General features: G+C 72.5%; 48 protein-coding genes and 1 pseudogene (1 of these 49 running past the window's edge). 31 read left to right on the top strand and 18 right to left on the bottom strand.

All coding sequences use genetic code 11. The annotated features are described in order from the left end of the window. The 3 genes from ACWEJX_RS11225 to ACWEJX_RS11215 all read left to right on the top strand — a co-directional run. Nucleotides 1–467: the final stretch of a helix-turn-helix transcriptional regulator gene (locus ACWEJX_RS11225; protein ID WP_451607219.1), read on the top strand. The gene continues 598 nt to the left of window position 1, outside the view; 467 of the gene's 1,065 nt are visible here — the last part of the coding sequence; the start codon falls outside the window, past its left edge; it ends in the stop codon at nt 465–467. Between the two features lie 67 nt (nt 468–534). Beyond that, nucleotides 535–1,881 (top strand): nicotinate phosphoribosyltransferase, encoded by a 1,347-nt coding sequence (locus tag ACWEJX_RS11220; RefSeq protein ID WP_451607218.1) that lies wholly within the window; start codon nt 535–537, stop codon nt 1,879–1,881. A gap of 30 nt (nt 1,882–1,911) precedes the next feature. After that, entirely contained in the window at nt 1,912–2,775 is an 864-nt protein-coding gene (locus ACWEJX_RS11215; protein ID WP_451607217.1) for a potassium channel family protein, read from the top strand. A 227-nt stretch (nt 2,776–3,002) separates the two neighbouring features. Here the strand turns inward: ACWEJX_RS11215 and ACWEJX_RS11210 are convergent, their stop codons facing one another. Both ACWEJX_RS11210 and ACWEJX_RS11205 read right to left on the bottom strand, forming a co-directional pair. Further along, on the bottom strand, nt 3,003–4,193 hold the full coding sequence (locus ACWEJX_RS11210; RefSeq protein WP_451607216.1) for an acyl-CoA dehydrogenase family protein: 1,191 nt from the start codon (nt 4,191–4,193) through the stop codon (nt 3,003–3,005). A 163-nt stretch (nt 4,194–4,356) separates the two neighbouring features. Next, complete coding sequence (locus tag ACWEJX_RS11205) at nt 4,357–4,569, bottom strand: hypothetical protein (RefSeq protein ID WP_451607215.1); 213 nt, start codon at nt 4,567–4,569, stop codon at nt 4,357–4,359. A gap of 215 nt (nt 4,570–4,784) precedes the next feature. On the opposite strand from ACWEJX_RS11205, the gene ACWEJX_RS11200 reads away from it, so the two are divergent. Both ACWEJX_RS11200 and ACWEJX_RS11195 read left to right on the top strand, forming a co-directional pair. Then, nucleotides 4,785–6,887, top strand: a complete 2,103-nt coding sequence (locus tag ACWEJX_RS11200; RefSeq protein WP_451607214.1) for a SpoIIE family protein phosphatase — start codon at nt 4,785–4,787, stop codon at nt 6,885–6,887. Nucleotides 6,888–6,906: 19 nt separating this feature from the next. Further along, nucleotides 6,907–7,917: a PHP domain-containing protein gene (locus ACWEJX_RS11195; protein ID WP_451607213.1), complete on the top strand. Its 1,011-nt coding sequence runs from the start codon at nt 6,907–6,909 to the stop codon at nt 7,915–7,917. A gap of 4 nt (nt 7,918–7,921) precedes the next feature. On the opposite strand, the gene ACWEJX_RS11190 is transcribed toward ACWEJX_RS11195, so the two are convergent. From ACWEJX_RS11190 to ACWEJX_RS11180, 3 genes are all read right to left on the bottom strand, one after another. Beyond that, the gene (locus ACWEJX_RS11190; protein WP_451607248.1) at nt 7,922–9,037 is read right to left on the bottom strand and encodes an MFS transporter; all 1,116 of its coding nucleotides are present in this window, start codon (nt 9,035–9,037) and stop codon (nt 7,922–7,924) included. 174 nt (nt 9,038–9,211) lie between these two features. Next, a complete protein-coding gene (locus tag ACWEJX_RS11185) occupies nt 9,212–10,603 on the bottom strand; it encodes an NADP-dependent succinic semialdehyde dehydrogenase (protein ID WP_451607212.1) in 1,392 nt (463 codons plus the stop codon). Between the two features lie 112 nt (nt 10,604–10,715). Beyond that, the gene (locus ACWEJX_RS11180; RefSeq protein ID WP_451607211.1) at nt 10,716–11,432 is read right to left on the bottom strand and encodes a ThuA domain-containing protein; all 717 of its coding nucleotides are present in this window, start codon (nt 11,430–11,432) and stop codon (nt 10,716–10,718) included. A 180-nt stretch (nt 11,433–11,612) separates the two neighbouring features. Between ACWEJX_RS11180 and ACWEJX_RS11175 the strand changes: the two genes are divergently transcribed. Together ACWEJX_RS11175 and ACWEJX_RS11170 are read left to right on the top strand one after the other, a co-directional pair. Next, a complete protein-coding gene (locus ACWEJX_RS11175) occupies nt 11,613–12,428 on the top strand; it encodes a DUF3626 domain-containing protein (RefSeq protein WP_451607210.1) in 816 nt (271 codons plus the stop codon). Nucleotides 12,429–12,638: 210 nt separating this feature from the next. Next, nucleotides 12,639–13,445 (top strand): class II aldolase/adducin family protein, encoded by an 807-nt coding sequence (locus ACWEJX_RS11170; RefSeq protein ID WP_451607209.1) that lies wholly within the window; start codon nt 12,639–12,641, stop codon nt 13,443–13,445. Nucleotides 13,446–13,455: 10 nt separating this feature from the next. Here ACWEJX_RS11170 and ACWEJX_RS11165 read toward each other — a convergent pair whose 3' ends face one another. Next, entirely contained in the window at nt 13,456–14,130 is a 675-nt protein-coding gene (locus ACWEJX_RS11165) for a TetR/AcrR family transcriptional regulator (protein WP_451607208.1), read from the bottom strand. Nucleotides 14,131–14,240: 110 nt separating this feature from the next. Between ACWEJX_RS11165 and ACWEJX_RS11160 the strand changes: the two genes are divergently transcribed. The 3 genes from ACWEJX_RS11160 to ACWEJX_RS11150 all read left to right on the top strand — a co-directional run bounded on the left by ACWEJX_RS11160 (nt 14,241) and on the right by ACWEJX_RS11150 (nt 18,793). Beyond that, complete coding sequence (locus tag ACWEJX_RS11160; protein ID WP_451607207.1) at nt 14,241–16,904, top strand: FHA domain-containing protein; 2,664 nt, start codon at nt 14,241–14,243, stop codon at nt 16,902–16,904. Between the two features lie 45 nt (nt 16,905–16,949). Beyond that, a complete protein-coding gene (locus ACWEJX_RS11155) occupies nt 16,950–17,588 on the top strand; it encodes a hypothetical protein (protein WP_451607206.1) in 639 nt (212 codons plus the stop codon). A gap of 209 nt (nt 17,589–17,797) precedes the next feature. Continuing rightward, nucleotides 17,798–18,793, top strand: coding sequence for a serine/threonine-protein kinase (locus ACWEJX_RS11150; RefSeq protein ID WP_451607205.1), 996 nt, complete (start codon nt 17,798–17,800; stop codon nt 18,791–18,793). A 186-nt stretch (nt 18,794–18,979) separates the two neighbouring features. Here ACWEJX_RS11150 and ACWEJX_RS11145 read toward each other — a convergent pair whose 3' ends face one another. Further along, a complete protein-coding gene (locus tag ACWEJX_RS11145) occupies nt 18,980–20,350 on the bottom strand; it encodes a streptophobe family protein (protein WP_451607204.1) in 1,371 nt (456 codons plus the stop codon). Nucleotides 20,351–20,435: 85 nt separating this feature from the next. On the opposite strand from ACWEJX_RS11145, the gene ACWEJX_RS11140 reads away from it, so the two are divergent. Beyond that, nucleotides 20,436–21,899: a DUF6777 domain-containing protein gene (locus ACWEJX_RS11140; protein ID WP_451607203.1), complete on the top strand. Its 1,464-nt coding sequence runs from the start codon at nt 20,436–20,438 to the stop codon at nt 21,897–21,899. Here the strand turns inward: ACWEJX_RS11140 and ACWEJX_RS11135 are convergent. Beyond that, complete coding sequence (locus tag ACWEJX_RS11135; RefSeq protein WP_451607202.1) at nt 21,884–22,420, bottom strand: universal stress protein; 537 nt, start codon at nt 22,418–22,420, stop codon at nt 21,884–21,886. The two genes, ACWEJX_RS11140 and ACWEJX_RS11135, sit on opposite strands and share 16 nt — an antisense overlap. 373 nt (nt 22,421–22,793) lie before the next feature. On the opposite strand from ACWEJX_RS11135, the gene yczR reads away from it, so the two are divergent. Continuing rightward, nucleotides 22,794–24,275 carry a MocR-like transcription factor YczR gene (gene yczR / locus ACWEJX_RS11130; RefSeq protein WP_451607201.1) on the top strand — a complete coding sequence of 494 codons (1,482 nt, stop codon included), beginning with the start codon at nt 22,794–22,796 and terminating at the stop codon, nt 24,273–24,275. 99 nt (nt 24,276–24,374) lie between these two features. Further along, nucleotides 24,375–24,878, top strand: coding sequence for an FBP domain-containing protein (locus tag ACWEJX_RS11125; RefSeq protein ID WP_451607200.1), 504 nt, complete (start codon nt 24,375–24,377; stop codon nt 24,876–24,878). A gap of 6 nt (nt 24,879–24,884) precedes the next feature. Here the strand turns inward: ACWEJX_RS11125 and ACWEJX_RS11120 are convergent, their stop codons facing one another. Beyond that, on the bottom strand, nt 24,885–26,072 hold the full coding sequence (locus tag ACWEJX_RS11120) for an acyl-CoA dehydrogenase family protein (protein ID WP_451607199.1): 1,188 nt from the start codon (nt 26,070–26,072) through the stop codon (nt 24,885–24,887). Nucleotides 26,073–26,303: 231 nt separating this feature from the next. Here ACWEJX_RS11120 and ACWEJX_RS11115 point away from each other — a divergent pair, with 231 nt between their 5' ends. From ACWEJX_RS11115 to ACWEJX_RS11095, 5 genes are all read left to right on the top strand, one after another. Then, nucleotides 26,304–27,476 carry a CaiB/BaiF CoA transferase family protein gene (locus ACWEJX_RS11115; protein WP_451607198.1) on the top strand — a complete coding sequence of 391 codons (1,173 nt, stop codon included), beginning with the start codon at nt 26,304–26,306 and terminating at the stop codon, nt 27,474–27,476. Between the two features lie 158 nt (nt 27,477–27,634). Then, on the top strand, nt 27,635–28,300 hold the full coding sequence (locus ACWEJX_RS11110) for a GntR family transcriptional regulator (RefSeq protein ID WP_451607197.1): 666 nt from the start codon (nt 27,635–27,637) through the stop codon (nt 28,298–28,300). 116 nt (nt 28,301–28,416) lie between these two features. Then, complete coding sequence (locus ACWEJX_RS11105) at nt 28,417–30,363, top strand: FAD-dependent monooxygenase (protein ID WP_451607196.1); 1,947 nt, start codon at nt 28,417–28,419, stop codon at nt 30,361–30,363. Nucleotides 30,364–30,448: 85 nt separating this feature from the next. Further along, a complete protein-coding gene (locus tag ACWEJX_RS11100) occupies nt 30,449–31,771 on the top strand; it encodes a serine hydrolase domain-containing protein (protein WP_451607195.1) in 1,323 nt (440 codons plus the stop codon). An 81-nt stretch (nt 31,772–31,852) separates the two neighbouring features. Next, entirely contained in the window at nt 31,853–32,479 is a 627-nt protein-coding gene (locus ACWEJX_RS11095) for a CBS domain-containing protein (protein WP_451607194.1), read from the top strand. Between the two features lie 103 nt (nt 32,480–32,582). Here ACWEJX_RS11095 and ACWEJX_RS11090 read toward each other — a convergent pair whose 3' ends face one another. Together ACWEJX_RS11090 and gltX are read right to left on the bottom strand one after the other, a co-directional pair. Then, a complete protein-coding gene (locus ACWEJX_RS11090) occupies nt 32,583–32,882 on the bottom strand; it encodes a DUF1876 domain-containing protein (protein ID WP_403788324.1) in 300 nt (99 codons plus the stop codon). Between the two features lie 137 nt (nt 32,883–33,019). Continuing rightward, a complete protein-coding gene (gltX, locus tag ACWEJX_RS11085) occupies nt 33,020–34,396 on the bottom strand; it encodes a glutamate--tRNA ligase (protein ID WP_451607247.1) in 1,377 nt (458 codons plus the stop codon). 842 nt (nt 34,397–35,238) lie between these two features. Between gltX and ACWEJX_RS11080 the strand changes: the two genes are divergently transcribed. The 4 genes from ACWEJX_RS11080 to ACWEJX_RS11065 all read left to right on the top strand — a co-directional run bounded on the left by ACWEJX_RS11080 (nt 35,239) and on the right by ACWEJX_RS11065 (nt 38,740). Continuing rightward, nucleotides 35,239–36,297, top strand: coding sequence for a hypothetical protein (locus ACWEJX_RS11080; protein WP_451607193.1), 1,059 nt, complete (start codon nt 35,239–35,241; stop codon nt 36,295–36,297). Further along, the gene (locus tag ACWEJX_RS11075) at nt 36,287–37,072 is read left to right on the top strand and encodes a 2OG-Fe(II) oxygenase (protein WP_451607192.1); all 786 of its coding nucleotides are present in this window, start codon (nt 36,287–36,289) and stop codon (nt 37,070–37,072) included. Before ACWEJX_RS11080 ends, ACWEJX_RS11075 begins: the two co-directional genes overlap by 11 nt. Next, nucleotides 37,036–37,770, top strand: coding sequence for an SDR family NAD(P)-dependent oxidoreductase (locus ACWEJX_RS11070; RefSeq protein WP_451607191.1), 735 nt, complete (start codon nt 37,036–37,038; stop codon nt 37,768–37,770). Before ACWEJX_RS11075 ends, ACWEJX_RS11070 begins: the two co-directional genes overlap by 37 nt. A gap of 142 nt (nt 37,771–37,912) precedes the next feature. Then, complete coding sequence (locus ACWEJX_RS11065) at nt 37,913–38,740, top strand: hypothetical protein (RefSeq protein ID WP_451607190.1); 828 nt, start codon at nt 37,913–37,915, stop codon at nt 38,738–38,740. 152 nt (nt 38,741–38,892) lie between these two features. Here the strand turns inward: ACWEJX_RS11065 and ACWEJX_RS11060 are convergent, their stop codons facing one another. Further along, nucleotides 38,893–40,539, bottom strand: coding sequence for an alpha/beta hydrolase (locus tag ACWEJX_RS11060; protein ID WP_451607189.1), 1,647 nt, complete (start codon nt 40,537–40,539; stop codon nt 38,893–38,895). 207 nt (nt 40,540–40,746) lie between these two features. Continuing rightward, the gene (locus tag ACWEJX_RS11055) at nt 40,747–41,238 is read right to left on the bottom strand and encodes a hypothetical protein (RefSeq protein WP_451607188.1); all 492 of its coding nucleotides are present in this window, start codon (nt 41,236–41,238) and stop codon (nt 40,747–40,749) included. Nucleotides 41,239–41,656: 418 nt separating this feature from the next. Between ACWEJX_RS11055 and ACWEJX_RS11050 the strand changes: the two genes are divergently transcribed. Further along, nucleotides 41,657–41,980, top strand: a complete 324-nt coding sequence (locus ACWEJX_RS11050; RefSeq protein WP_451607187.1) for a hypothetical protein — start codon at nt 41,657–41,659, stop codon at nt 41,978–41,980. Continuing rightward, nucleotides 41,901–42,233 (top strand): annotated as a pseudogene (locus ACWEJX_RS11045) (Tn3 family transposase); the annotation flags it as partial. The gene ACWEJX_RS11050 and the pseudogene ACWEJX_RS11045, both read left to right, overlap by 80 nt. 58 nt (nt 42,234–42,291) lie before the next feature. Here ACWEJX_RS11045 and ACWEJX_RS11040 read toward each other — a convergent pair. Then, nucleotides 42,292–43,542, bottom strand: coding sequence for an MFS transporter (locus tag ACWEJX_RS11040; protein WP_451607186.1), 1,251 nt, complete (start codon nt 43,540–43,542; stop codon nt 42,292–42,294). Nucleotides 43,543–43,945: 403 nt separating this feature from the next. Here ACWEJX_RS11040 and dhaK point away from each other — a divergent pair, with 403 nt between their 5' ends. From dhaK to ACWEJX_RS11025, 3 genes are read left to right on the top strand one after another with little or no spacing between them, the layout of a single operon-like run. Next, nucleotides 43,946–44,938 carry a dihydroxyacetone kinase subunit DhaK gene (gene dhaK, locus ACWEJX_RS11035; protein WP_451607185.1) on the top strand — a complete coding sequence of 331 codons (993 nt, stop codon included), beginning with the start codon at nt 43,946–43,948 and terminating at the stop codon, nt 44,936–44,938. A 7-nt stretch (nt 44,939–44,945) separates the two neighbouring features. After that, nucleotides 44,946–45,554 (top strand): dihydroxyacetone kinase subunit DhaL, encoded by a 609-nt coding sequence (gene dhaL / locus ACWEJX_RS11030; RefSeq protein WP_451607184.1) that lies wholly within the window; start codon nt 44,946–44,948, stop codon nt 45,552–45,554. After that, a complete protein-coding gene (locus ACWEJX_RS11025) occupies nt 45,551–45,979 on the top strand; it encodes a PTS-dependent dihydroxyacetone kinase phosphotransferase subunit DhaM (RefSeq protein WP_451607183.1) in 429 nt (142 codons plus the stop codon). Before dhaL ends, ACWEJX_RS11025 begins: the two co-directional genes overlap by 4 nt. Before the next feature lie 50 nt (nt 45,980–46,029). Here ACWEJX_RS11025 and ACWEJX_RS11020 read toward each other — a convergent pair whose 3' ends face one another. Continuing rightward, a complete protein-coding gene (locus ACWEJX_RS11020; protein WP_451607182.1) occupies nt 46,030–46,356 on the bottom strand; it encodes a DUF6191 domain-containing protein in 327 nt (108 codons plus the stop codon). A 210-nt stretch (nt 46,357–46,566) separates the two neighbouring features. On the opposite strand from ACWEJX_RS11020, the gene ACWEJX_RS11015 reads away from it, so the two are divergent. The 3 genes from ACWEJX_RS11015 to ACWEJX_RS11005 all read left to right on the top strand — a co-directional run bounded on the left by ACWEJX_RS11015 (nt 46,567) and on the right by ACWEJX_RS11005 (nt 50,771). Beyond that, the gene (locus tag ACWEJX_RS11015; RefSeq protein ID WP_451607181.1) at nt 46,567–48,591 is read left to right on the top strand and encodes an FAD-dependent oxidoreductase; all 2,025 of its coding nucleotides are present in this window, start codon (nt 46,567–46,569) and stop codon (nt 48,589–48,591) included. A 76-nt stretch (nt 48,592–48,667) separates the two neighbouring features. After that, nucleotides 48,668–49,225, top strand: a complete 558-nt coding sequence (locus ACWEJX_RS11010; protein ID WP_451607180.1) for a PadR family transcriptional regulator — start codon at nt 48,668–48,670, stop codon at nt 49,223–49,225. A 151-nt stretch (nt 49,226–49,376) separates the two neighbouring features. Continuing rightward, the gene (locus tag ACWEJX_RS11005) at nt 49,377–50,771 is read left to right on the top strand and encodes an FAD-dependent oxidoreductase (RefSeq protein WP_451607179.1); all 1,395 of its coding nucleotides are present in this window, start codon (nt 49,377–49,379) and stop codon (nt 50,769–50,771) included. Between the two features lie 44 nt (nt 50,772–50,815). Here the strand turns inward: ACWEJX_RS11005 and ACWEJX_RS11000 are convergent, their stop codons facing one another. The 3 genes from ACWEJX_RS11000 to ACWEJX_RS10990 form a co-directional block, all read right to left on the bottom strand. Next, a complete protein-coding gene (locus ACWEJX_RS11000) occupies nt 50,816–52,480 on the bottom strand; it encodes an alpha/beta fold hydrolase (RefSeq protein ID WP_451607178.1) in 1,665 nt (554 codons plus the stop codon). A gap of 12 nt (nt 52,481–52,492) precedes the next feature. Further along, complete coding sequence (locus tag ACWEJX_RS10995; protein WP_451607177.1) at nt 52,493–53,896, bottom strand: alpha/beta fold hydrolase; 1,404 nt, start codon at nt 53,894–53,896, stop codon at nt 52,493–52,495. 373 nt (nt 53,897–54,269) lie between these two features. After that, a complete protein-coding gene (locus ACWEJX_RS10990; RefSeq protein ID WP_451607176.1) occupies nt 54,270–55,607 on the bottom strand; it encodes a DUF2252 domain-containing protein in 1,338 nt (445 codons plus the stop codon). 239 nt (nt 55,608–55,846) lie between these two features. Between ACWEJX_RS10990 and ACWEJX_RS10985 the strand changes: the two genes are divergently transcribed. After that, nucleotides 55,847–56,635, top strand: coding sequence for a GntR family transcriptional regulator (locus ACWEJX_RS10985; protein WP_451607175.1), 789 nt, complete (start codon nt 55,847–55,849; stop codon nt 56,633–56,635). Nucleotides 56,636–56,813: the final 178 nt, after the last annotated feature.

Genomic DNA, 56,813 nt, shown 5'->3' with positions numbered 1-56,813 from the left:
CGCCCGGCTCGGACGCGTACCTCGCCGGGCTCCTTCCGCCGGAGCGGGGCGAGGCCCCGGTCCCGGCCGCCGTCTACAACGTCGCGGCCCAACTCCTCGCCCGCGAGGCCGGCGTGGATCCGCATCCGCCGCGGGCCCGGGTCCATCTCGCCGACGGGCTGTGGCTGACGCTGCGCGCGGCCAGGATCGGCCACGAGGAGAGGGAGCCGGCGGCGGACCGGGAGATCGCCGTCACCATCGAGGAGTCGACCCCGGCCGAACGGCTTGACGTCTTCTGCCGGGCGCACGGTCTGAGCGCGCGCGAGACCGGACTCCTCGGGCTGCTCGCGGAGGGTTCCGACAGCCACGCGCTCGCCGGGAGCCTCCACCTGTCCGAGCACACGGTCCAGGACCATCTGAAGTCGGTCTTCGCCAAGACCGGCACGCACAGCCGGCGGGCGCTGCTCGCGCGGGCGCTCGGCACATAGGGATCGCGAGGCCCCCCGTTCCGCCCGTCCCCGTGCGGGGTGCCGGCCGGCCGCGCATGATCGAAGCATGTCCCAGGTCACGACCACCGACCTGTACGAGGTCACGATGGCGCTCTCGTACCTGCGGGAGGACATGCGCGCACCGGCCACGTTCAGCCTGTTCGTGCGGGAGCTGCCGCCGGGCCGCGGGTTCCTCGTCGCCGCCGGGCTCGAACCGGCCCTCGACTACCTCTCGCGGTTCCGGGTGGGCCGCGCCGACGTGCAGGAGTTCGCCGAGGTGCTGCGCCGGCCCGTCGAGGACCTCGAACCGCTGCGCGGCGTCTCCTTCGAGGGACAGGTCCGGGCGGTGCCCGAGGGACGCGTCGTCCTGGCCGGTGAGCCGCTGCTGGAGGTGACCGCGCCGCTGCCGCAGGCGCAGCTGGTGGAGACGTACCTGCTCTCCCTGGTCTGTCACCAGACGGCGGTGGCCTCCAAGGCGGCCCGGTGCGTGCTCGCCGGCGCCGGGCGTCCGCTCGTCGACTTCTCGCTGCGGCGCGCGCACGGGGCCGAGGCCGGCATGCAGGCGGCGCGACTCGGTGCCCTGGTCGGCTTCGCGGGCACCAGCAACGTCGCCGCCGCCCACCGTTACGGCATCCCGGCGGCCGGCACCATGGCGCACTCGTACGTGGAGAGCTTCCCCTCCGAGGAGACGGCGTTCCGCGCCTTCGCCCGCACCCATCCGGGGCCGGTGACCTTCCTGGTCGACACCTACGACACGGACCGCGGGGTGGCGACGGCGGCGCGCGTGCTGTCCGACCTGGGGCTCGGGCCGGGGTGCGCGATCCGGCTCGACAGCGGGGACCTCGGCGCCCAGGCCCGCCGGGCGCGGGCCGCGCTGGACGCGGCGGGGCTCGGGGACGTACGGATCATCGTGAGCGGCGGTCTGGACGAGTACGCCGTCGACCGTCTGGTGCGGGACGGGGCGCCGGTCGACGCGTACGCCGTGGGGACGAAGGTCGGCACCGCCGCCGACGCGCCCTATCTGGACGCGGCGTACAAGCTCGTCGAGTACGACGGGCGGCCGGTCATGAAGCTCTCGTCGGCGAAGGCGACGGCGCCCGGCCCGAAGCAGGTCTTCCGCGGGCGGGGTACGCGGGACGTGATCGGTCTGGCGAACGAAGAGCCGCCCGGGGGCACCGAGCCGCTGCTCGCGACCGTGATGAGCGGCGGGCTGCGCACCGGGTCGCCCGACACCCTGGCGGCGGCCCGCGCCCGCTTCGAGGCGGATCTCGCCGCCCTGCCGGAGGAGGCCCGGCGCATCGAGGGCCCGGTGGCCCCGGCGCCGGCGGTGTCGGCTCGCCTCACGGCCCTGACCAGCGTCGTACGGCACCGGATGGGGAGCCGGACCGGCGCCGGACGCGGCGAGCCGGGCTGAGGCGCGGGACCGAGGGAGGAGCGTGGTGGGATGACGTGGGCGCTGTCGCTGGTGGGGGCGGCCCTGGTGCTGTTCGTGCTGCGCGACGTCTTCCACACGCTCTGGCACCCGACCAGGCACGGCGGGCTCAGCCGACTGGTGATGCGGTCCGTGTGGCGGCTGTCGTCCCGGCGCGGGGAACGCCTGCGGCCGGCCGGTCTCTCGGGCCCGACCGGCATGATGATCGTGGTCGCCATCTGGGCGCTCATCGTCGCCGTCGGCTGCGCGCTGATGTACTGGCCGCACATGCCGGACGACTTCTCGTACGCCGCCGGGCTCGCCCCCGGCTCACACGCGGGTCCGCTCGACGCGCTGTACGTCTCCCTCGTCACCCTGGCCACCCTGGGCCTGGGAGACATCGTGCCGACCTCGGGCTGGCTGCGCGTGCTCGCCCCGATGGAGGCCCTGGTGGGCTTCGCCCTGCTGTCCGCGACCGTCGCCTGGATCCTGGGCGTCTACCCGGCCCTCGCCCGGCGCCGGGCGCTGGCCCTGCGCCTGTCCCATCTGCGCCGCAGCCGCGCCACCGCCCGGGCCCTGGACACCGACGGCAGCGCCGCCCTGCTCGACTCCCTCGCGTCGGCCGTCTCGATCGTCACGGTCGACTTCCTGCAGTACGCCGAGTCGTACTACTTCTACGACGGCGAGGAGCACATCGCGCTGCCCGCCCAGCTCGCCTACGCCACGGACCTGGCCGACCAGGCCGCCCGGGCCCGCCACCCGGACGTCCGGGTCTCCGGGGCGGCGCTGCGGACGGCCCTGGACGACCTGGCCGCGGTGCTCGACGCGCGCTTCCTGCGTACGGGCGAGGCCCCGGCGGACGTCTTCGCGGCGTACGCGGCCGACCACGGCCGCTGAGCCGGGCCGGACAGGGCAGTGCGGAAGGCGGGGCGCGCGGGAGGAGGAGGGGCCCATCCGCTTCTCGCGGATCCTGATTGTGCGGTGCACGGCACGAAGCCGCTTCTCCGCGTCCTCTCGGAAGGGGACCCCTCCTCACCCTCAGCAAAGCACCGGTCGGCGTCCGGCGCCACGCAGTGGCCGGGACAGGGACCTGCGCCACGCGGTGGCCGGGCGCAGGCGACGGGTCAGCGGCGGACGCGGGGCATGCCGAGGCCGATCCAGGAGATGATCTCGCGCTGGATCTCGTTGTTCCCGCCGCCGAAGGTGAAGATGACGGCGGAGCGGTAGCCGCGTTCCAGTTCGCCGTGCAGCACCGCGCCGGCCGAGCCCTCCTTCAGCGCGCCGGCGGCGCCGGTGACCTCCATGAGGGAGGCGTAGGCGTCGCGGCGGGCCTCGGAGCCGTACACCTTGACCGCGGAGGCGTCGTGCGGGGTGAGGGTGCCCTGCTGGACGGCGTTCACCATCTGCCAGTTGAGCAGCTTCATCGCGTCGAGGCGGGCGTGAGTGCGGGCCAGGGTGCGGCGGACCCAGCCGAGGTCGAGGACGCGGCGCCCGTCGGCGAGCTTGGTGTCGGCGGCCCAGCGCTGCACGTCGTGCAGGGCGCGGATGGCCATGGTGCCGTGGGCGGCGAGGGTGACGCGCTCGTGGTTGAGCTGGTTGGTGATCAGCCGCCAGCCCTTGTTCTCGTCGCCGACGCGGCGGGAGCAGGGCACGCGGATGTTCTCGTAGTAGCTCGCGGTGGTGTCGTGGGAGGCGAGGGTGTTGATGACGGTGCAGGAGTAGCCCGGGTCGCTGGTCGGCACGAGCAGCATGGTGATGCCCTTGTGCGGCGGTGCGGCGGGGTCCGTGCGGACGGCGAGCCAGACCCAGTCCGCGGTGTCGCCGTTGGTGGTCCAGATCTTCTGCCCGTTGACCAGGTAGTGCCCGGTGGTCTCGTCGCCCTCGCGGACCGCGCGGGTCTTCAGGGCGGCCAGGTCGGTGCCGGCGTCGGGCTCGCTGTAGCCGATCGCGAAGTCGATCTCGCCGGAGAGGATCCGGGGCAGGAAGTACGCCTTCTGCTCGTCGGTGCCGAACTGCATGATCGTCGGGCCGACGGTGTTGAGGGCCATCAGCGGCAGCGGTACGCCGGCCTGGGCGGCCTCGTCGAAGAAGATGAACTGCTCCATGGGCGTGAGCCCGCGGCCGCCGTACTCGGTCGGCCAGCCGACGCCCAGCCAGCCGTCGGTGCCGAGGCGGCGCACGGTCTCGCGGTAGAAGCGCTTCTGGGCGGCGGGGTCGGCGTATCTGGCGTGGACGTCCTCGGGGACGAGCTCGGCGAAGTAGGCCCGCAGCTCGGCGCGCAGGCGGTGCTGGGCGGGCGTGTACTCGAGGTGCATGGCGTCTCCCGTGGCTCGGGCTCGGGGCGTGCGGCGGCCACGGTAGAACGTGTTCCAGAAATGCGGAAGGCCCGTGCACCGGCCGGTTGCGTGGCACGGCGGGTGGCGCACGGACCCTTCCGCCCCGCTGGACGGGAGACGGTCGGATGGGGAGTGTGGAGCGTCAGGGGAGGAGTTCGTCCATGCAGGCGCGGGCCCCCTTCTCCGCCATGCGGCGCTCCGCCCAGGCAAGGCTCTTCTTGTTCACGTCACGCCCGGAGGCCAGGATCAGGTCCTCGGCCGTGAACTCGCCCTCGGACCCGGCGTGGAGCAGCCTGTCGGGTGTCGGGCTGTCCCCCCTCAGCGTCTTGGACGTCTTGTCGGCTTCTCCGTTCATGCCGCCTCCTCGTGTTCCGCACGCTTCTGCAGGCACTCGCCATTCTCGTGGCCGGATCCCGGTCCCGCACGTCGGTACAGTGCCGGGCCCGCCGAAGGCCCGGCCGCTCACCGCGAGCACGGTGCCGGCGGGCGAGCAGTGCGCCGCGACGTTCCGCCGATTCCGCCCGTGTGGGCGCGTCGCCGCCATGGCGTACGGGGGGTGCCGGTTCGACAATGGGGAGGATGACCGATGACGAGCTGAGCGCGCACGGCGGCGAGATCAGGCCGGCCGAGCGCCTCGCCATGAACCGCACCGGCAGCTTCGACTGGGACCTCGACACCGGCACCATCGATGTCGACGACGCGGGCCTGCTGGTCTTCGGTCTTGCCCAGGACGACTTCGACGGGCGGCCCACGACCCTCGTCCGCGGTCTGGATCCGCAGGAGCGGGCCCGGCTGGACGGCGTGGTCCGGCACGCGATCACCGGCGGCGAGAACTCGTACTCGGCACACGTGCGGATCGAGGCGGCCGACGGGACACCCCAATGGACGCACGTCCAGGCCCGGATCCTGCGTCGGGACGACGGGCGGGCGCACCGGATCGTGGGGATCGCGCGGGACGCGACGGCCGAGGTGACGCACTCGGCGTTCCTGTTGGACCTGGAGAAGCGCCGCGAGGTGCAGACGAGCATCGTGGAGCGGACGACGCACGCGCTGTCGCGGGCGGTGACCGTGGACGACGTGACGGCCTCGCTGACCGGCCCCGGCGGGCTGGCCCGGCTCGGTGCCGACGGGCTGGCCCTGGGCCTGGCGGAGAACGGCTCGCTCAACCTCATCGCGCTCAGCGGCGAGTCCATGGAGGCCTTCGACGACTTCCGCAGCCGCCGCCTGGACCGGGGCCTGCCGCTCGCGGAGACGGTGCTGAGCGGGCGGCCGCGTTTCGTGTCCTCGTTCCAGGACCTGGGCCGGGACTTCCCCGAGCTGGCCCCGTACGTGCAGCGGATGCCGTTCCGGTCGGCCTGCTATCTGCCGCTGATCGCGCAGGCCCGGGCGCTGGGCGGGATGGCGCTGTTCTACCGGCGGCCCAGCTCGTTCAAGTCCGACGAGCGCAACCTGCTGCTCGGTCTGGCGGCGATCGTGGCGCAGTCGCTGCAGCGGGCGATCCTCTTCGACGAGGAGCGGGAGCTGGCGACCGGCCTGCAGGCGACGATGCTGCCGCGCCGGATCCCGCAGATCAAGGGCGGCGAGATCGCGGTGCGCTATCACGCGGCGTGGAGCGGACGGCAGGTCGGCGGCGACTGGTACGACGTGATCCCGCTGCCGCGCGGGCGGGTCGGGGTCGTCGTCGGCGACGTGCAGGGTCATGACACGCACGCCGCCGCGATCATGGGCCAGCTGCGGATCGCGCTGCGGGCGTACGCGGGCGAGGGCCACTCCCCGTCGACGGTGCTCGCCCGGGCCTCCCGCTTCCTCGCCGAGCTGGACACCAATCGCTTCGCGACCTGCACGTACGCGCAGGTGGACCTGGCCGGCGGCACGGTGCGCGGGGTGCGGGCGGGGCATCTGGGGCCGCTGATCCGGCACACGGACGGACGGGTGGGCCGGCCGAAGCTGCGCGGCGGGCTGCCGCTGGGGCTCGCGACGGTCTTCGGGGAGGAGGAGTTCCCGGAGACCCGGCTGGACCTGGTGCCGGGCGAAACGCTGGTGCTGTGCACGGACGGGCTCGTCGAACAGCCGGGCACCGACATCGAGACGGGGCTCGCGGCGCTGGCGGAGGCGGTGAGCAGCGGCCCGCCGCAGGCGGAGGCGCTCGCGGACCACCTCTCCGAACGGCTGTGGGAGCGCTGGGGTTCGGGCGACGACGTGGCGCTGCTCGTGCTGCGCCGCACCCCCGACCCGGGGACGCCCCGCGCGCCGCGCATCCACCAGTACATCCACCAGGCCGATCCGCAGGGCCTGTCGGACGCCCGGGCGGCCGTGGGGCAGGCGCTCGTCGACTGGGGCATGCCCGAACTCGCGGACGACGCCGAGCTGTTGACCGGCGAGCTGCTGGTCAACGTGCTCCTGCACACCGAGGGCGGTGCCGTGCTCACCCTGGAGGTGCTGCCGGAGCCGGTGCGCCGGGTGCGGCTCTCGGTGCAGGACCGGTCGAGCGCCTGGCCGCGGCGGCGCACCCCGGGCGAGGCGGCGACGTCGGGGCGCGGGCTGCTCCTGATGGACGCGATCGCCGCGCGGTGGGGCGTGGAGCCGCGCGGCGAGGGCAAGGCGGTGTGGTGCGAGATCGGCCCCGCGGCGTCGAACGGCCCCGCCGACGGTGTCCCCGTCGTGGCGGACTGAGCGAAGGACGGTGCGGCCGATGGACCCGGTGGCGGCCCTGGACCGGATCGCGTTCCTCCTGGAGCGCGCGCAGGCGCCCACGTACCGGGCCCGCACCTTCCGTACGGCCTCGGCGGCGCTGACGGCCCTGGGCCCCGACGAGGTGGCGCGGCGCGCGGCCGCCGGCACCCTGGAGTCCGTCAAGGGCATCGGGCCGAAGACGGCGGCCGTGGTGCACGAGGCGCTGGCCGGGCGGGTGCCCGAGTACCTGGAGCACCTGGAGAAGGAGGTCCCGGTCCCGGAGGCCGCCGGCGGTGAGATGCTGCGGGCCGCGCTGCGCGGCGACTGCCACATGCACTCGGACTGGTCGGACGGCGGCAGCACCATCGAGGACATGGGCGGCACCGCGGCCCGGATCGGCCACGAGTGGACCGTTCTGACGGACCACTCGCCCAGTCTGAAGGTGGCGCGCGGCCTGTCGCCCGACCGGCTGCGCGAGCAACTCGACGTGGTGGCCCGGCTGAACGAGCGGTGGGCGCCGTTCCGGCTGCTCACCGGCATCGAGTGCGACATCCTGGAGGACGGTTCGCTGGACCAGGAGCCGGAACTCCTCGACCGGCTCGACGTGGTGGTGGGCTCGGTGCACTCCAAGCTCCGGATGGACTCCCGGGCGATGACCCGGCGGATGGAGCGCGCGGTGCGCAATCCGCTGATGGACGTCCTCGGTCACTGCACCGGCCGCCTGGTCAGCGGCGGCCGGCTGCGCCCCGAGTCGGAGTTCGACGCCGAACGGGTCTTCGCGGCCTGCGCGGAGTCCGGCACGGCGGTCGAGATCAACAGCCGTCCGGAGCGCCTCGATCCGCCCCGCCGGCTGCTGCGCGAGGCGGTGGCGGCGGGCGTGTACTTCGCGATCGACACGGACGCGCACGCGCCGGGCCAGCTGGGGTGGCAGATCCTGGGCTGCGCGCGGGCGGAGGAGTGCGGGGTGCCGGCCGAGCGGGTGATCAACACCTGGCCGGCGGAGACCCTTCTGGCGTGGACGCGCGGCTGAGCCGCTACCCGTCCGCAACTCGTACGGCACGGTCCGACAGCAGCACGGCACAGGCCGCGGCCGTCAGGAGTCCGCCGGCGAGAAACGTGGCCCGCACGTCGGCGTGCGGGAGGATCAGGCCGCCGAGCGCGGCACCGGCGGCGATGCCGGCGTTGTAGGCACCGGAGTTGGCGGCCAGGGCGAGGTCCGTGCGGCCGGGGGCGCAGTGGAGCATGGCGTGCTGGGTGGCCATGAAGACGGGGCCGAGGGCGGCGCCGGTGAGCAGCAGGAAGAGGACGGCGGTCGTGGGGCGGTCGCCCGCGGCGTACAGGCCGAGCAGGCCGGCCGCCTGGGCGCCGACGGCGGCGCTGAGGACACCGCGCGGGTGGCGGTCGAGCAGGGCTCCGGTGAGGGTGACCCCGGCCAGGCAGGCGGTGCCGAAGGCCGTGAGGAGCACGCCGACGGTGCCGGGACGGAATCCGCTGACGTCGCCGAGGAAGGGCACGAGGTACGTGTATCCCGCGAACGCCCCGGTGGCGGAGAGGGTTCCGGCCGCGAGCACGATCGCGAAGCGGCGCCGGTCGGGTCGCGTTCCGTAGGCGGCGGGTTCCGTCTCGGGGCGCGAGGTCGGCAGGAGGGCGGCGACGACCAGCAGGGAGACGAGTCCGAGGCAGGCCACGACCACGACCGGCACCGGCCAGCCGCTGTGCCGGCCCAGCCAGGTGCCGGCGGGCACTCCGGCCACCAGGGCGAGCGAACCGGCCGTGGACAGCGCGCCGACCACCCGCCCCCGCACCCGGGCCGGGTAGAGCCCCACCGCGACCGGCCCCATCACGGCCCAGAACAGCGCCTGGGCGAGCGCGGTCACCAGGCGGGCGGCGAGCAGCGGCCCGTACGAGTCGGCGAGGGCCGCGGCCAGGCTGGAGGCTACGAGTGCGCCGAGCAGGCCGGCCAGGACGTGCCGCCGGGGCGCGGCGCGCACGGCGTGGGCGAGCGGCAGCGACGCGATGGCCACGGTGAGGCCGTAACCGGTCACGAGGAGGCCGACCGCCGGCACGGAGACGCCGAGGTCCGCCGCGACGACCTCCAGGAGCCCGATCGGCAGGTTCTCGGCGGTGTTGAAGGTGAAGGCGGCCAGCATCAGCGCGCCGAGCACCGCCGCCCGCCGCCACGCCGCCGCCGGCCGCCGGAGCTGCCCAAAGCCGGTCCCGGTCCCGGTCCTGACCCCGGCCTCGTCCATGGCCCTGTCCATGGGGCCAGCTCATCGGGCCTGCCGCTCCCGCCGCAACCGAATTCAGCGGTCGGGGGCGACGGCTCAGGCCCGCTGCCAGACCGTGGTCGCGTTGCAGAACTCGCGGATGCCGTGCCCGGACAGCTCGCGCCCGTATCCCGAGCGTTTCACGCCGCCGAACGGCAGCGCGGGGTGGGAGGCGGTCATGCCGTTGACGAAGACGCCGCCCGCCTCCAGGTCCCGGACGAAGAAGGTGATGTCCTCGTCGTTGCGGGTCCAGACGTTCGAACTGAGTCCGAAGGGCGAGTCGTTGGCGACGGCGACGGCCTCCTCGATGTCGGCGACCGGATACAGGGTGGCGACCGGGCCGAAGGCCTCCTCGCGGTGGATGCGCATGGCCGGGGTGATGCCGGCGAGAACGGTCGGCTGGTAGAACCAGCCGCGCGGGAATCCGTCCGGGCGGCCGCCGCCGCACAGCACGGTCGCGCCCACGGAGACGGCGTCGTCCACCAGGGCCTCCAGGTCGACGCGGCCCTGTTCGGTGGCGAGCGGGCCGACGTCGGTGTCCTCGTCGAGCGGGTCGCCGACGGTGAGGGCGTTCATGGCGGCGGTGAAACGCTCGGCGAAGTCGTCGTACACGGCCTCGTGGATGATGAACCGCTTGGCGGCGATGCAGGACTGGCCGTTGTTCTGCACACGGGCGGTGACGGCGGTCTTGACGGCCCGGGGCAGGTCGGCCGAGGGCATCACGATGTACGGGTCGCTGCCGCCGAGCTCCAGGACCGTCTTCTTCACCTCGTCCCCCGCGATGGCGGCGACGGAGCGGCCGGCCGGTTCGCTGCCGGTGAGGGTGGCGGCCGCGACGCGGGGGTCGCGCAGCACGTCCTCGACGGCGCCGGAGCCGATCAGCAGGGTCTGGAAGCAGCCCTCGGGGAAGCCGGCGCGACGGAAGAGGTCGCCGAGGTAGAGGGCGGTCCGCGGCACGTTGGAGGCGTGCTTGAGGAGGCCGGTGTTGCCGGCCATCAGTGCGGGCGCGGCGAACCGGATCACCTGCCAGAGCGGGAAGTTCCACGGCATGACGGCGAGGATCGGGCCGAGCGGCCGGTAGTGCACCCGCGCCAGGTCGGCGCCCGAGTCCTGGACGTCGCGCTCGGCCGGCTGCTCGTCGGCCAGCAGCGCCTCCGCGTTCTGCGCGTACCAGCGCATGGCCTTGGCGCACTTGGCCGCCTCGGCGCGGGCCGCGACGATCGGCTTGCCCATCTCGGTGGTCATGGTGCGGGCGATGTCCTCGGCGTCCTCGTCGAGCAGCGCCGCGGCGGCGCGCATCAGCCGGGCGCGCTCGGCGAAGGAGGTGGTGCGGTACTGGCGGTACGCCTCGTGGGCGGCGCCGATCCGCCGCTCGACCTCCGCGGGCCCGTGGGCCTCGTAGGTGCGCAGTGTCTCGCCGGTCGCCGGATTCACGGTGGCGATGCCCATGTCGTCTCCTCGTGGCCTGGAGCCCCTCGCGCGCGATCTCCCCCACGGTCAACGTCTCGCGGACCGGGCCCGGCCGCAATCGGGGCGGGACGGCGGGGTGACCGGCGTCCACTCACGCGCGGCGGGCCACCCAGCGCAGGGCACCGCCGAGGTGGGCGCGGAACGCGGGATCGGCGTACGACTCGGAGGTGTGGCCGAGCGCGGTGAACAGCACCCGGCCCCGGCCGGGCACGGCCTCCCGGCACCAGACCAGGGGGTGGTCGGCGCCCATGGTGCCGCCGCGGTAGCTGGTCTCGTCGGCGCGGGCGAGGACGTGCACGCCGGTGGACCGCGGATCGGCGGTGAAGTCGTACCACTCGTCGGTCCACTCCCAGCGCGCCGGCAGCGCGGCCGTCGCCGGGTGGCCGTGATCGTCCACGCGGACGGTGCCGGGCTGGAGCTCGGGGTGGCCGTCGAAGCGGGTGCCGAGCAGCTCGCCGTAGAAGGGCCAGTCGGGTTCGGCGTTAGCCGCCGCGTGCACGGCGAGGACACCGCCCCCACCCCGTACGTACGCCTCGAACGCCGCCCGGCCCGCGTCGGTGAGCACCGTGCCGGTGGTGGAGAGCAGGACGACTGCGGCGCAGCGGGCCAGCCGGTCGGGCGTGAAGGCGGCGGGGTCCTCGGTGGCCTGGGCGGTGAGGCCGGTGGCGCGGGCGAGTTCGTCGAGGGCGGCGGCGCCGGCGGGGATGGAGTCGTGGCGGTAGCCGGCGGTGCGGGTGTAGACGAGGACGTCCACGGCGTCACGGGTGTTGCGGGTGTCGCGGGTGTCGCGGGCATTGCTGCTGGGCACGCTGTGCTCTCCCCTGCCTGTCGATGAGCGCGGTGTCGGCAGCGCCGTAGCGGTGAACGCCGTACGGCGAACGCCGCGCCAGTAAGGGCTTTGCCAGTAAGCGCTTTCACCCCGTCCGCCCCGACCGTAGCCAGCGAAAACGCCGCGCCGCAAGCCCCGGCCGTGCGGCAGACTGCGCCGATGGATCTGCTTCCACGGCCGCGCCGCGCCCTCGCCCATGTCTCCGCCCGTGCCACCGGCGGCCCGCTCGACCCCGCCCTGCGCGTGACGCTCAACTTCCACCCCACCTTCCTCTCCCGCCTCGCCGAGGACGGCGTCTACCGCTCACAGTTCGTCACCGGCACCAGCAACGGCGGGCTCACCGCACACCCCGGCGGTGACCGCTGGCACTGGGAGAGCCGGATGTTCGGGGGCGCATACGACGACGCCCCGGGGCACGAGCGGCCGGTGTACGGCGCGCTCGACCACCGGCGCCGCCCCTTCGGCGCCGCGCCGCGGTTCGGCTCCGCGCATCTGCGGCTCGGCGCCGCCACGCTGTCCCGGACCACCTTCTGCTATCCGGACAGCGTCCTGGAGCCGACGGACTTCGGTGTCGTGGAGCGGACGGCGCCGCTGATCGCGCTCGCGCTCGCAGACGGCCAGGACGCGCTCGACGACTACGTGGAGGCGCAGGTGCACGGGCCCGTCGAGCTCGCGCGGGACGTGGAGGCGCTGGTCCTGGACCCGTCGTTCCGGGGTACGGAAGTGGAGGCGGCGGCCCGGGCGCTGCCCTGCCCGGTCGAGTGGCACGGCGGCTTCCGGCTGTCGGTGACGGAGCTGCGGCGGCATCCGGAGTACCGCGGCGCCGCGTTCGTGGAGCTGGGTGAGGCCGTGGCCGTGGACGGGTGGCTGGACGCGCGGATCGTGCAGGAGGCTGCGGAGTCGGGGCGGTACGACCGGCAGGACGTGAAGCGGGTGTGGCACCTGCTCGCCCGGTTCGGGGCGCCCGACGCGTAGGAGGCCGAGTCCGGGGGGCGGGGCCGCCGCCGGGGGGGACGGGCAGACGGGCAGACGGCAGACGGCAGACGGCAGACGGCAGACGGCAGACGGCAGACGGGGACGCCCTCGCCACGGCCCCCTCCGCTTGAGCGGTGAGGTCATTGTCGTATCGGATACACCTCTGTATCTTTTGGCGCGCCCGCACACCCGCTGCCGCCGGAGGTCCTCATGAGCACCCTGCCGCCCGCCCTCGCCGCCGCCGTCGGCCCCCTGCCGGAGGGCGTCACGCTGCCGCTGCCGCCGCGCTTCGACTCGGTCGAGGAGGAGCGTCAGTACCGCAAGGAGCAACTGGCCGCCGGCTTCCGGATCTTCGGTCGGTTCGGCTTCTCCGAGGGCGTCGCCGGACACATCACGGTGCGCGACCCGGAGGCTCCGGACACCTTCTGGGTCAACCCGTTCGGCATGAGTTTCAACCAGATCAAGGCGTCCGACCTGATCCGCGTCGACCACGACGGGCGGGTGCTCGACGGCCGGCGCCCGGTCAACCGGGCCGCCTTCGTCATCCACTCCAAGGTCCACGCCGCCCGGCCGGACGCGATCGCCGCCGCGCACTCGCACTCCCTGCACGGCAAGGCGTTCTCCAGCCTGGGCGTGCCGCTCGACCCGATCACCCAGGACGCCTGCGCGTTCTTCGAGGACCACGGGATCTACGACGACTACCGCGGCGTCGTCAACGAGCTGGAGGAGGGCGAGCGCGTCGCCAAGGCGCTCGGCGCGTACAAGGCCGTGATCCTCAAGAACCACGGTCTGCTCACGGTCGGCCAGTCGGTCGCCGAGGCGGTCTGGTGGTTCGTCACGATGGAACGCTCCTGCCAGGCCCAGCTGTTGGCGATGGCCGCGGGCACCCCGCAGCTCATCGACCGCGAGACGGCGCTGCTCACCCGCGGTCAGATCGGCACGCCAGTGGCGGGATGGTTCCAGGCCCGTCCGCTGTGGGACCAGATCACGGCCTCGGACCCGGACCTCTTCGACTGACGCCCAGGGCTTACGAGGTCGGCGAAGGCGTCGGAGTCGGTGGAGGCGTCGGAGCCGTCGGAGTCGGCGGAGCCGACAGCACCGGGCGGGTGGCCGCCTCCAACAGCGGGGCCAGGAAGTCGCGTTCGAGGCTGCCCGGCGGCAGCTCGCCCGGTTCGACGTAGCTCTGGGCGAGGCCGCCCTCGCGCAGGGCCACGATCAGGCGGGCGAAGCGGTCGGCGTCCACGGTGAGTTCGCGGCCGGCGCGGCCGAGGACCAGCTCCAGGCCGCGGGCGAGTTCGGCGCGCAGCCGGGCCTCGTGGCGGGCGAGCGCCCGGGCCGCCTCGGCGTCGCGGATGGCGTGCAGGGTGAACTCCATGCTGACCAGGTACCAGTCGCGCTCGTCCGGCTCGACCCGCGCGGCGAGTTCGGCGAGCCGCTCCAGGGTGTACTCCTCCGGCGCGAGCGCGTCGATGGACTCGGCGAGCCGGTGCACGATCCGTTCGCCGTGCTCGTCGAAGAGGGCCAGGAAGAGCTCTTCCTTGCTGGCGAAGTTCGAGTAGTACGCGCCCCGCGTGAACCCGGCGCGCTCGCAGATCTGCTCGATCGACACCGCGTGGAAGCCGTGCTCGGCGAAGGTCTCCAGGGCCGCCCGCAACAGGGCCGCGCGGGTGCGGGGACGGCGCTTGGTGACACCTTTCGGCACGGGTGGCTCCTCCTTCGGGCCCCCGCCCGGGCGGCCGGGGGTCGGTCGGCCGCCCACGATACCGGCGGCCCGGCCGGGCGCGGTCCGGCCGCCGACGATAGGATTCACGCATGGGAGAGCGGCCCGTCGCGCCCGCCGCACCCGAACTGGTCCTCGAGATCGACGGGGACGCGACCGTGATGAACCCGGGTCGCGTCTATCGCATCGGACGCGACCCCACCAGCGACTTCGTGCTGGCCGACGCCCGGGCGTCCTGGCACCACGCGGTGCTGCGCGCGGTCGACGACCACTGGACGCTCGAGGACGTCGGCAGCACCAACGGCACCTACGCCGACGACCACCGGGTGGGCCTCAGCATGGTCGGCCCCGGCACGGTCATCCGCTTCGGCCACCCCTCGGAGGGGCCGATGGCGGTACTCCTCGCGGCCGCGCCCCCGGAACCCGTACGCGAACAGCCACCGCCCCCCGAGCCCGTACGACACGAGCCGCCGGCCCCGGAACCCGCACGCGGACAACCACCGGCCCCCGAGCCCGTACGACACGAGCCGCCGGCCCCGGAACCCGTACGGGAACAGCCCGCGCGCCCCGGACCCGTACCGCCCGAGCCCGGACCGCCCGGACCCGTACCGCCCGAGCCCGTACCCGTCGTGCCCGAGCCCGGACCACCCGGACCCGCCGCGGCCGAGCCCGTACCGGCCGCATCCGCGCAGCCGCCACCGCGCCCCTCCTCCGTCTCGTATCCCGCCCTGACCGGCACCTTCCGGCAGCCGACCTCCGTCCGTCCGCTGCCCGCGCACACCGTCCGCATCGGCCGCGCCGCCGACAGTGACCTGGTGGTCGACGACCTGACCGTCTCCCGGCGGCACGCGGAGCTGCGGGCTGCGCCGGACGGCACGTACTGGATCCACGACGTCGGCAGCCACAACGGCACCTTCCTCAACGGCCGCCCGGTCACCGAGGCGCGGGTGACGGCCGAGGACATCATCGGCATCGGTCACCACGCGTTCTGCCTCATCGGCGGGAATCTCGTCGAGTTCACCGACACCGGCGAGATCTCGCTCGACGTGCAGGAACTGGCCGTCACCGTCGACCACGGCCGCAAGACGCTGCTCGACGGCGTGTCGTTCCCGGTCGGGGAGAAGTGCCTGCTCGCGGTCGTCGGCCCGTCCGGCGCGGGCAAGTCGACCCTGCTCGGCGCGCTGACCGGGCAGCGGCCGGCCGACCGGGGCACCGTGCTCTACGACGGCCGCGACCTCTACCGCGACTACGCGGAGCTGCGCCAACGCATCGGCCTGGTCCCGCAGGACGACATCCTGCACCTCCAGCTGACCGTGCGCCGGGCCCTCGGTTACGCCGCCGAGCTGCGCTTCCCCGAGGACACCGCGGCCGCCGAGCGGCGCGCCCGGGTCGACGAGGTGATCTCGGAGCTGGGCCTGGAGGAGCGGGCCGGGCAGCCGATCCACAGCCTGTCCGGCGGTCAGCGCAAGCGGGTCAGCGTGGCCCTGGAGCTGCTGACGAAGCCCTCGCTGCTCTTCCTCGACGAGCCGACGTCCGGGCTCGACCCGGGCATGGACCGCTCGGTCATGCACATGCTGCGCGGGCTCGCCGACGACGGGCGGACGGTCGTCGTCGTCACGCACAGCGTGCTCAGCCTGGACGTGTGCGACCGGCTGCTCGTCCTCGCGCCCGGCGGCCGGGTGGCCTACTACGGTCCGCCCGGCGAGAGCCTGGACTTCTTCGGCTTCCCGCAGTGGCCGGAGGCCTTCGAGGCGTTCGAGAACGACCGGGAGCGGGACTGGGCGGCCCAGTACCGGGCCTCGCGCTTCCACCGTCGCTACATCGAGGAGGCCACCGTACGGCCGCCGTCCGCACGACCCGGGGCGGGCGCGGCACTGCCGGGCGCACCGCTGCCGGGCGCACCGCTGCCGGCGGGGGCCGCGCCGCCTCCGCCGCCGAAGGCGCAGAGCTGGGGTTCCCAGCTCCGTACCCTCGTACGGCGGTACGCGGCGGCCCTGTCCGCCGACCGGACCTTCCTGGCGATCATGGTGGCGCTGCCGTTCATCATGGGCGCGATGGCCCGCGCTCTGTCCGGGGGACGGCTGGACGCCGAGACAACGTTGAACGTGCTGCTGATCCTCTGCGTCGGCGCCGTGCTGACGGGCGCGGCGAACGCGGTGCGCGAGCTGGTCAAGGAGCGCAGCATCTACCGCCGCGAGAGAGCCGTGGGCCTGTCCCGCTCCGCGTACCTGATGTCGAAGGTGGTCGTCCTCGGCGCCGTCACCGTCGTACAGGCGGTGGTGCTCACGCTCGTGGCGCTGATCGGCGTGCCACTCGGGGCGCCCGACGGCAAGGGCGTGCTGATGCCGCCGCTGCTCGAACTGACACTGGCCGTCGCGCTGCTCGCGTTCACGGCGATGATGCTGGGCCTGTTCGTGTCGGCGCTGGTGCGCAAGGAGGAGGTGACGATGCCGTTGCTCGTCCTCCTCGCGATCGTCCAGGTGGTGTTCTGCGGTGCGCTGCTGAACGTGCGCGGCACGCCGGTCCTGGAGCAGCTGGCGTGGCTGGTGCCGTCGCGGTGGGCGTTCGCGGCGATGGGCGCGACGATCGACATCGGCGCGATCGTGCCGGACGACAAGACGGCCGATCCGCTGATGCACCACACGGTCGGCGCCTGGCTGTTCGACATGGGGATGCTGGTGGCGCTGTGCCTGGTCCTCGGTCTCGTGGTGGCCCGGCTGCTGCGCCGGCACGAGCCGGTCGTGATGCGGAAGTAGCCGGAGGAAGTTCGCTCGTAAGCGGAACAGCGGAGGTAGGTGGCCGTGGTCGCTGTGGATGGCGTGTCGGAGTACGTGCCGGACTTCCGGCCCACTCATGTGGTGCCGCGCGACGGGCTGCCCGCCTGGGAGGCGCCCGATCCCGCGCTGCCCACGGCGCCGCTCGACGCGTTCCTGCCGGTGCGGCTGCTCGACCGGGTCGGCGACTGGGGCCAGGTGCTGTGCTCCAACGGCTGGTCGGCTTGGGTCGACGCGCGGCTCCTCGTCTCCGTGCCCACCGATCCGCCCGCCGCCGGCCGTGCGCTCGCCCGGACCGCCGATCCGCGCCCGCTGATCGCGCGGGCCGAGGACGCGCTGGGCCGTTACCGGCGGGCGGCGGAGGAGCTGGCTGCGGGGCGGGCGGACGGCGAGACGTTCCGGCAGCGGACCCGGGGGCTTCGGGTGGGGATGGTGGTCGACGGGGAGGCGGTGTGGCTGTACGACGCGGAGCACGAGCGCTGGGTGTTCTGCGACGGCCGGGGGCTGAGCACGTACGCGGCCTCGTCGGCGCCGTCGGCGGCGACGCCGCCCGCCGAGGCGACGCACGAACCGACGCAGGTGGTGCCGCAGCTCGACGCCGACGGCCCCGGGGCCACCCAGGTGGTGCGGGAGCAGCCGGCGGCCGGGCCGGGTGAGGCCGGATGACCCGGGCGCCGGGCCGCGGAACGGGCGCCGTGGGCGGCATCGGCGGCGGCACCGGTCGTGGCGTCGTCGGCCGTGATGCCGACGGTGGCGCCAACCACGCCGGCGACCGGGGCGCCGGCCGTGATGCCGGCCGGGGCGCGAACCGCGGTACCGAGCGGGGCGCCGGCCGTGGCGCCGGTCGTGATGCCGGCCGTGGCGACGGTCGTGGCATGGACGCCGACGGCGCGCTGCCGGCCGGGCGCGAGTCGGGGCTCATCGGGAAGCGGGTCGCCGGCTACGTCGTCGAGGCCGAGATCGGGCGCGGCGGCATGGCCGTCGTCTACCGGGCGCACGACCTGAACCTGGACCGCACGGTGGCGCTGAAGCTGCTGGCACCGGAGCTGGCCCGCAACGACACCTTCCGCAAGCGCTTCACGCACGAGTCCCGGGTGGCGGCGGCCATCGACCACCCGCACATCGTGCCGGTCTTCGAGGCGGGCGAGACGGAGGGCGTCCTGTACATCGCGATGCGGTACGTGCCGGGGCAGGACCTGCGGGCGCTCCTCGACCGCGAGGGGCGCCTGGAGCCGGTGACGGCGGGACGGATCGCGGTGCAGGTGGCCTCGGCGCTGGACGCGGCACACGCGCACGACCTGGTGCACCGCGACGTGAAGCCCGGCAACATCCTGGTGGCCGAGGGCACCGACCGGGACCATCCGGAGCACGTCTATCTGACCGACTTCGGCCTGACGAAGAAGTCCCTTTCCCTGACCGGGTTCACGACGGTGGGACAGTTCGTCGGGACGCTCGACTACGTGGCGCCCGAGCAGATCTCGGGCAAGCCGGTGGACGGCCGCTGCGACGTGTACAGCCTCGCCTGCGTGGTCTTCGAGACGCTGACGGGCGTGCCGCCGTTCCGCCGGGACGACGACATGGCACTTTTGTGGGCGCATCAGTACGACCCGCCGCCTCGGCTGTCGGAGGAACGGCCGGGTCTGCCGGACGCGGCCGACGCGGTCCTGGCGAAGGCGCTGGCGAAGGCTCCGGAGGAGCGTTACGGGACATGTCTGGAGTTCGTCGCGGAGCTGCGGGCGGCCCTGGAGCGGGGCCTGCGGTCGAAGTCGACGGCCGTGGTCGGGACGGCCCCCGCCGACAGCGGGAAGTGGCCGCAGGGCCCGCCGCCGGAGCCGCCGACCTGGGCGCGCCCGGTGTTCCGGGAGCTGTAAGGGCTTTGCCAGTGGTCCGGAGGCTGCGGGGGCCGGTGGCCCGGGAACTGCGTGGGCCGGTGGCCCGGCAACTGCGTGGGCCGGTGGCCCGGGAACTGCGTGGGCCGGTGGTCTGGAATGTGCAGGGGCCGGTGGCCCGGGAACTGTAAGGGCCGGTGGTCCGGGAACTGCAAGGGTTGTGGGGCTTTACGCCTGCTTCTGCGGCGGCGGAGAGGCCTCGACCTCGCCGCGGCGGTGGACGGGCTTGGCCAGGAGCCCGCCGAGGAAACCGGCGACCAGGCCCCAGAGCAGGGCGAGTCCGACGGTGGTCCAGACGTTGGGGCGGAGCAGGACCGTGCCGCCGAGCGCGTCGAGGTCGCCGATGCCGATGACCGACAGGCCGAAGTGGGCCTCGACGAGGGTCAGCGGGGTGACGACCAGCATCGCGACGGCGAAGCCGATGCCCAGGTGGAGTCCGTGCCGCCAGGGTGGGACGCGGGCGGGCGAGCGGGCGGCCATGACGAACGCGGCGCCGAGCACGAGCACGGCGGCGACCGGCAGCAGCCACCAGGCGCGGGCGTCGTAGGACGCGAGGGTGGCCAGGTCGACGGTCGACAGGTCCTTGCCGCCGTTCCCGCCGCGCAGCACCTCGTCGAGGATCTGCGGCATGGGCAGGCCGAACGGGCCCTCGGCCCGGCCCTCCCAGGAGCCGCCGATGCCGATGCCGAGCGCCAGCCAGGTGACGTTGGGCAGGCCGAGCAGCAGCACGGCGAACGTCTGGGCGGCGTGCCCCTTCGTGGCGGCGACGACCAGGCCGATGACGAGGCCGACGAACACGTAAGCGAGCAGCAGGAGCAGCAGCGCGGAGGCGGCGGGGCGGACGGCCTGGTGGTGGCGGACGAACCGGGCCGGCAGGGGGGTGCGGCGGGAGACGAGGAGGGCGACGACCAGGACGCCGAGGATCCACAGCAGGCCGTAGAAGAGGGTGGGGCCGTAGTCGGTGCGGAAGCCGACGCTGGGGTTGGTGGCGTCGAGGAGGCCCTTGAACAGGTCGGCGAGGTCGCCCGTCGTCGTGGCTTCCTGGTCGGAGCCGCCGAGGCTGATCGGGAAGTCGTGGCGGGCGAGGGCGGAGACGCCGGCGAGCGCGGCCAGCCAGAGCACGACGGTGGGCACGGCGAGCGCGAGCAGGTCGCGGCCGCGGGCGACGGCGTGGTGGCGCAGCGGGCGCAGGAACAGGGTTCCGGCGACGAGTGCGCCCACCAGGGTGACGGTCAGGGGCATGGCGGTGAGTTCGGCCTGGGTGCCGGCGAGGTCTCCGGCCTGGCCGGAGAGGCCGACCTGGCCGCCGGAGGCCATGACGACGACCGCGGCGGTGACGGACGCGAACGCGCCGGCGCCGCCCGGCAGGTCGGCCGCGCCCGCGGCCCACAGGCCGAGGGCGGCGGTGACGCCCATCGCGACGAAGCCGGCGACGACGGTGCCGAGTGCCGCCGCCAGGTCGCGGGCGAAGTGCTCGCCGAGGTCACCGGGGGCGGACCGGCCTTGGGAGGTGGGGAGCCGCGTGCTCACCCTGCACACGCTAATACGGGCGGGTGCGGTCCGCTTGCGGGCTGCACCCGGTCGACGCACACAATGGGCGCGGAACGGAAGAAAGGGAAACAACGTGACTTCCCACCCGCCTTCCGGGCAGCCCTCGGTCCCTCCGACCGGCCCGCCTTCGGGCCCGCTGTCGGGCCCCGGTACACGCCCTGGCCAGACCACACCCCCGCCGTCCTCCGGCCCGCCGCACGGCGGTTCGGGCGGAGGTTCCGGCGGCGGCGGCTCCGGGGGCGGTGGCGGCGGTTCCGGCGGCGGTAGGGGCCCGAGCGCGCCGAGAGGCGGTGGCGGCGGGGGCCCGTGGTGGCGCTCGGTGCCCAGGGTGGCCTCGCTGACGGCCGTGCTGGTGGCGGCGGTGGCGCTGATCGTGGTGCTGACCCAGCGGGGTGACAACGGCAACTCGAACCAGGCCGGTTCGAGCGGCAGCGAGATCTTCGCGCAGAACGCCGCCGCGAGCGGCCCCTATCCCTTCACCGGCTCCACGGCCCGTACGGGTGCCTCGTTCTCGCCGCCGGCGCTGCCCAGTCAGACCGGCGGGGACGCCAACGCGACGCGCCCCGTGTCGGGTTCCGCCCCGGGCCTCTACGGCGGGACGCAGCACGCGGCGAGCTGCGACGTCGAGCGCCAGATCCGCTTCCTCGCCGACGAGCCCGCCAAGAACGCGGCCTTCGCCTCGACGGTCGGCATCCCGGCCGGCGATGTCCCGGGCTATCTGCGCTCGCTGACGTCGGTTCAGCTGCGGGTGGACACCCGGGTGACCAACCACGGCTTCCGCGACGGTTCCGCGTTCGCCTTCCAGTCGGTGCTCCAGGCCGGCACCGCGGTCATGGTGGACGACCACGGGGTACCGAGGGTGCGGTGCGCCTGCGGCAATCCGCTGACGCCGCCGGTGGCGCAGAAGTCGCCGAAGCAGGTCGGCACGGCCTGGCCCGGCTTCCGCGCGAACAACGTGGTCTTCGTGCAGCCGTCCGTGACGGTGATCAACATCTTCGTGATCTTCGACCCGGACTCGGACCACTTCATCGCCCGTCCTCGCGGTCACGAGGGTCACCGGCACGACCGGCCGACGACTCCCCCGCCGCCGCCGTCGACCTCCCCGTCCACCTCGCCCTCCACGTCCCCGTCGACCTCGGCGTCGACGTCGCCGTCCACGTCGCCGAGCAGCCCGCTGCCCTGCGTCACGGTGACGGGCAACGAGACCCCGGCCCCCGTGAACGGCGTCACCCCCTCGCCGTGCCCGTCCACGCTGTCCTCCCCGCCGGCCTCGTCGAGCAGCCCGCCGACGTCGGCCTCGACCTCGGCGTCGACTTCGGCGCCCGCGTCCGAGTCGGCGTCCCAGTCGGCGTCCTCGGCCGCGCCCTCGACGCTGTCGTCGCCACCGGAGTCGCAGTCCCAGTCGGCCTCGGCGCCGTCCTCGTCGCTGTCGTCGTCGCTGTCCTCGGGTTCGGCGTCGTCCTCGTCGCTGTCCTCCGGTTCGGCGTCGACTTCGCCGTCCCGGTCGGGTACGCCGGGCAGTCAGCCGCTGATCTGAGCGCGCGGGGCGTACGCCCCCGCCTCCGGTACGTCGGTACGGGCGGCGTGCCGCCTCAGCACCCGCGCCTCACCACGGCGCAACTCGGGGCCCGGGACCACCAGTACGGGGTCCCGGGCCCCCGTCATGACCCCGCGCAGCACCGGCCGCCGCCGCAGCCGCCCGAACCGGCCCCGGCGCGGGGTCATCCCGAGCACCAGCAGGTCCCCCGGCCGTGCGGCCGCCCTGAGCAGCGCCGCGGCGGGGGCGTCCCGCACGACGCGGCAGTCCACGGCGGTGTCCTCCGGCAGGCCGCCGAGGCCATCGTCGAAGGCCCGCGCGAGCCGCTGCCGGGCCTCGCCGGCCCACATCTCGGCCCAGGCCAGGTCCGGGCTGCGGGCATGGAGCGCCTCTCCCTCGGGCGGTTCCCAGGCGAGGACCGCGAGCAGCGGGGCGCCGTCGCGGCGGGCGAGGGCGGTGGCGTGGCGGAGGGCGGCGAGCGAAGCGAGCGAGCCGCTGACGCCGACGACGATCCTGGTCATGCCTGGGCCCCTCGGCGCAGGACCCGCCGCAGGGATTGGATCCAACATCCGATATCCCGCGTGCTGGATCCAATGTCCTGGGATCCAATGTCCTGCGATCGCGCGGGGCTGGATCCAACATCCGATGTTCTGGATCCAGCCTGTTGCACCGTGGATCCGATATCCCGGGCCTTGGATCCAATCTCCCGCATCTTGGATCCCATCCCCCACGGCCGCAGGACCGGCTCCTCGGCGCGGCGCTGCCACATCCTTTCGTCGCGGTCGGTCACGTACTCGGACATCTCCCCATGCTCCTTCCCAGGGCCACCAGGCCACTGACAGGAGTCTGTAGCCTTATTGGCCTGGACAGCACAGCCAATGGGGAGTGATTGGCATGGCAGAGGGTCGAGTGGTCCGCAGCGTGGTCGCCCTGCCGGACCGCATGCTGAGCGGGCGGCAGCTGGCGGCGTTGCTCACCCCGCCCGCCGAGGGCCGGTTCGGTTACCGCGAACTGGCCCGGGCGGTGCGGCAGGCGCTGCTCGACGGGCGGGTCGCGCTGCGGATGCGCCTGCCCGCCGAACGGGAGCTGGCCACCGCGCTCGGGGTGAGCAGGACCACGGTGACCGCCGCCTACGACCTGCTCCGCGAAAGCGGCTACGCACACAGCCGGCAGGGTGCCGGCACCTGGACGGCGCTGCCCGAGAACGAGTCGCCGACCGGGCCCGCCGCCCTGCACGGGGACACCGGGGCGGTCATCGACCTGGCACTCGCCGCGCCCGAGGCGCCGGCCGGTCTGCTGACGGAGGCGCTGGCGCAGGCCGCCGAGGAGCTGCCCCGGCTCGCGACCGCGCAGGGCTACCACCCGTACGGGATCCCGGAACTGCGGGCCGCCATCGCCGACCGGTACACCGCGCGCGGGCTGCCCACCCGGCCGGAGCAGATCCTCGTCACGACCGGCGCCCAGCAGGCCCTGGCGCTCGCGCTCGCACTGCTCGGCGGGCCCGGCGACCGGGTGCTGGCCGAGAACCCCTCGTACCCCAACGCCCTGGACGCCATGCGCGGCCACCGGCTGCGCATCACCCCCGTGCCGGTCACCGAGACCGGCTGGGACAGCGGGCTGATCGACGCGGCGCTGCGGCAGACCGCGCCCCGGCTCGCCTATCTCATCCCCGACTTCCACAACCCGACCGGCCGGCTGATGCCGGAGGAACAGCGGCGGGAGGTCGCCCGGGCGGCGCGGGCCACCGGGACCTGGCTGATCGTGGACGAGACGCTCACCGAGACGGCCCTGGACGTGCCGGCTCCGGCGCCGTTCGCGGCCACGGCCGGGCCCGGCACCGGGGAACAGCTGATCACCGTCGGATCGCTCAGCAAGAGCTGCTGGGGCGGACTGCGGGTGGGCTGGGCGCGGGCATCAGCGCGGGTGGTGACCGAACTGGCCCGGGTACGGATCACCCACGACCTCGCCGGTTCGGTGCTCGACCAGCTCGTCGCCGTCGCCCTGATGGACCGCATCGACCCGCTGCTGCCGGCCCGCGCGGCCGAGCTGCGGCGCCGCCGTGACGCCCTGGTGACGGCGCTCGCCCGGCACGTACCCGAATGGCACTGGACGCTGCCGCCCGGCGGCCTCTGCCTCTGGATCGACCTCGGCCGGTCGATCGCCTCGCAACTGGCGGCGCGGGCGCTGCGGCACGGCGTACGGGTGGAGGGCGGCGCCCGGTTCGGGGTGGACCCCGGCACCCACGAGCACCGGCTCCGCATCCCGTACGCGCTGCCGGGCGAGGTGTACGACACGGCGGCCGAACGGCTCGCGGCGGCCCTGGAAGGCGCCCCGGCCCGGTTCGCAGACCCTGGCCTGCCGGACTGGGTGGCCTGAGACCCGCTCACTGAGCCCCGGTCACCGCCGACGGGCCGTCGCCCCGGCTGCTCCGATAATCGGATGCCCGGGGCAACGGCCCTGTGTACGGTCGTACGAGTGGAACCCCTGACCGACAAAGAGATCCGCGCGTCCTTCGTGAACTGCACGAAGGGTGACGCGGCCCGGATGAAGCTGCCGCTCGACTTCGCCGAGCTGCCCTGGCCCGACCTGGACTTCCTGGGCTGGGTGGACCCGGGCGCGCCGCTGCGCGCCCACCTCGTCGTGCCGCGCCCCGACGGCCCGGTCGGCGTCACGCTGCGGGTGCCGGCCGTCGGCCGCACCAGCGCGATGAAGTCCAGCATGTGCCAGATCTGCCTGACCTCGCACGCCTCCTCCGGCGTGACCCTGCTGGCCGCGCCGCTGGCGGGCGCCCGGGGCCGCGAGGGCAACACGGTCGGCACCTACATCTGCGCCGACCTCGCCTGCCCGCTCTACGTCCGGGGCCTGCGGCAGCCCAAGCTGCGAGGCCGCCGGCACGAGGAGTCGCTGACGCTGGAGCAGCAGGTCGAGCGGATGAACGGCAACCTCAACGCCTTCGTGGACCGGGTGACGGCCGGCTAGCGACCGTCAGCGGAAGGCCTGCTCGCCGGTGAGCGCCTTGCCGATGACCAGGGCGTGCACCTCGCTGGTGCCCTCGTAGGTGAGGACCGACTCCAGGTTGTTGGCGTGGCGCAGCACCGGGTACTCCAGGGTGATGCCGTTCGCGCCGAGAATCGTGCGGCACTCGCGGGCGATGGCGATGGCCTCGCGGACGTTGTTCAGCTTGCCGACGCTGATCTGCTCGGGGGCGAGCGCGCCCTGGTCCTTGAGCCGGCCGAGGTGGAGCGCGAGCAGCATGCCCTTGCCGAGCTCCAGGGCCATGTCGGCGAGCTTCTGCTGGGTGAGCTGGTACGAGGAGAGCGGCCGCGCGAAGACGGTGCGGTCGCCCGCGTACGAGATGGCCGTCTCCAGGCAGTCGCGGGCGGCGCCGAGGGCGCCGAAGACGATGCCGAAGCGGGCCTCGTTGAGGCAGCCGAGCGGGCCGGACAGCCCACGGGCCTCGGGGAGCATCGCGTCGGCGGGCAGCCGCACGTCCTCGAAGACCAGTTCGCTGGTGACGCTGGCGCGCAGGGACAGCTTCTGCTTGATCTCGGGCGCGCTGAATCCGGGGGTGTCGGTGGGCACGACGAAGCCGCGCACGCCCTCCTCGGTGCGCGCCCAGACGACGGCGACGTCGGCGACGGAACCGTTGGTGATCCACATCTTGGTCCCGTTGAGGACCCAGTCCGAGCCGTCCCGCTTGGCGTTGGTACGCATGGCGCCCGGGTCGGAGCCGGCGTCCGGCTCGGTCAGGCCGAAGCAGCCGATGTACTCGCCGGCCGCCATCCCGGGCAGCCAGCGCTGCTTCTGCTCCTCGGAGCCGAACTTCCAGATCGCGTACATGGCGAGCGAGCCCTGCACGGAGACGAGCGAGCGCAGTCCGGAGTCGACGGCCTCCAGCTCCATGCAGGCGAGGCCGTAGGCCACGGAGTTGGTCCCCGCGCAGCCGTAGCCCTCCAGGTGCATCCCGAGGACGCCGAGCCCGCCGAGCGTGCGGGCGAGTTCGCGGGCGGGGATGGCACCCGACTCGAACCAGCCGGCGATGTGCGGACGCAGTTCGCGGTCGGCGAGGGCCCGCACGGTGCGGCGGATCTCTCGCTCCTCGTCGGTGAGCAGTCCGTCGATCGCGAGCAGATCGAGGGGGTGGACGGGCGACGACTGCGGCGACGACTTCACGGACGGCCTCCTGGCGACTGTGGCAACTCGGCGAGCGGAAGCGTAGCCCTAGATTGGATATTGGATCCAGTATTGAATATCCGATCTCCAGTGCATACGGTCCGCTTGGATCCGATGTCTTGGATCCCTTGTCCGAGATCCATGGTTTTGGATCCGATGTTCGGGATCTCGGGTCCTGGATCCGACGTCCTGGATCCGATCGCCGACGCATCGCCGACGAAGAGGAGCGGTATGCACGCGGAACAGCCCGAGGCCGCCCCGCCCGGCGCCCTGTCCGGAATCGTCGTCGCGGACTTCGGCCGGGTGCTGGCCGGCCCGTACATGACGATGCTGCTCGCGGACCTCGGCGCCGAGGTGGTGAAGATCGAGCGTCCGGGCACGGGCGACGACACCCGCGCGTGGGGCCCGCCGTTCGCCGACGGGCAGGCCACCTACTTCCTCGGCGTGAACCGCAACAAGCGGTCCGTGGCGCTCGATCTGACCGACCCCGCCGACCTGGAGACGGCCCGGGCGATCGTGGACCGCGCCGATGTGCTCGTGGAGAACTTCCGTCCCGGCACCATGGACAAGCTCGGCCTCGGATACGAGCAGGTGCGGGCGTCCAACCCCGGTCTCGTCTACTGCTCCGTGACCGGTTTCGGCTCGGCCGGGGGCGCGCACCTGCCCGGCTACGACCTGCTGGTGCAGGCCATGGGCGGGCTGATGAGCGTCACCGGGGAGCCCGGCGGGACCGGCACCAAGGCGGGCGTGGCGCTCGTGGACGTGATCACCGGACTGCACGCCGGGATGGGCGTCCTCGCCGCGCTCCGTCACCGCGAACGCACCGGTGAGGGGCAGCGTCTGGAGGTCTCGCTGCTGACCTCGCTGCTCTCCGCACTCACCAACCAGGCCGCCGCGCATCTCGCCGCCGGCGTCGTGCCGCGCGCACTGGGCAACCGGCACCCCAGCATCACCCCGTACGAGGTGTTCGAGGCGAGCGACCGTCCGCTCGTCCTGGCCGTGGGCAACGACCGGCAGTTCCGGGCCCTGTGCACCCGGATCGGCAGCCCGGGACTGGCCGACGATCCGCGGTTCGCCAGCAACACGGCCCGGGTCGCGCACCGCGAGGAGCTGGCGACGGCGCTGTCCGAGCGGCTGGCCGAGCGCACCGCCGACGCCTGGTTCGAGGAGCTGACGGCGGCCGGGGTGCCCTGTGGCCCCATCAACGACCTGGCCGGCGCCTTCGCGCTCGCCGACCGGCTCGGCCTCGGCCCGCGGGTGCCCGACGCGGCCGCCGGACCCGGGCAGGTCGCGCACCCGGTCTCGTTCGGCACCACCCCGGCCGCCTACCGCTCCGCTCCCCCGCGCCTGGGCGAGCACACCGCCGAGGTCCTCGCGGAACTGGGCCTGCGCCCCGGCGGCTGACGGCCCCGCGGCTGACAGGCCCGGCGGCTGACAGGCCCGGCGACGGTTGTCCACAGGCGCGGAGAGCGGCCGGCGGCAGGTTGTCCACAGGCCACGACGGTCTGTCGGCGCGCCGTAGCAAGATGTACGCCACGCAGTCGAGGGAAGGGGCACGACCGATGAGCAGCACGGTGGAGAGGAGGCGGCCGCCGACCGCCCAGCAGTTCGTCCTGGAGGAGCTGCGCCGGGCCATCACCAGCGGCGAGTTGCGGCCCGGCGACCCGATAAGGCAGGACACGCTGGCGGCGCGGCTCGACGTGAGCCGGGTGCCGCTGCGCGAGGCGCTGAAGACGCTGGAGGCCGAGGGCCTGGTGGTGCACCACGTCCACCGGGGTTATTTCGTCGCCGAGTTGTCGCTCGCGGACCTGGAGGAGATCTACCGGATCCGCGGGCTCCTGGAGACGGAGGCGGTCACCGCCGCCTTCGCCCGCGCGCCGGACGGCCTCCTCGACTCCCTGGAGCGCATCCAGGCGGAGGTGGAGCGGGCGGCGGACGCGGGCGACGTGTCGGCGATGGCCGAGGCCAACCGGCGCTTCCACTTCGCCCTCATAGAGGCCTCGGGCATGCCTCGCCTGGTCCGCCTGATCACCACCCTGTGGGACGCGACCGACGCGTACCGCTCGCTGTACTACACCGACGGCTCGCACCGCGTGCTCGCCGTCCACGAGCACCGGGCGGTCATCTCGGCCGTGCTCGAACACGACCGGGCCGCAGCACTCCACTGGCTCGACGAGCACCGCCGCCACGCCGTCGCCGCGCTCCGCGAGGTCCTCGGCCGCGAGTGACCGGTGTGCGACCGGTTCGTGGTCGGGTTCGTGGCCGGGTTCGTGGCCGGGTGCGAGGCCAGGGAGCGCGGCCGACCATGGAGGAGGGGTCGTCCGTACACCGGGAGGCACCGACGATGCGCAACGACCGCGACACCCTCCGTGGCACGCTCCGGGGCTCATCCGGTCCGGTCCTGGACGTCCTCGTCGTCGGCGCGGGCCCCGTCGGGCTCACCGCGGCGGCCGAGCTGCGCCGACACGGCACGGCGGTGCGGATCGTCGACCGGTTGCCGGCCCGTCTGCCCTATGCCAAGGCGGTGGGCGTCCAGCCGCGCACGCTGGAGATCTGGGACCGGATGGGCTGTGTGCGGGCGGCGCTGGAGACGGCCGTGCCGCTGCGCGGGCAGCTCGCGTACGTGGACGGCGTCGAGCGGCCCCGGCTGGAGCTGACGCTGCCCGACGACGTGCCGTACCGCTTCGCGGCGCTGCCGCAGTACGAGACGGAGCGGATCCTGGAGGAGTTCCTGGCACGGTTCGGCACGCCGATCGAACGCGGCACGGAGCTGGCGGGCTTCGAGCAGGACGAGGACGGGGTGACGGCCCGGCTCGTCGGGGCGGCGGACGGGGCGGCGGCGGGCGGCGGGCCGCCGGTCGAGGAGGAGGTGCGCTGCCGGTATCTGGTGGGCTGCGACGGCGCCCACAGCGCGGTGCGCAAGGGGCTCGGGCTGGCCTTCGAGGGCGGGGCGTTCCCCGAGGAGTTCATGCTGGGCGACGTGGAGGTGGACTGGGACCTGCCGCCGGGATACGGCGTGCGTTCCACGCACCGGGGCGCGGCCGGACGCCCCGACGAGGTGCTGGTGGGCATTCCGCTGCCGGGCCGCCGCCGGTACCGGATGTCAATGACGGTGCCGCCCGAACTCTCCGCGGCCCGGCGGGCCGAGCTCGCCACGGCCGGCGGGACCGAGAGCATGGCGGACGCCGTGGCCGACGAGGTGACGCACGGCCTGGACAGCGGCGACGGGGCGCCGTCGCTCTCGGACATCCAGACGGTGCTCGACCGCCTTTCGCCGCGCCGGGTCACCGCCTCCGCGCTGCGCTGGTCGTCGGTGTTCCGGATCAGTCACCGGCTGGTCGACCGGTACGGCGCGGGGCGGGTGTTCGTCGCCGGTGACGCCGCGCACATCCATCCGCCGACCGGCGCGCAGGGCATGAACACCGGTATCCAGGACGCCTACAACCTGGCCTGGAAGCTGTCCCTGGCGGCCGCGGGCTCGGCGGCGCCGGGCCTGCTCGCGAGCTACGACGCCGAGCGCCGCCCGGTCGGCGCGGAGGTCGTCGGCCGTACCGTACGGCACTCGAAAGAAGGCGTGCAGGCCGATCCGGAGGCCCCGGCCAGGCTGCTGCTGCGCGAGGCGCAGCTGCTCGTCGGCTACCGGGACAGCCCGATCGTCGCCGTCCCGGAGCCGGACCCTGGCGCGGACCGAGGCCCGGACGCGGAACGGGGCGCAGAGGCGGACCGGGGCCCGGACGCGGACCGGGGCCAGGACGCAGACCGGGGCCCGGACGCAGCTCGAGGCCCGGACCTGGCCCAGGGATCTGGCCCGGCCCCGGGCGCCGAGGGCCCGGACCCGGGCGCCGAGGGCGCGGACCCGGGCGCCGAGGGCGCGGAACCGCGGCCCGGCGACCGGGCACCGGACTGCACGGGTCTCACCGAGCCGCTCGCCGCCTATCCCCTGCGCCTGTACGACCTGTTGCGGGACCGCGGTCATGTGCTGTTGCTCTACGGTGTCGGCGACCCCGAGTGGGCCGACCGGGTCGCCGAACTCGTCGAGCGGGCAGCCGAGTTGTCCGGCGGCGCGGTGCGGGCGTGCGCGGTGGTGCCCGGTGACGCGGCGACCGACGACGGGTTCGGCATGCCTGCGGTACCCGTGTACCGGGACGCGCGGGGCGAGTTCGCCCGCCAGTACGCCGTACACGCGCCAACCGCCTTTCTCGTGCGGCCCGACGGGTATCTCGGTGCCCGGCTGCAGCCGCCGGCGACGGCCTCCCTGGAGGCGTACCTCACGGGCGTCTTCCGTGTCTGAGCTGCTGCGGGCCCGCCGTGCGGGCAATCGAAGGCGGGCCTAGCCTGGGAGAGGGTGTACTGCCCTCGGCCGGCAGGAGGCTGCCGTGAGGAACTCACAGGCGCGTTGGCGCAGGCTCTGCATCGGGGTGGCCCTGACCGGGACGCTGTCCGTACCGGCGCTCGCGGGAGCGGCGTACGGCGCGGTGGCGTCCGGCCCGTTCGGCCCCACCGGCACCGCCGCCACGGCGAGCCAGGAGAGCCCGGCGGGCACCACCCCGCCTCCGTCCCCCTCCGGCGACGAGTTCGCACAGCTCTCCCCCGCCGTCGACGCGCAACTCGACGACGCGATACGGCAGGTGATGCAGGAGGCGAACGTCCCGGGCGTCATGGTGGCACTGTCCGCCCCGGGCAAGGGCCAGTACATCCGCTCCTTCGGCGTCGCCGACAAGGTGACCGAGCAACAGATGACCCCGAACCTCTACATGCGGATCGGCAGCGAGACCAAGACCTTCACCGTGACCGCGCTGCTCGAACTGGTCGACCAGGGCAAGCTGGGCCTGGACGACCCGATCGGGAAGTACGTGAGCGACGTGCCCAACGGGGACCGCATCACCCTGCGCGAGCTGGCCGGGATGCGCAGCGGTCTGTTCAACTACTCGGCGGACCCGGACTTCTACAAGGCGTTCACCTCGAATCCCGACCGCCCCTTCACGCCCCACGAGTTGCTGGACTACTCGTTCAGGCACCCGGTGAACTTCCAGCCGAACGCGCAGTTCGAGTACTGCAACACCAACCTGATCCTGCTCGGTCTGGTCGTTGAGAAGGTCGGTGGCATGCCGCTGCACGACTTCATCACCAGGAACGTGTCGCGACCGGCCGGCCTGCGGCACACGATCTTCCCGACGGACGCGGCCTTCCCCGAGCCGCACGCCCACGGCTACACGAACCAGACGGCCTCCGGGCAGATCGAGGACTCCACCGACTGGAACCCCTCCTGGGGCTGGGCGGCCGGCGCGATGATCTCCGACCTCCAGGACCTGCGGACCTGGGCCAAGGTGGTCGCCACCGGAACCCTGCTCACCGCCGACACCCAGGCGCAGCGGCTGAGGACCGGGCCGTCCGGCATCCCGGGCACCGGGTACGGCCTCGGCATCTTCGACGTCCAGGGCTGGATCGGGCACAACGGCTCGCTGCCCGGCTACGAGTCCCTGACCATCTACCTGCCGGAGCACCAGGCGACCCTGGTCGTGCTGCTGAACACCGACGTCCTGCACGACGGCGTCGAGCCGAGCACGCTGTTCGGGCAGGCGATCACGCAGATCGTCAGCCCGCAGCACGTGTTCAACCTGCCGCAGTCGACCGAGCCGCACGCGACCGCCCCGTCCTCGGCCTCGTCCTCGGCCTCCGCGTCCTCCCCGGGCTCCTGAGGCGGTTCAGGGCCCTCCGTACCCCGGCTCGCGCCCGTGAGGGATCATGGACAAAGGAGTCGAGAAGGGACGGGACGAACGATGAGGCACCGCAGTGTCGCCGACCTCATGACACCGACCGCGGTCACGGTGCAGCCGGGCACTCCGTTCAAGGAGATCGCCCGGCTGCTCGACGAGTACGGCATCACGGCCGTGCCGGTGGTCGACGAGGCGAACCGGCCGGTGGGCGTGGTCTCCGAGGCGGATCTGCTGCGCCGGCACACCGCCAAGGACGGTCCGAGCACCGCCGAGGCGATGATGTCCAGCCCGGTGGTCGTCGCCCGGCCTTCCTGGACGGCGGTGGAGGCGGCCCGGATGATGGAGCGGCACCGGGTGAAGCGGCTGCCGGTGGTGGACGCGGACGGGCAGCTGATCGGCGTGCTGAGCCGCAGCGACCTGCTCCAGCTGTTCCTGCGGCGGGACCGGGCCATCCAGGAGGAGATCGTGGAGGACGTGGTCACCCGCATCCTCGGCCTCTCCGCCGCCTCCCTCCACATCGACGTCGCCGAGGGCCGGGTCACCCTGACCGGCACGCTGCCGCGCCGGAGCCTCGCGCCGATCTTCGTACGGCTCTGCGAGGACGTGGACGGCGTCGTGGAGGTCGTGGACCGGCTGGTGTACGAGGGCAAGGACGAGGACGAGGACGAAACCGACGGCGCGGACGACTGAGCAGCCAGGCGTCTGAGCCAGGCGTCTGAGCAAGGCGTCTGAGCCAGGCGTGACGCGTCCCGGGCGCGCCGCCATGGGCGGGCCCGGGACGCGGGGCGGTCGGTTACTGGACCGCCTCCGGCCAGCCGTATCCGGGTCCGGTGCGCTGGGGCACGGTGTCCGCGCCCACGGCCTCCATCTCCCGGTTGGCCTCCCTCATCAGCTTGCCGGCCAGATCCGTCATGGCCCGGCTCGCGGCGAGGTCGTCGCCGATCACCGGTACGTCCACGTCCGTCGGGTTGCACCGCGCGGAGCCGTGGCCGGTGAGTTTCGACGTGCCGGTGTCCAGGCGGGCCTCCGCCTTGGTCCTGCCGTTGTCCTCGACCAGATCCAGGCCGACCTTCCACTCCAGGTGCCGTGTCATGGCCTGCCTCCTCGTGCCCTGCGGCCACGCGAGACCGACGCGCGGCCGTCTCCTTCCAGGATCCCGCCACCGCCCCGTATCCCGCCACCGGCGGCCGTGCACCCGTCCGTACTGCCACGCCGCCCGGTGGACGGACGCTACGCCTGCGCGGCGGCGAGCTTCTCGACCGCCGCGTCCAGGCGGGCCAGCACGCGGTTCCGCCCGAGCAGCTCCATGGACTCGAACAGCGGGAGTCCGATCGTGCGGCCGGTGACCGCGACCCGGACGGGCGCCTGGGCCTTGCCCAGCTTGAGGCCGTGCTTCTCGCCGACGGCGAGCAGGACGGCCTTCAGGTCGTCCGCTTTCCAGTCCGGGACGGTGGCCAGCTGGGCACGGGCGTCGGACAGGATGTCACCGGCGCCGGCCTTCATCGCCTTGTTCCACGAGGCCGCGTCCCAGGCCGGCGCGTCGAGGAAGAGGAAGTCGACGTAGCTGGTGATCTCCGACAGCAGGGCGAGTCGGGTCTGGGCCAGCGGGGCCGCCGCCTCGAAGAGGTCCTTGTCGAACGCCTCCGCGGCCCACGGCGCGTACGGGGCGACGAGCCACGGAGCGCAGGCGTTGGCGAACTGTTCCGGGGACAGCGCGCGGATGTACTCGCCGTTGAACGCCGTCAGCTTCTTCACGTCGAAGAAGGCAGGCGCGGTGTTGACGTCCTCGATCCGGAAGAGCTGCTCCAGCTCCTCGTACGGCATGATCTCCCGGTCGTCACCCGGACCCCAGCCCAGGAGCATGAGGTAGTTCACCATCGCCTCGGGCAGGAAGCCCTCGGCCAGGTAGTCCTCCAGCGCGACCTTGTCACGGCGCTTGGACAGCTTCTGCCGCTTCTCGTTCACGATCACCGGCAGGTGCGCCCACTCCGGCGGCCTGGCGCCGAGCGCCTCCCACAGCAGCTGCTGCTTCGGCGTGTTCGACAGGTGCTCCTCGCCGCGGATGACCTGCGTGATGCCCTCGTCCAGGTCGTCGACGACGTTGGCGATCAGGAAGACCGGGGACCCGTCACCGCGGGCGATCACGAAGTCCTCGATCGCGGAGTTCGGGAACGCCGGCTCCCCGCGAATGAGGTCGACCACGACGGTCTCGCCCTCGTCCGGCGTCCGGAACCGCAGCGCCCGGCCCTCCTCGAAGGCCAGCCCTCGCTCCCGGCAGAACCCGTCGTACCCGAGGTGGTCCGACCCGGTGCGCTCCTTCAGCCGCTCCCGGGTGCAGTCGCAGTAGTACGCCCGGCCGGCCGCGAAGAGCTGCTGGGCCGCGTCCCGGTGCCGGTCGGCGTTGTGCGACTGGAAGTACGGGCCCTCGAAGGCCGCGTCCTCGCCGTGGATGCCGATCGCCGCGAGCGCGTTCACGATCCCGTCGATCCACTCCGGCTTGTTCCGGGCCGCGTCCGTGTCCTCGATCCGCAGGACGAACGTGCCGCCGGACTGTCGCGCCACCGCCCAGTTGTAGAGAGCGGACCGTGCACCACCGACATGGAACATGCCGGTCGGGGACGGGGCGAAACGAACACGAACCGGGGCGGTAGACATGCGCCTCAGAGTACCGACGCCGGACACCCTCGCCGGACCATCCCGCCCGCCCGCCCGCCCGCCCCTCGCTTCCCTGCACGTCGGCGCACCCGAGCGCGCGTCTGCCTGTCTGGTCGGACGGGAGAGACAAGACCCGCATCAGCAGCAGACGCAGATCCTTGATGCCCAGTCGTCCGGCGCCTCCCCGTGCGCCGGCCTCCGCGGCGAGCTCGGCAGGCACATGACGGTTTCCCACGCCGCCTCCAACAGACGGGAGAACACCTACGGATCCACCGGCTGAAGAGCAACACGGGAACCAGACGCGGGATGCGGCACCCGAACGGTGGGACTCGACGGACTTGGCGGTCCGGAGGCGGTTGGGCCCCACCGACCAAACGACAAAGCAGCTCCGGCCGGCGCGACCGTCAGCCGGTCGAGCTGCGGGTGCATGACGACTGGGATCAGCTTCGATGTTGCGGATTGCTGCAGCCTTGAGATCCTGGAGTCAGATGCTATCGACAGGCCTTCCCTAATTGATACTTACGGCGTGGACACCGCTGGCGAGGGACAGGGCTGCGCAGCCGGTCGGGCACTCCGGTCCGACCTTGAGAATCAGGAAGCACCCGAGTGGATCGACCTCGGTGCGGTCGTCAAAGAGTGGTTGCCACGAGCATGCCGAGGCGTTCGTGGCTCGTTGCAGCATGACGGACGAGACGTGCGGACTGGTTTGGGCGGCTCGATGAAAGAGTCGCCGCCTTAGCGAGAGCACCGTACGCACCGGTCCGAGTCGGTGACCTCGGCAAGGGGAGATCGCAATGATCGAGAATGGCATCTTCAGCATGTTCGACACCTCGATCAGTCAAGTGAACCCTGAAGCGGAAGCGGCCCAGGATTCACTTGACAAGAGCATCGCCGCGGCGGACGTGATCGACACAACTGTCCCGGAATCAGCTCCTGAGGTGCAGGAAGTAACCTCTGTAGCAAGTCAGTTGGCGAGATCCCTGGGAAACGCGGCATCGCTTGACGACCTGCGAACAAGAGCGGCGGCTCTACCGGCAGCCGTTGATGCGCAGGCCCAGGCTTTGGGGGCGCAGGCTCAGGAGGCTCAATCCAAAGCCCAAGAAGTCGTCAGCAAGATTGAGACGGCTATCGACTCGTGGAGTAACGTACAGGACCTCGAAAGCCTTGAAACAGCTGTCAACGACACTGTGGCGGCAGCCGAGTCTCTGGGTGGATTCCTCACGATCCTTGGCGGGATCATCGCCATTTTCGCCCCTCCCGTGGGTGCCGCGATCGCCGCAACTGGCCTCGCACTGAACGCGTTCGCGGAAAGCGCGGATCTCGTTGTGCAGCAGACGGAAGACCTGATCGATCCGGAATCGGGTGGACCGGAGCCGGAACCCGAACCAGAGCCGGAGCCCGAACCCGAACCCGAACCAGAGCCCGAACCGGAACCCGAACCCGAACCCGAACCCGAACCGGAACCCGAACCCGAACCCGAACCAGAGCCCGAACCCGAACCCGAACCCGAGCCGGAACCCGAACCCGAACCAGATCCGGAACCCGAACCCGAACCCGAACCCGAACCCGAGCCGGAACCCGAACCCGAGCCGGAACCCGAACCAGAGCCCGAACCCGAACCAGAACCGGAACCCGAGCCAGAGCCTGGACCCGAGCCGGGACCTGGACCTGAGCCGGAGCCTGGACCGGAGCCGAGACCTGGCCAAGAAACCGATCCACCGGTGGTTCTTGCAGAGGAAGAAGAAGCCAAACCCGTCGCGGAGATGTCGAACCGTGCCAAATTCCAGAAGCCGAGGTTTGCACCGGGGGTCAGCCCCCGGTTGCCTGACCGCGGAGATTCTCATGAAGGATGAGAATCCGAACATGCCCGGGTTGCCGACCGGTGACTGGTGGGCTTACCGCACGCCATTCCGCCACTGGCGGGCTTCGGAGGTGCTCGACGATGCCTCTTATCAGTCGGTGTCGTTGGCGTTTCGGAGTTTTCTCGATGCCGATGACCAGCATAAGAGCCGATACACCCTGAAGAGGGGAACATCGAACTACGATGCGCAGATGCTGTCCATCGACAGCAGTATCGCGAACCTTTTCGAACCGTTCTTCTTGGGCAGCTGGATAAAGTCGCTCCGTGAGCTTGTTACCGTACCCGATATGCTTCGCGTCGATGCCGCCCTGCATTCAAGCCCCGAAGGCAGTCGCACGGGATGGATCCACACGGATTTCTGTTCCGGATGGTTCAACGAACCCACTGACGTCAATGGCTTTCTCTTCCCTGATCGTTCCGCGTGTGACTATTTCACCGGGCGACCCAAGAAGGCGTCGGCGAACCCGCAGGAGTACATTCGCGCCGCCACCATGATCTACTACCTCTGCAACGACGGATGGTCCGAAGGTGACGGTGGCGAGACGGGTCTCTACGGTGCTGAAAAGCAACGAGATCGGACAAGCGTCGTGCTGGTGCCTCCCCTGAACAACACGCTGCTGCTGTTCGAGTGCTCACCTCACTCATACCATCGATTCATCGCCAATCCGCGTCGCCGGCGCAACAGCATCATCCTGTGGTTGCACACGACGGTGGATGATGCGGAGTCGCGATGGCCCGATGCGGCGAACCGCCGGAGTTGGCGATGAAACCGGTCTGTCTGATCACCGGCGCGGGAGGTCGGCTCGGCCGACTTCTGTGCGCAGATCTCGCGCAGGATCATGAAGTCGTTGCCGCCTATCACACAACGGTTCCCAAGGTGGCTTCCCAGCTTCAATGGCCGGTCGGCACGACCCAGTCCACGTCACGGAATCTCCCTGCGATCCATTGCGTCCAGGCAGACCTGCTGAGCCGCGAGGACATACGCCGCGTGGTGGAGGTTGCCCAGGCTCGGCACGGCCGCGTCGACTCGATCATCAACGCGGCGGCCGACGTGCAATTCCTCGGCCGTCTCGTTGAGTTGTGGGAGTCCGGGGACGAAGCCGTTGCGCAACTGCTCGTCAACGCAGTCGCCCCCATCCAACTTGCGTCTGCGGTATTTCAAGCGTGTTGGAAAGATCAGACCGAAGAGAACAGTCGGTGGAACCGTAGCGTTGTCAATGTCTCCAGCGTATCCAGCCTGTACGTGGCCAAAGACGTTGGCCAAGCCTACTATGCAGCATCGAAGGCGGCACTCAACACCTTGACGATGTACTTGTCGCTTGAGCTGGCACCGTACTCCGTGCGCGCCAACGCCATATGTCCAGCGCGGTTTGAAAGCGAGTCCGCCGCTCAGCGGGTTGTGGGCGGTGTGCGGAAATTGATCAGCGGCAACGATACCGGATTGTTGATGTCTGGAATTCCCTGACCCATGACAGGCGAGAGCGTGGACATGAATTCACGGTCGATCCGATCGGATGCATTCCCCGGGGCGGCGCGCGGCAGTGCGGCGGCCACTTTGAGGCGAGAGCGGAGACGGCGGGCGGGTAAGCCGATGGGAGATGAGTGAGATGACTGAGATCAGCCCCGAAGAGCGCCAAAAGGCCAAAACTGCCGCTGCCAACGCTGCTGTCGCGTCCAACGACGCAGCGGTCGTCCTCGGGGTGGCAGGCCTTGCGGCTGCCGGTATCGGGGCAGCCAGCGGCGTCGGTGCACTGGCCGGTGTCGCGGTCGGTGCCACTCTCGGGATCTGCAGCTTCGGCGCGTGGTGGGTGGGCAACCGCTACCAGCGCCTCGCGAATGACCCGTCGCGGTCGGATTTCGACGAGGTGACCACGACCTCGGCGTTCCTGGTCGAGGAGGCCCTGCCCATCGATGAGCCGGACGCCACGGTAGCCCGCTTTGCGGCCCAGCAGCTCGTCCTCGTCGACGCACTCAGTGCGCTCGTCACCTCCATCGAACGCTGCGACGGCGCGACGGACGCCGGCGACTCCGCGGCTGCCGCTGCGCAAGCAGAGGCTGCACAGCAGAACGCCCAGGCTGCGGTGTCGGCGATATCGGCACAGGTCCAACTCAGCGATGCTCTCAACCAGGCATGGAGTGCAACACTCGAGATGGTCGACTTGACCTCCCTCACCATCGATCAGGTTCAGGAGAACTTCCGAGAAGCAGTAGGCGATCCGGCGCAGGCGCCGGGCACCGCACTGCAGGGTGTCTTCGCGACTGTCACCGGCCTCTCGGACAACAACGACCTTGCCGAACTCGATCTGACGTTGCACCCGGTGCTCACCGCCACGGAACTGCCGGCCGAGCTTGACGCGCTCATCGGCGCCGACTACCTGACCCTTCAGAGCTCCCTGTCGGACGCGTTCGGGAGTCTTGTCGTCAACGACGGCTAACGCGACACCGTTCCGCCGGTATCGAGCCCGCAGCGGCGACCTGGACCTCGCGGGAGAGCGGTGACGTCTGTGCGTCGGCACGCCCGCGCGATGCGCAGGGGGCGCGGTGCCCGGCGGTTCAGCCGTCACCGCGCCCGCGGTCTACAGGTGCGTCAGGCCGTCGGCACGGGGAACGGGTCGAGGTCCGGCTTGAGGATTTGGCCGGGCTTCGGCGCGGTCTGGTCCACCAGGTAGGAGGTCACCAGCGCGTTGAGCGCCTTGCTGCGGCCGACCGCGCAGTGCTCGATCACGTCGACCGTGACCAGGACGGAGTTGCCGAGTTCCCGCTGCATGTTCTGGGCGAACCTGTACTGCGTGGCCGGGTCGAAGGTGTTGCCGATGACCATGACCGGGTTGGCGGTCCGCTTGTTCCACGGGCCGGCGTACCGCTCGGAGGCGCGTGCGGGCGACGGCCAGGTCGCGCACGCGGGCGAGTCGTAGGCCTGGTAGCGGCCGAAGGTCGGCGCGTCCAGCTCCCAGGCGCGGGCCAGGTTCGCGAAGGCCTTGGGATTCGTCGGGTACGGCTTGTCCTGGCAGTTGACGCCGAAGTACGAGTCGTCGGAGGTGTACGGGGAGTCGGCGGGCGCCTCGCGCAGTGCGGCCGGGGCGACCTTGGCCAGCCGGTCCGCCTCGTCCGCGGACACGCCCTGGGCCACCGCGACGCCGAAGCCCGGCCGCGGGTTGATGACCTGGTCCAGCGCCTGCAGCGAGCGCGCCAGCGGCGCCAGCCGGCTCTGCGCGTACAGGGCGTTGGCCACCTGACTGGTGAAGCTGCTCAGTGTGACCGTCTCGCCGCTCGGCAGGGTCACCGGGCTGGTGCGCAGATGGTCGCGGATCGCGTCGAACCTCGCGCGGGTGTCGCCCTCGGCGAATGCGCAGCGTGGCGCGCCGGCGGCCGTGCAGCGCTTGAGGAACTCGTCCAGGGCGAGCTCGAAGCCGCCCGCGGCGCGCTGCCGGTCGTATTCGAGACCGTTGTGCAGGCGAAGCTGCGGGTCGACGTTGCCGTCGATGATGACGGCCCGCACCTTGTCCGGGTACATATTGGCGTAGGTGGAGCCGATCAGCGTGCCGTAGGAGAAGCCGGCGAAGGTGAGCTGTGCGTCGCCGACGGCCTGACGCATCCGGTCGAGGTCGCGCACCACGTTGATGGTGGACATGTGCCGGATGAGCGTCCCCGCGTTACGGGCGCAGGCGTCGGTGTAGTCCTTGGTTGCCGTGAGGGTGTCGTCCACCTCCGTGGGCGTGACGGGCACCCCCGTCATCCGGCCGAAGACCGCGTCGGCCTCCTCCTTCGTACCGAAACACCGCAGCGGGTTGCTCCGCGCGACGCCACGAGGGTCGAAGCCGATGAGGTCGAAGCGTTCCTGGACCTTGGGCTCGAAGCGGGTCGTGGTGGCCCACAGGTAACCACTGCCGCCGGGACCGCCGGGGTTGAGGAACAGCGAGCCGATGCGCTTGGCCGGGTCGCCGGCCCGTCGCCGCAGCATGGCGATGCCGATCTTCTCACCGGAGGGGTTCGCGTAGTCCAGCGGCACCGGGTAGACGGCACAGTCGTAGATCTTGGGATCGGGCTTGGACGGGTCCGGGTTGCAGGGCGTCCAGACCACCGGGTCGACCTGCTCCGCGGCGGTGGCCGGGGCGGTCTGCGGGATCGTTTCTCCGGCGGCCTTCGCGGGCGCCGCCGACGCTGTGACGGCACCGCCGGAAACGAGGACGACCGCGCTGGTGAGCGCCACCGCCAGAGTGGATATGCGAGACAAAGATCCTCCTCCTGATTCTCAAGCCCGGTCAGAATGGCAGCAGTTGGAGACCCGGTAAAGGCGGCCGAGTAGCGGCTGACAGGAGGGCACGGCACTTCCCCGCCTGAGAGCGGTCCGCCGGCGTACCCGGCGGCCGCGGCTCCCTCGACGTTCGCCTGCCCCGCCTGCCCCGCCTGCGGCATGGGCTTCACCGAAAGACCACCGAGGTCAGTGGCAAGAGCCCTTGCTGAAGGTCGCGTGGGAGAGGTAGAACGCGAGCATGCCGGGATCGGGCGGCAGCCGGTCCGAGGTTCCCGGAAAGACCACCGGCGGCTCGTCGTCCAGGGTGAGCGTGATGTGGACGCAGTACTCGGTCTCGGTGTCTTTGGTGCTGACGGTGTAGCCACCTTCGTCCTCGCGCGTGTCGACGCCGTGCCCCGGCCCGATGCCGCTCTCCCGGATCGCCTCCGCGATCAGGAGGCCGTGGTCGCTTTCCAGGCTCGTGTAGTGCCGTTTGCCGTCCAGGTCCTGGACGCCCTTAGAGACGGCGTCGCGGAGTTCGCCCTCACTCCACGTCGACTTGGCCTGCATTCCGAGCAGCGCGCCGAAGGCGATGAGCGGAGTGAGGATGATGAGTGCAAGACCGACCGGGTTGCGTTGGTTGTAGACGTACCGGCTGGTTCCCCACTTGCTCCGGATGAAGACGGGCTCTTCGCTCAACGCACTGCCTGCACAGCGCCAGTGAACAACGCCCAGCGCCCGAGCACCGGAACCCCGAGGCCCCGCAGGCGGAAGGCCCTCCAGCAGCCCGCCGAACCCGGGTTCGTCTCGGTAGAGGCGGGCCGAGAACCTGCGATCAGAAGCGGTCGGGTCCTCATGGCGGAACTGTAGCGGCGCCGGTGATCCCGTCGTAGCTACCGAGGCAGGCTGGGCCTCGACGTCCCCGGGTTGGGGTGCGGGGCCTTGGGGCCTGTCCGGCGGATTTTGAGCAGCCGACGCACAGACGGCAGTCGAGAAGCCTGAAGACTGCCTGGCACCGGCATGGTCAGGCACCGCCAGGTCCAGCGACAATGTGGGCGTCTTCAGGCCGGACGTAACTCGCGTTCCCGGCTGTGAGCGGTCGGAGCGGAGCGGCACCATGGCATGGGTAGTGGGGACGGGCGCGTTCTTGGGGCTGCTGGCGGTCGCATGGGGAATCGTGACGCTGCGGACGGGGTGGATCCTGCCCCCGGCGCGTCGCCACGTCACCAGGCCGAAGCTCCACGGCGTCGGCGCGCTACTCATGGGCGCGTCCGTGCTTCTGCAGAGCCTCTTCTACTTTCGAATCTTGCCGAGCGTTTCCTGGGAGGTCCGTTTCTTCGGCGGAAGCGCCTTTCAGTTCGCTGGGCTCCTCCTCATCGCCCTCAGCCAGCTGCTGCCGCTTCGCCGATACCCGGACCACGCCGACACCTCACGCGCCTGAAGGATGTCGGCGGATCAAAGCCGAAGCAGAACACCTGAAGGACTTCCTGACAGGTCGGCACCTACGTTCTCCTACGTGCTGCCGTGGCGCCCTGTTCGGGGAGCCGGGACGCAACGTCATCGAATTCGGCCTGATCGAGTCGCAGTTCCGGCACCTGATGCGCGTGGCCGTCTCCGTGCGCGAGGGCGGCACCTCCTCCACGCCGCTGCTGCGGCGCCTGCGGGTCGGCTCGCGCAAGAACACGAGCCGGTACGCCACCCATGAGCCGCCGTTCCTTGCCACGCGGAAGGCTCCTGGCAACTGCTCCCTGGTCAACTCGTCGCTTCCGCCGCAACGCCCGGCTGCGGTCGGGTCCGCATGCCCCAGCGGGCAAGAGAGGGGCCGGCAGCGCCCAGCGCCGCGAAGAAGAACGCCAGCAGCAGCCAGCCCGTCGTGCCGAGGCCGAGTACCACCGTGGTGAGGATCGCGGGGGCGAGAGCCTGGCCCGCGTTGAAGCCGAGGCCGAAGACACCTTGGTACTGGCCCTGGGCATGGGCGGGGGCGAGACCGAAACCCAGGGCGAAGGCCGCCGAGGACTCCCAGACCTCTCCCAGGCTATGGACGAAGATCGCCGCCAGGACCAGTCCTGCTGCCGCCCAGACAGGGGCGTAGGCCGCCAGCGCCATCATCGGACAGCTGACGAGGAAGAGCAGCCCCGCGGTGCGAAACGCCCTGCCGCCGTCGTACGGGGTCTCGATACGGGAGCCGATCCTGGTCTGCATCAGTACGCAGAAGGCGGAATTGACTCCGAACAGGGCGGCCACCGTCCAACGCGGCGCTTCGGTGTGCTGGGAGATCCAGATCGGCAGGAGCAGGGAGACCACCGGGTACTGCAGCCCCATGGCCCCGTAGAGGGCGGTGAACGTCAGGAACGGACGGTCCGCGAAGACAAGCCAGCGCCGCTGCCGCGGCGGCGCTGCCAGCACCGGATAACGGGGCAGCAGAAGCAGAAGCACCGCGCACAGGGCGAAGCTCGCCGCGTTGCCGAGAACCAGCGCGACATACGCACCGCGGGAGTCCGCGGCCAGCGCCAGCCCGGCACCCACCGTTCCCAGGATGACGCCCAGGTTGACGAAGGTGCGCAGCTTCGCCCGGAACATGGCCGGTCGCTCACCCCCGACCCGGGCCACCAGAGCCCCCCACGCCGCCCCGCCGACCGCCGCGGCGATCTGGTCGACCGTCGCGATGATCGTGAGCGCGGCCCAGCTCTCGACGAGGACGAGCGCCGCCATCGAAACCGCCTGGACCGTGAGGGCCAGCATCATGATCACGCGTGCGCCGCGCCGGTCGGCGAGATGCCCCCCAGGTATCCCCGCGCACAAGCCGATCACTCCGGCGATGGTGAGCGCGGCGCCGACCTGCACCGCGGGCAGGCCCACGACCAAGGTGAAATAGAGCGCCGACGCCGCGTTGAACAGACCGTTGCCGACCCGGTTGACGAAACTGGCGGCGACCAGCACGCGCTCCGGCCCGCTCTCCCCCGCCATCCGGCCTATTCGACCCGCCAAACCGCCCTTGATCATGGACCGCAGGCTAACAGCGCCGCAGAACCCGCGCAGTCGTACGAAGCTCTCCCGGCAGGAGGACGGCCGGTTCGTGAGTCTCGGTGCGTCAGGTGCACGGCGGCGTTCAGGCGGGGCGGCGTTCAGGCGGCGCCTCCTCACCTGCGCGGGCCAGGCGCATCACCGCCCCCGAGCCCGCATCTGTCAGATCTGCGTGACCTTCCCTGCCGCAAGGTCGATACTGCCGAAGAGATCACTCACAGACGCCCCCGCCGCACCACGCCCGCCACCTGACGCCCAGTCACCGAAGTCCGCATCGAGTCGGCATCAGCACCGACAGGCGCCGCCACCGACCGCCATGGAACGCCAAGGTCTCGGATCACGCACACCAGCAGTGACCCGAGAGAACGCAGAGGAGACACCCATGAGGATGTTGATCAATGGCCCGGAGACAGTCGTCGCGGACGCGCTGCGCGGGATGGCCGCCGCGCACCCCGAGCTTTCCGTGGACGTGGAGAACCGGGTCGTGCTGCGGCGCGACGCGCCGGTGCCGGGGCAGGTGGCCCTGGTGTCGGGAGGCGGCTCGGGGCACGAGCCGCTGCACGCGGGGTTCGTGGGGCCCGGGATGCTGACGGCCGCGTGCGCCGGCGAGATCTTCACGAGTCCCGTGCCGGATCAGATGGTGCGGGCCGCCACCGCGGTGGACAGCGGCGCCGGGGTGCTGTTCGTGGTGAAGAACTACACCGGAGACGTGCTCAACTTCGAGATGGCCGCCGAGTTGGCGGAGGACGAGGGCGTCCGGATCGCCAAGGTGCTCGTCGACGACGACGTGGCGGTGACCGACAGCCTCTACACGGCCGGGCGGCGCGGCACCGGCGCCACGCTCTTCGTGGAGAAGATCGCGGGCGCGGCGGCCGAGGAGGGCGCGCCGCTCGACCGGGTCGAGGCGGTGGCCCGGCGGGTGAACGGGCGCTCGCGCAGCTTCGGCGTGGCGCTGAGCGCCGTGACGACACCCGCGAAGGGCTCGCCCACCTTCGACCTCCCGGACGGCGAGCTGGAGTTGGGCATCGGCATCCACGGCGAGCCGGGCCGTGAGCGGCGTCCGATGATGAGCGCGCGGGAGATCGCGGACATCGCCGTCGGGGCCGTGGTCGACGATCTGCGCCCGCGCGGGCCGGTGCTCGCGCTGGTCAACGGGATGGGGGCGACGCCCCTGCTCGAGTTGTACGGCTTCAACGCCGAGGTGCAGCGGGTCCTCGGCGAGCGCGGGGTGCCGGTCGCCCGCACACTGGTCGGCAACTATGTGACCTCCCTCGACATGGCGGGCTGCTCGGTGACGTTGTGCGAGGCGGACGAGGAGCTGCTGCGGCTGTGGGACGCGCCGGTCGAGACGCCCGCGCTGCGCTGGGGACGGTGAGGGGACGATGAGCGAGGAGACGTACGGAGCCGGATTCTTCCGTGACTGGATGACGGCGGCGGCCGTCGCAGTGGACCGGGAGGCGGACCGGCTGACCGAGCTGGACTCGGCGATCGGCGACGCCGACCACGGCGCCAACCTCAAGCGGGGCTTCGCGGCCGTGTCGGCCGCCCTGGAGAAGGAGCCGCCGGCCACGCCGGGGGCGGTCCTCGTCGCGGCCGGGCGGCAGCTGATCTCCACGGTGGGCGGCGCGTCCGGGCCGCTGTACGGGACACTGCTTCGCCGCACCGGCAAGGCGCTGGGCGACGCCGAGCAGGTCTCGCGGGCCGCGCTCGCCGAGGCGCTGGCGGCCGGGGTCGCCGCCGTGGCACAGCTCGGCGGGGCCAAGGTCGGCGACAAGACGATGCTGGACGCGCTGACCCCCGCCGCCGAGGCGCTCGGCACCTCGTTCGCGGCCGCCCGCGAGGGGGCCGAGGCGGGCGCGCTGGCGACCGTACCCCTGCTGGCGCGCAAGGGCCGGGCGAGCTATCTCGGCGAGCGGTCCATCGGGCACCAGGACCCGGGGGCGACCTCGTCGGCGCTGCTGCTCGCGGCGCTCGCGGAGGTGGCCGGATGAGCGGGAGCGCTCCGCACACGTCGGCGCGCCGCGTCGGGATCGTGCTCGTCTCGCACAGCGCGGCCGTCGCGGCGGCGGTCGCCGAACTCGCCGTCGGCCTCGCGGGCGGCGGCGACACGGCGCCGATCCTCCCGGCGGGCGGTACTCCGGACGGCGGTCTGGGCACCAGCGCCGAGCTGATCACGGGGGCCGCGAAGGCCGCCGACCAGGGCGCCGGGGTGGCCCTCCTGGTCGACCTGGGCAGCGCGGTCCTGACGGTGAAGGCCCTGCTCGCGGAGGGCGACGAGCTGCCGGAGGGGGCACGCCTGGTGGACGCCCCGTTCGTGGAGGGCGCGGTGGCGGCGCTGGTGACGGCGAGCGCCGGGGGCGACCTGGACGCGGTGGCGGCGGCGGCCTCGGAGGCGTACGGCTACCGCAAGGAGTGACGCTCCCGGCCCGCGGGAGAGGACGGCACCGGTCGGCTCCTCCCGCGGGCTCAGCCGTCGGCCCGCTCCGTGCGCGCCGGCCGTCGCACGACCGCGCGGCCGGCGTCCAGGTCGAGGCCCATCGCGGGCGGTGCGCCGTCCTCCGCGTCGTGGCGGAGGACCATGTCGGTCCGCTGCTGCTCCAGGCGCACATGCTTGGTCGGGGTGAGGAGCGCGAAGAGTTCGTCGACGGCCATCGCGGCCGGATCGCCTCCGGCGGTGCGGGCCCCGAGCCGGCGGGCCAGGACCCGTGGGCGGCCGGTGCGGTGGATCAACCGCCGGAGTAACGCCAGCGCGAAGAGCACCAGCATCAGCGCTCCCATCAGGAGCAGGCTCAAGGTCGTCACCATGACAGAGCAACGGGGGGTCCCCCGTGATCGTTCCCGTGCCGCACGTGCGTCCGTCCCCCCGAGGGGCGTCCGCCTCATGGGGCGTCCCCGTACGCGGCATGGCGCACATCACCCGCGCACCTTTATGCAATTTGTTGCACAAGCCTTCGTCGGTCGTCTACAACAGTGCGTGACGACCCCGCGCGAGGAGGCGCCCCGATGGCCCCGAACACCCCGTACCCGCACCTGCTGAGCCCGCTGGACCTCGGGTTCACCACCCTGCCCAACCGGGTGCTCATGGGTTCCATGCACGTCGGCCTGGAGGAGACCGAGCACGGCTTCGAGCGCATGGCCGCGTTCTACGCCGAGCGCGCCCGTGGCGGCGTCGGGCTCATCGTCACCGGCGGCATCGCACCCAACGAGGCCGGGCGGCCGTGGGACGGCGGGGCCAAGCTGACCAATGCCGAGGAGGTCGCCGAGCACCGGCTGATCACCGAGGCGGTGCACGCCGAGGGCGGCCGGATCGCGATGCAGATCCTGCACTTCGGCCGGTACGCGTACCACCCCGGCCTGGTCGCCCCGAGCCCGATCCAGGCGCCGATCAGCCCCTTCGTACCGAACGAGCTGTCCGACGCCGAGGTCGAGCAGACGGTCGAGGACTACGCCCGCTGCGCCGAGCTGGCCAAGGAGGCCGGTTACGACGGCGTCGAGGTGATGGGCTCCGAGGGCTACCTCATCAACGAGTTCATCGCCGCCGCCACCAACCAGCGCACCGACCGCTGGGGCGGCTCCTACGAGAACCGGACGCGCTTCCCGCTGGAGATCGTGCGCCGGATCCGCGAGCGGGTCGGCGAGGACTTCATCCTCGTCTACCGGCTCTCCATGCTCGACCTGGTCCCGGGCGGCTCCACCCTCGACGAGGTCGTCGCGCTCGCCAAGGAGATCGAGGCGGCCGGCGCCACCATCATCAACACCGGCATCGGCTGGCACGAGGCCCGCATCCCCACCATCGCCACCTCCGTGCCGCGCGGCGCCTACACCTGGGTCACCAAGCGGCTGATGGGCGCGGTGTCGGTGCCGCTGGTCACCAGCAACCGCATCAACACGCCCGAGGTCGCCGAGCAGATCCTCGCCGAGGGCCGCGCCGACATCGTGTCGATGGCGCGTCCGTTCCTCGCCGACCCGCAGTTCGTGGCGAAGGCCGCGGCCGGCCGCCCCGAGACGATCAACACCTGCATCGGCTGCAACCAGGCCTGCCTGGACCACACCTTCAGCCTGAAGATCACCTCCTGCCTGGTGAACCCGCGGGCCTGCCACGAGACCGAGCTGGTCCTCTCCCCCACCCGCCTCGCCAAGCGGATCGCCGTCGTCGGCGCCGGCCCGGCCGGTCTCGCCTGCGCCGTCTCCGCGGCCGAACGCGGGCACACGGTCACGCTGTTCGACGCCGGCGACCGGATCGGCGGCCAGCTGAACGTGGCCAAGCAGGTGCCGGGCAAGGAGGAGTTCAACGAGACCCTGCGCTACTTCGGGGTCCAGCTCGCCGAGCGCGGTGTCGACGTCCGCCTCGACACGTACGTGTCGGCGGCCGACCTGGCGGACTTCGACGAGGTCGTCGTCGCGACCGGCGTCACCCCGCGCGTCCCCGAGATCGAGGGCGTCGACCACCCGAGCGTCGTGGGCTACCTGGACGTGCTGCGCGACCGCGTGCCGGTCGGCGAGCGGGTCGCGATCCTCGGCGCGGGCGGCATCGGCTTCGACGTGGCCGAGTTCCTCACGGACGGCGGCGAGGGCGCGAGCCAGGACCCCGAGACGTACTTCCGCCAGTGGGGCGTCGACACCTCCTACGAGACCCGGGGCGGCCTGCGCACCCCCGAGCGGCCCCGGCCGCCGCGCCAGGTCCACCTGCTCCAGCGCAAGACCAGCAAGGTCGGCGCGGGCCTCGGCAAGACCACCGGCTGGATCCACCGCACCGAGCTGAAGCACCGGGGCGTCACGATGGTGGCGGGAGCCTCGTACGAGCGGATCGACGACGAGGGCCTGCACCTCACCATCGACGGCGAGGCCCAGCTCCTCCCGGTCGACACGGTGGTGCTGTGCACCGGCCAGGAGCCGCGCCGCGACCTGTACGAGGAGCTGGTCGCCGCCGGCCGCACGGTGCACCTGATCGGCGGCGCGGACGTCGCCGCCGAGCTGGACGCCAAGCGGGCCATCGACCAGGGCACCCGGCTCGCCGCGACCCTGTAGGCCACCGGCCAACGGTCACCGACCACCGGTCGTCGATTCCGCGAGCCGTCCGACCGGTCGAACCTAGGATGCGTCCATGTCCCTCCCGCACGCGATCCTCACGGCACTGCTCGAGAAGCCGTCCTCCGGCCTCGAACTGACCCGCCGCTTCGACCGGTCGATCGGCTACTTCTGGTCCTCCACCCACCAGCAGATCTATCGCGAGCTCGGCAAGCTGGAGCAGGCGGGGTACATCCGTGCCCTGCCCGCCGCCGTCCCCGCACGGGGACAGAAGAAGGAGTACGAGGTGCTGCCCGCCGGCCGCGCCGAGCTCGCGTCCTGGGTCGAGACGGCGGAGGACCCGAAGCCGATGCGCTCGGCGCTGCTGCTGCGCATGCGCGCGGCGGCGGTGGTCGGCGGCCGCGGCCTGCGGGAGGAGCTGGAGCGCCATCTCGGCCTGCACCGAGCCCAGTTGGACGAGTACCTGGCGATCGAGGCACGTGACTTCCCGCCCGCGCGGCGGACGGCGGAGCCGGACCGGCTGCGCCATCTGGTGCTGCGGGGCGGGATCGAGCTGGAGCGCTTCTGGGTGCAGTGGCTGAGCCAGGCGATCGCCGAGCTCACGGAGTCCGGCGGGGAGGAGGACCCGGTCTGATCTCCGCCGGCGATCCTCTTCCACCCGGCCGTCGCCGGGAAGGTGCTCACCACCGCCGCGGGCGCGACGTGCCGCGCGCCGCCGTGGATACTGGTCAGTCACAGACCTGACGGATCCACGGGGGTGGATCCACCCACGCGAAAGGGCGAGGATGGCCGACGAGTTGGGATCTCGCAGGGCACGCAAGTCGCGGCACGCGGTGGTCATCGGGGGGAGCCTCGCGGGTCTGCTGGCCGCGCGGGTGCTGAGCGAGCACGCCGAGCGGGTCACGGTGGTGGAGCGCGACCGCTATCCCGAGGGGCCGGAGGCGCGGCCCGGTGTTCCGCAGGGGCGGCACCTGCACGTGCTGATCGAGGGCGGGCAGCGGGCCCTTGACAAGCTGCTGCCGGGCTTCGTCGCCGAGCTGCACGCACTCGGCGCGCCGAAGGTGGGCATGCCCGAGGACATGGTGCAGTGGCAGGACGGGCAGTGGTTCGCCCGTACGGCGGCCACCGCCCACTTCTACTCCGGTCCGCGCAACCAGCTCGAATGGCTGGTGCGCAAGCGGGTGTTCGCCGATCCCCGGATCGAGCGGATCGAGGGGACCGAGGTCATCGGCCTCGTCGGTGACTCCGCACGGGTGCGGGGCGTGACCCTGCGCGAACGGGGAGCGGGCAAGGAGACCCGTGAGCTGGCGGCCGATCTGGTCGTGGACGCCTCCGGACGCTCGACCCACGCGGCGGACTGGCTGGCGGCCATCGGGGCCGAGGCTCCGCACGAGGAGACGATCGACACGGGTCTCGCGTACTCCAGCCGGGTGTACGAGGCCCCCGCCGACCCGGCGACGGACGCCCTCGGCATCTACGTCGTACCGAATCCGGCGCAGACGTACGGCGGCGTGATCGTGCCGCTCGGCGGCGGCCGGCACATCGTCACGCTCTCCGGGCTGCGCGGCGACGAACCGCCCACGGACGAGGCCCTGTTCGAGAAGTACGCGCGGAAGCTGCCGCACCCGCTGATCGGCGACTGGATCGCGAAGGCCGAGCCGGCCGGGCCCGTGTACGGCTTCCGCAAGACCGCCAACGTCCGGCGCCGGTACGACCGTCCGGGGCGCCGCCCGGCCGGTTTCCTCGCGACCGGTGACGCGCTGTGCGCCTTCAACCCGATCTACGGGCAGGGCATGGCGGTCGCCGCGCTGAGCGCGGTCGCGCTGCGCGAGGCCCTGTCGGACCCGAAGCGCACGCCGACGACGCGGCGGGTGCAGAAGGCGCTGCTCGACGCCTCGCGGCAGGCGTGGGACATCTCGGCCGGCGCCGACAAGAAGATGCCGGGCGCCACCGGCGACGCGGCGCGCGCGGGAGTCATGGACAGGTTCACCGGCTGGTACCTGCGCCGGGTGCAGGAGCGCACCGCGGGCAACCCCGTCGTCGGCGCGGCCTTCCGTTCCGCGCTGACCCTGAACGCCCCGCTGACGGTGCTGTTCGCCCCGGCGGTGGCCCGCGAGGTGCTGTTCGGCCCGGTGCCGCGCACGCCGGCCGAGCCGCCGATGCGCCGCGTGGAGAGCTAGAACCGCGAGGGGCGGCCGTGATCATCACTGCCGCCCCTCGCGCCTCACGCGCCGATCTCGAACGTGGGCGGCTTGAGGCCCTTGAGGCAGCTGGTGTCCGGCGCGTCCGGGCGGTCGAAGAACGAGACCGTCATCGTCTGCGCGCACTTGGAGTCGGCGAAGACCACGTGGGCGACGTAGGGCACCGTGACGGCGATGGACCGGCTCAGCGTGCCGGCGGCGTACGCACCGCTGCTCGGCGCGGTCTGGGCGTCGAAGCCGCCGGAGAGCACGAGGGTGGGGATGTCGCTGTACGTCCGCTCCCGGATCGAGGGGTCCGCCGGGGGGACGTCCCAGGCGTCGCAGTCCGGGTGGAGCCAGGTGAGGAACGGAGCGTTGACCAGCACCGAGCGGGGGAACGACGGGAACAGGCGCCGGCCTGCCCGGACCACGTCGGCCTCGCTCTCGTACGGTGTCCACTCCCTGCAGAAGATGCCGTAGGCGAGCCCGTGGGACGTCCTTCCGATGGCCTGCGGGCTGAGCTTGCCGCCCGCCCACTGCTCGGCGATCCGCCGCGGGTCGCCGTGGGCCAGGTCGTCGATGGAGCGGGGGACTCCGGCCGCCACATGAGTGGCGGAGGCCAGCCAGTTCACCAGGACTCCGCCGTCCAGCACGACCTTCACCGGCTTCGACCGACCCGGGACCACGACGGTCGTGGTGACCGGACGGGCCTCGACCTCGCCGACGAGGCGCTCGAACGTGGCCTTGAGGTGCGGATAGCGGGTGTTGCAGGCGGGCTGCTGCTCGCAGGCCCTGAACAGGCCGTCGTAGCCCTCTCGTGCGGCCTTCCAGGTCACCGCCCCGCCGGCCAGGGCCGGCGGCAGGACTCCGTCGATGCCGACCGACCGGATGCCCTCCGGGTGCAGGCGCATGTAGTGGAGCGCCAGGTTGGTGCCGTACGAGATGCCGAACACGTTCCACTTCTCGATGCCCAGCGCCTTGCGCAGGTCGTCGTAGTCGGCGGCGCTCTCGGGGCCGTAGTAGGCGCTGGGATCGGCCCCGCGGCTCACCACCCGGTCGCGGCACTTCCGCGTCTCCTCGACGTGCAGACGCCCGGTGGACGGCGCGCCGAAGACGAGGCCAAGGGAGTCCGCGGCGAACTGGTCGACGTTCGGGCAGGTGAGCTGCGGGTCGGCCGAGTAGGTGCCCCGCTGGGACATGAAGATCAGGTCCCGGTCACGGTTCAGGTGGCCGTTCAGCGCCATCGGGATCTCGGAGACCGCGTCGTCGCCGGGTCCGCCGGCGAGCCAGACGATCGGGTCGCCCGCGTGCTTCTTGGTGGCCGCCGGGATGACGGCCACCGCGAGGGTGATCCTGCGTCCCCCGCCCTTGTGTGCGTCAGAGCCCTCGTGACCGTACCCCCCAGGGCCCTCGTGACCGTACCCGCCGGGGCCTTCGTGCCGGTGGCGGGTCTCGGGGACGGTCAGCGTGCCGCAGTGGGCGGTCTTCAGGGCGGGGATCGGGTCCGCCGTCCGCGGGCAGGGTCCCGGTACGAAGCGGGCGTGGCCCGCCGACCCGGCGATCGTGCCGAGCGGCGCCGCGGGGCGGGACTCGGCGTGGGCGGGCGCCGCGACGAGGCCGGTGGCGAGGACTCCGGCGGTGGCCCCGGCGAGCGCGGCCGGGAGGCGTCCCGCGCTGCGCCGGTGGTGGGGTGGTCGAAGGGACGGCATTCGGTCTCCGTGTCAGGTGATGGTGAACGGTGCGGGCTTGAGCCCTGCCACGCAGCCGGTGTCGGGCGCGGTCGGACGCTTCAGGAAGGAGGCGAGCACGCTTGCGGCGCACGGCGACTGGGGCACCACCCAGTGGCCGATGCCGGGGATCCGTACGGAGGTGGAGTGGGGCAGCGTGCGGGCCGCGACCCGGGCCCAGCTCGCGCCGGTCTTCGCGTCGAAGGTGCCGGAGAGGAGGAGCGCCGGCACCTTGCTGAAGGCGGCCACGCGCTGGATCGCGGTGCGGTCCGGGACGTTCCAGACGTCGCACACGTGGTGCTCGAACGGCAGTTGCGGGGGTTGGGCCAGGACGGTGTCCGGCCAGCCGGGGAAGTTCCGGCGGCCCGCCTTCAGGACGTCGTCCTCGCCGAAGCCCGGCGCCCACTCGGCGCAGGCCACCGACTGCGTCAGGCCGTGGGCGAACGCGCCGATGCGGGTCGCCACGTCCACGGCCCGGGCTCGCGCGAAGCGGGTCGGGTCCCCGTGGGCGAGTTCGTCGAGTGCGGCGGGGACGTCGACGGCCCTGACGGTGTTGGCGACGAGGATGTTGATCAGCGCGCCGCCGTCGAGGTCGACCTCGACCGGCTTCCCGCCGCCTGGCGGCTGCGCCATCAGGGTCAGCGGGTGTGCCTCAAGGCGGCGTACCTGTTCGTCGAGCGTGCGCCTCAGGTGCGGGTAGCGGCTCTTGCAGACGGGCTGGGCCTCGCACGCCGCGAAGATCTCGCCGATCCCCTCCCCGGCGCCGTCCCAGGTCCATGGCAGGTTCACGACCTGGGGCGGTGCGATCGAGTCGATCGCCACCGAGCGGATCCCCTCGGGGTGGCGGCGCAGGTAGGTGAGGGCCAGGTTGGTGCCGTACGAGTATCCGTAGACGTTCCACCGGTCGATGCCGAGCGCCCTGCGCAGGGCGGCGAAGTCCGCGGCGTTCTCGGTGGTGTTGTAGGCGCTGAGGTCGACTCCGGCGGTCGTCAGCCGCTGTCGGCACTCCTGGGTCGCGCGGACCAGGAGCCGCCCGGTCGAGGGGGCGTCGTAGCGCAGTCCCACGGCCTTCACGTTGAAGTGGTCGATCTCAGGGCAGGCGAGGTTCGGCTGCGAGTGGAGCCCGCCGCGCTGCGCCATGACGATCAGGTCGTTGTTCCGGTTCACCCCGGAGGCGATGAGGAAGGGGATGTTGTCGAAGGCGTCGCCGCCGGGGCCGCCCTCCATGAACACCACGGGCTCCGCGGCCGGCTTCGCCGCCGTGGCCGGGATGATCGCGACGGCCAGCCGGATGGTCCGGCCGCCGCGGCGGTGGTGGCGGGAGCGGTTCTCGGGCACCTCCAGGAAGCCGCACTCCCCGGGAACCGGATCGGGCGTCTTCGGGCAGGGCGCCGGCACGAACCGCGCCGGACCTCCTGGACGGGGACCGCGAAGGGCTGGTGACACCGTGCCGACCGGCGCCGGAGGGCTACCCGTTGCCGGTGCGGCCGTGGTCGGGCCGGCCGCACCCCACAGGGTGAGGCCGGTCGCCACGAGTGCGAGACCGGTACGGGTGCCTCGGGAGCGCCTCCGTCCGTACGGGCGCCGGGCGCGGCGTCGTGGGGCGCCTTGTTCCGTCATGTGATCGGGTCTCTCCGTGGACCACGGCCGCCCCGACCGGGACGCCACCGCGTGGCTCAGCCCGCCACGGCGGGCGCCGGGCGGGCGATGTGTTCGTCAGCCTGCGGTCGTGGTGGCGGTCCCACCACCTGGGAGATCCACTCGGAGCAGTTCAGACGCCCGGGGCCGCCGCCACCACGCCGGCGGCGATGCCGGCGCTCAGCGCCGCGTAGTCGTCGGCGTTCTGGCCCGCGTAGCGCAGGGCGAAGTCGGCGACGGCGCGGTCGAAGACGTCGGAGGTGCCGAGGTAGGCGGCGATCGCGATGCGGTCGCCGGAGCGGGCGTGGGCGCGGGCGAGGGCGCGGCCGCAGAGGCGGGCGTAGTCGCGGAGGGTGGCCGGGGACATGGTCTCGACCTCCGCCGAGCCCTTCATGTCGCGCAACTGGCGCCAGTAGAAGTGGCGTTGTTCGGGTCCGGTCATCCAGCCGAGGAAGATGTCGCTGGCGGCCTGGATGAGCCGCTGGCCGCTGACCACCCGGTGGCCCTGGTGGGTGAAGGCGCTCGGCTGGAGGTACTGCTCCAGGACCGACCGGCCGGCCTCCTTGATCTGGAGGAAGAGCGGGTCGGCGTCGTCGCGGCCCTCGAGGAGCAGGACGAAGCAGCGGGTGCCGACGCTGCCGACGCCGACGACCTTGCGGGCGGCGTCGACGAAGTGGTAGCGGTCGAGGAGGATCCGGCGCTCCTCGGCGAGCGAACTGCGGTAGTCGCTGAAGATCTTCCCGATGGTGATCCGGTCGACGTCGGTGACCCGTTCGAGGAGCGGCGGGTCGTCGACGATGTGCCGGCCCGACGCGTCCTTCTCGGTGAGCCTGCCGAGGGCCTGGAGGCTGGTGCGGCGGCGGGCGTGCGCGAGCCGGCTCGCGACGCGGGCCCGGTCGGCCCCGTGGACCAGGGAGGACAGGTCGTCGGCGGCGATCCGCTCGTACCAGACCTCGAGTTCTCCGAGTCCGGCGAGGCGCCGCATGGTCGTGCGGTACGACTCGGTGGCGACGAGGGCGGCGCGGTGGGCCTTGGGCTTGGCGGAGCCGTTCTGGAGGGCGGCGACGACGACGGAGGCGGCGAGTCGCTTGACGTCCCATTCGAAGGGCCCGGGGAGCGTCTCGTCGAAGTCGTTCACGTCGAAGAGAAGCGTCCGTTCGGGTGAGGCGTAGACGCCGAAGTTGAGCAGGTGGGCGTCGCCGCAGAGTTGCACGGTGAGTCCGGAGCTGCGGGTGGTGGCGAGGTCGGCGGCCATGACGGCGGCGGCGCCGCGCAGGAAGGCGAAGGGCGAGGCGGCCATCCGGCCGTAGCGGATGGGGGCGAGTTCGGGCAGCCGGTCGACGGCCTCCCGTTCGAGGAGGGCTATGGGGTCGGGGCGCTGGGAGGAGGGTATCCAGCGTCCGTGCGAGGACCGGGGAACACGCTTGCGGGCGGCCTTGCCCCGTTCGGCCCGTTCGGACGGTGTCGTCATCCGGCCTCACCGCCTCCTCACACCGCCACGGCCGCGGCGCCGAACGCCGCTGTCGCCACTGTTGCTGGTGCGATCCATTACAAGGTGCGCTGCTCGTTTCGGCCACTCTCGCCGACGGGACTTCCGGAATGGTTTAGACCAATGATAGGAATTGATCACCCACACGGCTCGATCGGTTACACCGAGCAATGGTTGAACCGAGCACGGTTGAACCCAGCACGACAGAGAGGGTCCGAGACATGGCCGAGCCCGTTCCCGAGCAGGGGCCGAGGGCGGAGCTTCCGCTCTACCTCCGGGTCGCCGCCGCACTCCGCGACGACCTGACCCATCGCCGCATTCCGCCCGGCAGCCGGCTGCCGGCCGAGCGCCATCTCGCGCTCCGCTTCCGCGTCAACCGGCAGACCGTCCGCAGCGCGCTCCAACTCCTGCGCGAGGAGCGGCTCGTGGTGACCGACCGGCGCGGCACGTTCGCCGCCGCGACGGACCCGGGGCCCGCCGACGAACCGCGCGGCCTGCCCACCGCGCCGCGCCGGCAGTCCTTCCCGGGCGGCCCGCGGGCCGCCGACGCCCTGGTGCGCGCGGCCCTGTCCTGGGAGGCGCCGCCCACGGCACTCGCCGGGCGGCTGTGTCTGGCGCCCGGGGAGCCCACGCTCGTGCACCGGCACGTGGTGCTGACCCCGGCGGGCATCTCACTGCAGCGCTCGGTCTCGTGGTTCTCGCGGCCCGCGCTCGCGGAGATCCCGCAGCTCGGCCGCTACCGGCGGAGCGCCGAGCGGTACCGGCAGCCCGATCTGCGGCTGCTCTACCACTGGATGCACCAGGCGGGTCTGCGCACCACCCACCGAGAGTCGGTCGGCGTGCCGGCCGTGTCCGCGGCCCCGGACAGGGTGGCCGGGGACACGGCGGGCGGCGCCGCCCGGCTGAGCGTGCACCGCGTGGTGAGCGACCAGCACGGGCACGCCCTGGAGGTCACCGACATCGACGTCGCGGCCCGCACCGGGGCCTGGACCTACGAGTTCGCGGGCTGACCCGCCCACGCGGCCGTCGGCCGGCCTCCGCCAGGGGCCGCCGACCGGACACCCGGGCCGACGGCCCGATGGCCCGATGGCCCGATGGCCCGCGGGGCTTGGGGGCTCGGGGTCTCCGGGCCTCAGGGCCTCGGAGGCCAGGGCCTCAGGGCCTCGGGCGCTCGACCGGCCGACGGCC

Source organism: Streptomyces sp. NPDC004788, assembly GCF_053601115.1.
This window is presented reverse-complemented; position numbering and strand designations above follow the sequence as displayed.

Excerpts from the sequence above, each read along its gene's own strand:
- ACWEJX_RS11195 (WP_451607213.1), top strand. The coding sequence starts at position 6,907 with ATGGACCCGGTGGCGGCCCTGGACCGGATCGCGTTCCTCCTGGAGCGC.
- ACWEJX_RS11115 (WP_451607198.1), top strand. The coding sequence starts at position 26,304 with ATGCACGCGGAACAGCCCGAGGCCGCCCCGCCCGGCGCCCTGTCCGGA.
- ACWEJX_RS11105 (WP_451607196.1), top strand. The coding sequence starts at position 28,417 with ATGCGCAACGACCGCGACACCCTCCGTGGCACGCTCCGGGGCTCATCC.
- ACWEJX_RS11095 (WP_451607194.1), top strand. The coding sequence starts at position 31,853 with ATGAGGCACCGCAGTGTCGCCGACCTCATGACACCGACCGCGGTCACG.
- yczR (WP_451607201.1), top strand. The coding sequence starts at position 22,794 with ATGGCAGAGGGTCGAGTGGTCCGCAGCGTGGTCGCCCTGCCGGACCGC.
- ACWEJX_RS11210 (WP_451607216.1), bottom strand. The coding sequence starts at position 4,193 with ATGCACCTCGAGTACACGCCCGCCCAGCACCGCCTGCGCGCCGAGCTG.
- ACWEJX_RS11075 (WP_451607192.1), top strand. The coding sequence starts at position 36,287 with ATGAAGGATGAGAATCCGAACATGCCCGGGTTGCCGACCGGTGACTGG.
- ACWEJX_RS10990 (WP_451607176.1), bottom strand. The coding sequence starts at position 55,607 with ATGACGACACCGTCCGAACGGGCCGAACGGGGCAAGGCCGCCCGCAAG.
- ACWEJX_RS11215 (WP_451607217.1), top strand. The coding sequence starts at position 1,912 with ATGACGTGGGCGCTGTCGCTGGTGGGGGCGGCCCTGGTGCTGTTCGTG.
- ACWEJX_RS11000 (WP_451607178.1), bottom strand. The coding sequence starts at position 52,480 with ATGCCGTCCCTTCGACCACCCCACCACCGGCGCAGCGCGGGACGCCTC.
- ACWEJX_RS11175 (WP_451607210.1), top strand. The coding sequence starts at position 11,613 with ATGGATCTGCTTCCACGGCCGCGCCGCGCCCTCGCCCATGTCTCCGCC.
- ACWEJX_RS11040 (WP_451607186.1), bottom strand. The coding sequence starts at position 43,542 with ATGATCAAGGGCGGTTTGGCGGGTCGAATAGGCCGGATGGCGGGGGAG.
- ACWEJX_RS11065 (WP_451607190.1), top strand. The coding sequence starts at position 37,913 with ATGACTGAGATCAGCCCCGAAGAGCGCCAAAAGGCCAAAACTGCCGCT.
- ACWEJX_RS11015 (WP_451607181.1), top strand. The coding sequence starts at position 46,567 with ATGGCCCCGAACACCCCGTACCCGCACCTGCTGAGCCCGCTGGACCTC.
- ACWEJX_RS11010 (WP_451607180.1), top strand. The coding sequence starts at position 48,668 with ATGTCCCTCCCGCACGCGATCCTCACGGCACTGCTCGAGAAGCCGTCC.
- ACWEJX_RS11170 (WP_451607209.1), top strand. The coding sequence starts at position 12,639 with ATGAGCACCCTGCCGCCCGCCCTCGCCGCCGCCGTCGGCCCCCTGCCG.
- ACWEJX_RS11135 (WP_451607202.1), bottom strand. The coding sequence starts at position 22,420 with ATGACCAGGATCGTCGTCGGCGTCAGCGGCTCGCTCGCTTCGCTCGCC.
- gltX (WP_451607247.1), bottom strand. The coding sequence starts at position 34,396 with ATGTTCCATGTCGGTGGTGCACGGTCCGCTCTCTACAACTGGGCGGTG.
- ACWEJX_RS11200 (WP_451607214.1), top strand. The coding sequence starts at position 4,785 with ATGGGGAGGATGACCGATGACGAGCTGAGCGCGCACGGCGGCGAGATC.
- ACWEJX_RS11150 (WP_451607205.1), top strand. The coding sequence starts at position 17,798 with ATGGACGCCGACGGCGCGCTGCCGGCCGGGCGCGAGTCGGGGCTCATC.
- dhaL (WP_451607184.1), top strand. The coding sequence starts at position 44,946 with ATGAGCGAGGAGACGTACGGAGCCGGATTCTTCCGTGACTGGATGACG.
- ACWEJX_RS11220 (WP_451607218.1), top strand. The coding sequence starts at position 535 with ATGTCCCAGGTCACGACCACCGACCTGTACGAGGTCACGATGGCGCTC.
- ACWEJX_RS11080 (WP_451607193.1), top strand. The coding sequence starts at position 35,239 with ATGATCGAGAATGGCATCTTCAGCATGTTCGACACCTCGATCAGTCAA.
- ACWEJX_RS11110 (WP_451607197.1), top strand. The coding sequence starts at position 27,635 with ATGAGCAGCACGGTGGAGAGGAGGCGGCCGCCGACCGCCCAGCAGTTC.
- ACWEJX_RS11185 (WP_451607212.1), bottom strand. The coding sequence starts at position 10,603 with ATGGGCATCGCCACCGTGAATCCGGCGACCGGCGAGACACTGCGCACC.
- dhaK (WP_451607185.1), top strand. The coding sequence starts at position 43,946 with ATGAGGATGTTGATCAATGGCCCGGAGACAGTCGTCGCGGACGCGCTG.
- ACWEJX_RS10985 (WP_451607175.1), top strand. The coding sequence starts at position 55,847 with ATGGCCGAGCCCGTTCCCGAGCAGGGGCCGAGGGCGGAGCTTCCGCTC.
- ACWEJX_RS11205 (WP_451607215.1), bottom strand. The coding sequence starts at position 4,569 with ATGAACGGAGAAGCCGACAAGACGTCCAAGACGCTGAGGGGGGACAGC.
- ACWEJX_RS11190 (WP_451607248.1), bottom strand. The coding sequence starts at position 9,037 with ATGCTGGCCGCCTTCACCTTCAACACCGCCGAGAACCTGCCGATCGGG.
- ACWEJX_RS11090 (WP_403788324.1), bottom strand. The coding sequence starts at position 32,882 with ATGACACGGCACCTGGAGTGGAAGGTCGGCCTGGATCTGGTCGAGGAC.
- ACWEJX_RS11025 (WP_451607183.1), top strand. The coding sequence starts at position 45,551 with ATGAGCGGGAGCGCTCCGCACACGTCGGCGCGCCGCGTCGGGATCGTG.
- ACWEJX_RS11070 (WP_451607191.1), top strand. The coding sequence starts at position 37,036 with ATGGCCCGATGCGGCGAACCGCCGGAGTTGGCGATGAAACCGGTCTGT.
- ACWEJX_RS11160 (WP_451607207.1), top strand. The coding sequence starts at position 14,241 with ATGGGAGAGCGGCCCGTCGCGCCCGCCGCACCCGAACTGGTCCTCGAG.
- ACWEJX_RS11005 (WP_451607179.1), top strand. The coding sequence starts at position 49,377 with ATGGCCGACGAGTTGGGATCTCGCAGGGCACGCAAGTCGCGGCACGCG.
- ACWEJX_RS11050 (WP_451607187.1), top strand. The coding sequence starts at position 41,657 with ATGGCATGGGTAGTGGGGACGGGCGCGTTCTTGGGGCTGCTGGCGGTC.